Raw genomic sequence first — 55,699 nt, forward strand, 5'->3', positions numbered from 1 at the left:
GCCGCCGGTCTGTATGTCGCATTGTCGACGATCTGGATCGCCCACACGGGCGCGTCCTTGCCGATCATGCTCGTCCTGGGTGTGCTGCTGGTCGCCGCCGGAGCGTGGAGCCTGGCCATGCCGGGCCTCGTCTCGATGGAGTGGATCCACGTCGCGCTCGGCGCCCTGCTGATCATCTCGCCGTGGGTGGGCAACTACACCTCGAACGCCGCAGCGTCCTGGACCTCCTGGATCGCGGGAGTCGTCGCCCTGGCCGCCGGCCTCCTGGCCGTGCAGCCCGCCATGAAGATGCATCACCCGCAGGCGACGCACTAGCTCGACCGCGTGCGAGGGGCCGGTCTCCGGCCCCTCGCACACCATTGGAAGGACACCGGTGGAACAGCCAACGGACGCCCGCACCCGGATCCTCGACGCGGCAGAGTCCCTCTTCGCCGAACACGGATTCGACGCGACCGCGACCTCTGAAATCGCCCGGGCAGCGGCGGTCCCCAAGGGCCTCCTGTTCTACTACTTCCCCACCAAGAAGGACCTCCTCGCGTCCCTGGTCGGCGAACGCCTCGGGCCAGGCAAGATCGATCCCGGCCCGCTGATCGAACCCGGCAATCCGGTCAGGTCGCTGCTGAACCTGAGCCAGAAGCTCTTCCGCGTGCAGGCCGACTCCGACGTGCTGCGCGTGATCGTCTGGCGCGAGCAGCACTCGCACCCGGAGGTCAAGGCCAAGCTGGCCGCGCACCGCCGCGCACTGCACGCGACCATCGAGAAGGTGCTGGCGGGGAGCCTGCACATCCCCGTCGGGAGCAAGCGGCTGCGCGCCGCGGCGCTCGCGTGGGGGGCGATCGTGACGGCGCCGCCGCTGGAGGACGGAGCGGGCGAGACGCGGCCCGAGGACCTCACGGCGCTCGCCGAGATCGTCTGCGCGGGGTTGCAGGCCGACTGAGAACTCGCGCCCTAGAGTGTGAGCGTGACGATGCCCGAAGCGCCCACCTGGGCGTCGAGCGACCCGCAGTTCCGCCGATCCGAGATCTCCGCCGTCGTCGGCCGCGGCGAGGAGCACTGGCGGCGCGCGGCCGAGGACGTCCTCCGGTGGCGGGTGAAGACGCGCAGCGGTTTCCTGGTCGACTCCCCCGCTCCCGTACGCGTAGGCCGGCGCGAGCGGATCCGCGTGCGCGTGCTCGGCGCGACCATCGTCGAGCCGGTCGAGGTCGTCGCCGTCATCGAGGACCAGGACCGGGTCGGCTTCGCGTACCGAACGCTGCCCGGGCACCCCGTCGACGGCGAGGAGGCCTTCGTCGTGCATCGCGACACGGCCGACGGCGACATCGTGCTGACCGTCCGCTCGCTCACCCGTCCGGCTCCGCAGCAGCCGTGGCGCATACTCCATCCGCTGCTCCGCCTCGCCCAGGTCGTGGCGCGGCGGCGGTACCTTCGCGCGCTGCGCTGACCCGTTCGGCGCAAATCGCGACCAAGAGGATGATGGACCCATGCCCACCGTCCACCGCCCCGGCCTCCACGTCGACGCCGGACTCACCATCCCCGAGTCCGAGCTCTCGTGGCGGTTCTCGCGGTCGTCCGGTCCCGGTGGGCAGGGCGTGAACACCGCCGACTCCCGGGTCGAGCTCGTCTGGGATGTGGCGGCCTCCGCCGTCCTCTCAACGGCCCAGCGGGACCGACTGCTCGAGCGCCTGAGCGGTCGCATCGTCGACGGAGCACTGACGATCGCGGCATCCGAGTACCGAGCCCAGCTGCGCAACCGGGAGGCCGCGCGCCTCCGCCTGGCCGAACTCGTGGCCGAGGCCCTCCAGCCGCCCGCGCCACCGCGACGCCCGACCCGGCCGACCCGCGGCTCGAAGCAGCGACGCCTGGAGGCGAAGAAGCGCCGCACCGACCTCAAGCGCCTGCGCCGCCCGCCCACGGACTGAGCCCGCCGCGGCCTCCGAAAGGAACGAGATGAGACCCCTCCGCTACGCCATCAACGTCACGCTCGACGGTTGCGTCCACCACGAGGCGGGGCTCCCGCCCGACGAGGACTCGATGCGCTTCTGGACCGCCGAGCTGGAGCGAGCGGACGCCCTGATCTTCGGCCGCGTCACCTACGGCATGATGGAGTCCGCGTGGCGCCGGCCGGCCACGGGTGCCTGGCCCGAGTGGATGGACGAGACGCAACTCCCGTTCGCGGAGGCCATCGACCACGCGAAGAAGCACGTCGTGTCGAGCACGCTGACCGAGGTCGACTGGAACGCCGAGCTGCTGACCGGCGATCTCCAGCAGGAGGTCGAGCGGCTCAAGCGGGAGCCGGGTGAGGGTCTGTTCGTGGGTGGGGTGACGCTCCCCCTCGCGCTGGCGGATTTGGGTCTGATCGACGAATACGTGTTCGTCGTGCAGCCGGTCCTCGCCGGGCACGGGCCGACATTGCTCGCCGGGCTGCGCGAGCGCGTCGAGCTCGAGCTGGTGGAGCGGCGGGAGTTCGGGTCAGGGGTGATGGCGGTGCGATTCCGGCCCCGCACGTAAAGCCCGACGGTGCCCCGCGCCGGCGACATCACCCCACAACTGGGCCGCTCGGCGCCCCGCCGATGCCCGCTAACCTGAACCGATGTCCACCGTGCCCCCTCCGCCGCCGGCGCCGCAACCCGCGCCGACCTTCCCGCCGCCCATCGCCGGACCCCTCCCCTACGCGCCGCCGCGGTATGAGGTGGAGCCGCCGGTGAGTCCGCTGGCGCTGGTCGCGTTCATCGGGTCGTTCTTCGTCGGGCTGGTCGGTGTCATCTGCGGCCACATCGCCCTGTCGCAGCTGAAGAAGACGGGCCAACGAGGTTACGGGTTCGCACTTGCCGGTGTGATCATCGGCTACGCCACCACGGTTTTCGGCCTCCTGATGATCGCCCTCGTCGCCGCTTCCGTGATCTTCAGCGTCACCGCAGCCCAGCACGCGATCGCCCGCACGGCTCCGACTGCCCAGCCCGCTCCTGTCTCGCAGGCCGACATCACCGCCGTCACCACCGCGTCGGCGGCGCTTTCGACCTCCATCGACTCGATCGCGGCGACCATGGTCGCCTCGCCGGTGTCGGCACGGGACGCGCTGATGTCGGCCGAGGAGACGTTCAAATCCAGCACCGCCACCGTCAGCGACCAGACCCTGCAAGACGATCTGCACTACGTGAACGAGGATCTGACGTACCTCAGCGCCGACCTCTCCGACTACACGCCCGGGGATGCGGGCACCACCGAGAGCCAGCTGGGGACGGACATCTCCACGCTCAAGAGCGACGTGGCGACCCTGAAGGCCGACTGCCACTGAGCGACCGGAGGATCTTCGGATCACCCATCGGCAGTCTCCCTTCGCGCCGCACCACTCACAACCGCGGGTCGACAGGCTCCGACTCCATCGCGAGGACCGCGAACACGGCCTCGTGCACCCGCCACAACGGCTCGCGCCCGACGAACCGGTGGAGGGACTCGAGACCGAGCGCGTACTCCCGCAGGGCCATCAAGCGCTTGTGGCCGACGTTGCGTTCACGCAGCCGGTCCAGGCTCGATGGCTCGGTGTAGTCCGGTCCGTAGATGATGCGGAGGTATTCGCGGCCGCGCACCTTGATGCCGGGCTGCGCCAGGCCGCGCTCGTTGCGCACGAGGCCCGCCGCGGGCTTCACGACCATCCCCTCCCCTCCGGCCCCGGTGAGCCCCGTCCACCACTCGACAGCGCCCTCCACCGACACCGGGTCGTCAAGGTCGATCTCGCGTCGCCGGGTCTCGCGGAACAGCACCGGGTCGGCCGCGACCAGGCGGTCGGCCAACGCGAGGTGCCAGGCGTGCTCCCGTTCGGCGTGGACGCCGCTCTCGGCGGCCAGCACCTGGAAGGGCGCGAGCTGGACTCCCTCGATACCGTCGGTCCGCTGCACGTAGCGGCGGTAGGCGTCGATGTACCGGCCCGCGTCGCCCTCGCGCTGGCGCGTCCGGTCCAGGATGGCCGCGACGTCGAGCCCTCGATCCGCCGCGCGTTCCAGCGTCGCCACCGCGGCGGGCAGCGCGGACGCTGCCGCAGCGCCCACCGCGGCGTACTGCTCGCGGATGAGCGCGCCGGCCTTCAGCGACCACGGCAGGATCTCCCCGTCCAGCAGCAGCCAGTCGGTGTCCAGCTCCTCCCAGAGCCCCGCCCGGGAGACCGCCTCGTGCACGCGGGACAGGAACGCGTCCTCGTCGGCCGCCGACGGGAAGAACCGGCGCCCCGTGCGGGTGTGGACGATGCCGCGCCACCCGTCCGGCGCCCCGAACCGGGCCCCGTCGCGCGTCACCAGCGTGACGGCGCGTGAGCCCATGTGCTTCTCTTCGGCGATGAGGTGGGTCACACCGCTCTTCCGGTAGGCCACGAACGCCTCGTCGGGGTGCTCCAGCATCCCGTCGCGGGAGGACGGCCCCGGCGGCGACATCGTCGGCGGCAGGTAGAGCAGCCAGCGCGGGTCCACCGCCCACCGGCTCATCGTCTCCAGCGCCCCGAGCGCGAACTCCGGGCGCAGCCGGATCTTCCCCGACGTGCGCGTCTCGACGATCGGCGTCTCCAGCACATCCTCGATCCGGAGGACGTCGTCCGCGCGCTCGGCGGACGTGTCGACGGCGAGCGCGAACGGGCGGGCGGCCTCGCTCCAGACCTGCTCGGCCGGCACGGCGACGAGCTCGCGTTCCGGGTAGCGCAAAGCGGTCAGGGAACCGCCGAACACGCAGCCGGTGTCGAGGCACATCGTGTTGTTGACCCATTCGGCGCGCGGCACCGGCGTGTGACCGTAGAGGACGGTGGCCGCCCCGCGGTAGTCGCGCGCCCAATCGAGGCGCACGGGGAGGCCGTACTCGTCCTTCTCCCCCGTGACGTCGCCGTACAGCGCGAACGCCCGGACGCGGCCCGACGCCCTCCCGTGGAACTGCTCGGGAAGGCCGGCGTGCGAGACGACCAGCCGGCCGTCGTCGAGCACCAGGTGCGAGACGAGTTCGCGGCAGAACGCCTGGACCTCGTCCCGGAATTCCGGCGTCTCCTCCGCCAGCTGGGCGAGGGAGGCCTCCAGCCCGTTCGCCACGGTCACCTTGTCGCCGTGCAGCGCCCGCGCGAGCTTGTCCTCGTGGTTGCCGGGGACCGCGATCGCGTGCCCGGCGGCGACCATCCCCATCGCCAGGCGGAGCACGCCCGGCGTGTCGGGTCCGCGGTCCACAAGGTCGCCGAGGAAGAGCGCGCGGCGGCCCTCCGGGTGCACCGCGTCGACCGGTCGGCCCTGGCCGTCGCGCGCCAGCTCGTAGCCCAGCCGGCCCAGCAACGTCTCGAGCTCGGAACGGCAGCCGTGCACGTCGCCGATCACGTCGAACGGTCCGTGGTCGTCGGCGCGGTCGTTGAGCAGGCGGGTGCGGACGATCGTCGCCGCGTCGATCTCCGCCTGCTCGCGGAGGACGTGCACCGTCCGGAACCCCTCGCGGCGCAGACTCGAAAGCCCGCTGCGGAGCTGCTTCGACTGGCGGCGGATGACCTCCGCGCCGAAACCGCGGTCGTCCCGGGCCTCCGTGCGCTCGACGGCGACGCGCTCCGGGACGTCGAGCACGATCGCGACCGGCAGCACGTCGTGCTCCTTCGCCAGTGCGACCATGCTCTTGCGCGCGGTGGCCTGGACGTTCGTCGCGTCGATCACGGTGAGCAGGCCGGCGCGCAGCCGCTTGCCCGCCACGAACCGCAGCGCGTCGAAGGCGTCGCCCGTCGCGCTCTGGCTGTTCTCGTCGTTGGAGACCAGCCCGCGGAAGGCGTCGCTGGACAGCGTCTCCCACGCGCCGAACTTCTCGCGCGCGAACGTCGACTTGCCGGACCCGCTGACCCCGACGAGCACGACGAGGCTGGTGGCGGGGATGCGCAGCTCGGTCATGCGGCCGCCTCCTTCCGGAACAAGGCCAGCTGCGTCGGCGGCCCGAGCACGGCATCCGGCTCTCCGACCGGCCGGAACTCCACCCGGTAGCCGTAACGATCGGCGACCGCGCCGGCCCACGCCGCCAGCTCCGCCCTCGTCCACTCGAATCGGTGGTCGGGATGCCGGAACGCCCCGGCCGCGAGCGTCGGGTACAGCGCGTTGTATTCGGCATTCGGCGTCGTGAGAACCACCGCCGCCGGCGCCGCCAGCCCGAACACCGAACGCGAGAGGGCGTCGAGACGCTCAGGCTCGACGTGCTCGACGACCTCCATCAGCACGATGGCGTCGAGTCCCGCGATCCGGTCGTCCTGGTACGTGACGGAGGACGGATGCAGCTGGATGCGCTCCCGCTGGGCATCGCTGCGCTCGGCGAGGTCGAGCCGCCGCGCCGCCGTCTCCAGGGCCGCAGGCGAGACGTCGGTGCCGACGATCCGGGTGAACCGCGGGTCGACAGCCAGCCGGGAGAGCAGCGCCCCGGGCCCGCAACCGACATCCGCGACGGTCCGCGCACCGACATCGTCGAGCGCGGCCAGCACCGCGTCGGCGCGCAGCCGGTTGAGCGGGCGGTTCGCCTCCTCGCGCCCGCTGTCGCCTTCGCTGTCGGTCGCCGCGTCCGCCGGCTCCGACCCCTGGTCGAGCTCGCCCAGCCGCGCCGTCGCCGCGGCCACGTACTCGCGCTGGTGGACGAGGTACCGCTTCGAGATCAGGTCCCGCTCCGGATGCTGCGCCAGCCACCCTTCGCCGGCACGCAGCAGCTTGTCGACCTCGGCGTCCGCCACCCAGTAGTGCTTGGCGTCGTCGAGCACCGGGAGCAGCACGTAGAGCTGCCGGAGCACCTCGCCGAGCAGCGCTGTACCGCGGAGGACGATCGTCGCGTACGGCGACGGCCCCCACTCGGGAAACTCACCATCGAGCAGCGACGCTGATTGGTCAACGGACAGGCCGAGCGGGCCGAAAAGCCGCGCGGGAAGGTCGTCGCCGCCGCGCAACGGCACCGCGTGCAGCCCGACCTCCAACTCGAGCGGGGAGGCGGCAAGCTCCGGCCGCGCGTCGCAGCGTCCGGTCATCGCCGTGCGGAACACCGCCCCGAGCGCGACGGCGAGCATCGATCCGGACGCGTACGGGCGATCGTTGACGTAATGCCCGAGCGTCCCCGCATCACCCCGGAACCGCTTGCTGCGAACAAGCTCGATCGGGTCGACCTCCAGCATCACCGCGGCCGTGCAACGCTCCTCATCGAGCTCCGGATAGAAGACGTGCGCCCGCCCGACCGGCAGCTCGAACTCATGCACGCGGTCAGGATGCTTGTGCAGCAAGAACCCGAGGTCGCCCGGCTCAAGGCCGCGGTAGGTGACGGTCAGCAGCACGCGGCGTCCTCCCCCTGATCGACTGTCGGCGATGTGCCGGGACGCTCGCGGCGCCGTTAGGGGTCAGTGTATGGGCTCGCGGGTTGTCGGGCGGGGAGGTGACGGGGCGGGCGGCGGGGGCATCGGCGAGCCTCGATCGGGTTTCGATGTGCGGAGCCCTTCGCGAGCCAAAGCGTTCCGAAGCCATCGACAACATTCTCTGAACCTGCGGTTCCAAAGGTGTTGTCGGGCAATGCGCATATCGCGGTCTTCCACCGCGCGGACAATCTCGCTGACCTTCCTGGTCGCCAGCAAAGTTGCAAATTCGCTCTCTCGTTTGAAACTTGCCCACGCAATTGTTCTGTAAGTGCCGCTTCCGGCGACACCCCACCATTGGTGCCAGCGCGTCTCCAAGAATGACGGTGGTATTCCGCCATGATAAGAGGGTGTTGCAGAACGTCGATGAGTTGGTCGCCCCCGTGGCTGAGCCTGAAATCCCCGCTGGACCATTCACATTCGTGGACCTGTTTGCTGGTCTTGGCGGTTTTCATGTCGCGCTAGAGCGGCTGGGCGGGACGGCAGTATTCGCTGCCGAGTGGGAACCTCAACTCAACTCGCTCTACCATTCCAACTTCGGCATCCGACCCGCGGGTGACATCGCCGCGGTTCCCGCACACTCCGTGCCGGATCACGACGTGCTCACTGCAGGGTTCCCTTGTCAACCGTTCTCGAAAGCCGGCGAGCAGCTTGGTTTCGAACACACTCTGCAAGGACAACTATTCTTCAAAGTCGCCGAAATTATCGCGGCGAAGCTTCCCGCGTACTTCATCCTGGAGAACGTTCCCAACCTGCTTCGTCACAAGGGTGGTGAGACCTTCAAGGTCATACTCGGCACACTTCGCGAACTGGGATACGACGTGGATGCCCATCGATACTCCCCACACGATTTTGGCGTGCCTCAAATACGGGATCGGGTCTACATCATCGGTTCAAAGGCGGGGCTTCACAAGTTCAATTGGCCTACTCCTCCACGTTCGCACACCGACATTCGCTCGATCCTCGATAGCAACCCCGTGGACGCGCGCCCGCTCTCTTCCGGGTCAATTCGGGCCCTCGAGATCTGGGATGACTTCCTACGCTCTGCACCATCGACCCTGAAGCTCCCCTCGTTTCCCATATGGGCGATGGAATTCGGCGCGACTTACCCGTATTCGGAGGAGACACCGTCCGCCCTGCTTGAGGAACTGGGTTCCGCTGGAATGGACGAGTACCTGGGCTCCTTCGGCGAATCTCTCGGCGGCCTCTCGAAAGAAGCGCAATTGGCCGCACTTCCGAGCCACGCGCGTCGGAAGCAGTTCAAGTTTCCCAAGTGGAAAATCGACTTCATTCGAAGCAACCGAGAGTTTTACGCAGCTAATCGAATCTGGATTGATCCGTGGCTCGAGCGATCGCGACTTGACTCGATGCCTTCGAGCCTTCAAAAGTTCGAGTGGAACGCTCAAGGCGAGGCTCGGTCCATCTGGAATTTCGTGATTCAGATTCGTGCGTCCGGCGTGCGAGTCAAACGGCCGACCACAGCGCCAAGCTTGATCGCGATGACTGACACACAGGTGCCCATCATTGGTTGGGAGCGCCGCTACATGACCCCTCGCGAGTGCGCCCGCTTACAAAGCCTCGACTCGATCAAGCTTCCCGAGAGGCGAGGGGGCGCTTATAAGGCACTCGGAAATGCGGTCAACGCGACCGTCGTGCGAAACATCGCGGGGCCACTCCTTTCGCCGATGCTTCGGCGCAGAGCATTCACGCTCCATTCCTCTGAGAGCCAGACAAGGTTGGCTAGTTGAGCGACTACGCGGGCTCGGTCGACATCACGCCAGGAGTGTCTATCCTTGGCGTGCTCAGCCACCTCAACTACGAGCCCTGGTACGCGCTTGCGGAATACGTGGACAATGCCATCCAAAGTGCTCACGACGAGGCCGAAGCCATTGGGTCGGTGGAACCCGATTATCATTTAGCCGTCAGCATCGACATAGACACTGACGGCCCTGGGCGAATCTCCATCGAGGACAACGCTGGCGGCATTCGAAGGCAAGATTTCGCGCGCGCGTTCAGAGCAGCTGACGTACCTCCCGACCGTAGCGGACTCTCCGAGTTCGGGATGGGCATGAAGAGCGCATCGATCTGGTTCGCGCGGCGATGGTCAGTCGAGACCACAAGTGTCGGGGACACCAACGTTTACACGGTCGCGTTCGACATGACGGCTGTCTTAGAGGGCCAAACTTCAGAGTTGATGGTTACAACGGAGCCGGTGAGTGCCGCTGCGCATTTCACGCGGATTACGCTTTGGGACCTCAATCAAGTGCCCAGAGGGCGGACTCTGGGGAAGATCCGCGACCACATGCGGGACATTTATCGCAATTTCCTGCGGACTGGCGACTTACGACTCGTCGTCTCAGGTGAACGGATGTCATACACGGAACCAGCGATTCTGCTAGCCACCGACGCCCGCGCGGAAGACGGCAAGATCAACGGAGAGCCCGCGGAGGTCGTCCTGTGGAAGAAGGACGTCTCGATCACACTGCCGGACGGTGTCAGGGTCATGGGCTTCGCCGCCCTCAGAGAGGAAGGCTCGACCCGAGAAGCCGGGTTCGCCTTATTTCGACGTGGACGTGTAATTCTCGGTTCTGGAGACGTTCCGTACCGCCCGGCAGCTATTTATGGGCGCGGCAATTCGTACCGCTCGCAGAGACTCTTCGGAGAACTGCAGGTCGAGGGACTCCCCGTAAGCCACACCAAGGACGGTTTCCAATGGGGTGATCACGAGGAAGAACTCCTTGAACTGCTGCGACAGCAGCTAGACAGCGAGCCGTTGCCCCTCCTCAAGCAAGCAGAGAACTACCGGTCCCGTGCAGTAACTCGTCAACAGGCCAAGCTGATAGTGGACGCCACCGAAAGCACTGCTCGTTCTGTCGCGCGCAGCCTCCCGACTGTTCTCGCAGCCGTGACAAGTGAAGACGACGTCACGGGAGCCGCCACTGAGAGCGATGCAAATTCAGAGGGCGACGTCCTTTATGACGAGGAAGTTGAGTCGTCTGCCGCTGTCGAGCGCTTCGTTGAATTTGAGTTGAACGGCCAGAACTGGGAAGTCACTGTCCGATCAGTCCAAGACTCGCAATCACATCGGTGGCTCACCCGACACATCGAGAAAGACGGCGGCGGTCCAATTCGCATCGAGCTCGCGCTGAACGCTAGGCACCCCTTCATCCAACAGTTCGCCTTAGGTGACCGTGATTCCTTCGAAGCGGTTCTGAGGATCGCCGTTGCCTTGGTCGTTTCCGAGAGCCTTACCCGAGATGCCGGCCTCGAGTTTGCTGGCACGATGATGCGCAACGTGGACACTGTACTGTCGCGAGCGCTTTCGACGAGAATTGGGAGCGCAATATGACGGAGCAAACCATCCGAGCCATTGGTGAGACCTCGGAGCGCGATGGCATCGTCATAGGCAATGCCTTTACGGGTTTCCTAGAGCGTGTCGCACCCGAGGCTTCCCGTGCATCCTTACACTCTGACGCCACCACGATTCTGAAAGAAGCGGGCGTCACAATCGGGTCGCCGAGCGCCAGAACCGGCCTCGTCGTCGGCCGGGTTCAATCGGGCAAGACCCTCTCGTACGAGAGCGTGATTGCCCTCGCGCGTGACAGCGGATTTGCTCTCGTAGTCGTCGTCTCTGGCATATCGAATCCTCTGCTGAACCAGGGCGTGCGTCGCTTGAAGCAAGATTTGACCGAGGCGGACGAGAACGGTTGGAGTTTTCTGGTCAACCCTTCTGTTGAGCCACAAGACGAGTCGACGCTTCGTTCGATCTGCGACAACTGGGGAGATCCAACGACACCACCCCAATTGTTGAAAACAGCTGTCTGCCTACTGCTAAAGAACTGGAGCCGCATCGAGGCTTTTCAGGACTTGTGCTCACGAATGGACTGGTCACGACATCGGGTTTTGATCATTGACGACGAGGCCGACCAAGCCAGCCTAAATGTCTCGTTTCGACGAAACCGCGAATCCACGACATATCGCCAGATCCTTGAACTGCGAAACCTGTTTCCGAACCATGCGTATCTGCAATACACGGCCACGCCTCAAGCTCCACTGCTGCTCGCAATCACGGACACTCTCGCTCCGGATTTCGTGCGGGTGCTTGAGCCAGGGACTGACTACGTCGGCGGGCCGGACTACTTCGGGCATCCGTCTGAAATCGTTCATGTGATCGGGGATAACGACCTGATCCTAGCGGGCGACCCGAACGGGCCGCCTCCTCGGAGCCTTGTTGCAGCGCTGCGAGAATTTACGCTAGGTGCGGCCCATGTAGTGGCGAGCGGGCAACTCCAAACCCGTTCAATGCTCGTTCATCCTTCACGGCTCACAACTCCGCACGCGACTTTTGTGCGATGGATCCGAGCGATTGTCCAGCATTGGAAGGACACCATCGAGGACGGGGAAGAGTCAGACTGCGGGGCTCTACAATCGGAGTTTCATCGCTCTTGGCAGTCCCTTGCCGCCACGGACGGATCAATCAGCGGCTTTGAAGCGTGCTGGTTGAACGTGCGGTTCGTGCTGCGAAATCTCCAACTCATCGAGATGAATTCGCGCGACAGTTCTACTCCTGTGATCGAGTGGGACACATCCAAGGCCTACGTGCTTGTGGGCGGCCAAGCACTTGACCGCGGATTCACCCTTGACGGTCTCTCCGTCACTTACATGCCTCGCGATCCCGGTGGATGGACAGCCGATACTATTCAGCAGCGCGCCCGCTTTTTCGGCTACAAACGAAAGTACTTCGGACAGTGTCGCGTCTACCTCGAGCCGGATCTTCGTGACGCTTTCGAGATGTACGTCGAACACGAGAGATACATGCTGAACAGCTTGAGGGCTATTCAGAGTGGGACTACCTCTTTGAAGGAATGGGAGAGGCAGTTCTATCTTGATCCGTCGATGCGGGCTACGCGGCAGTCAGTTACTTCGCTGCCGACCGTTGCTGTGGCCGTAAATGATCGTTGGATATACGATCCACGGGTTCCGACTGGGCCGGACGACTCAGAGACGACCGAACTAGAGTTGTCTGCGGCACTTGCCGGACTCGGCAGCTCGGTCGACGAGTACGGACATACTCACACTCTGGTGCCACTGCCTCGACTCCTCGAGATTGTCGAAATTGTGCCGCAGATCGAGCCAGTGCCGATCGAACTCCGAGCGCTGAAGTTGCATTTAGCGCGACTCGCGGACGAACAACCTGCCGAGGTTGTTCGATTGATTCGGATGCGGCCGGGTCTCGATAGCGTTCGTACTGTGAGAGCTGGTTCGCGCATCGAGCCGTTCCAGGGCCGATCAGCGACTTACCCAGGAGACCGAGCTCTGTTTGATCCTGCGCGGCTCACCGTTCAGGTTCATCGCTTCCGGATTCGAGAGAGCACGGACCAACCTCCCTCCACCGGGATGGTAACGACATCATTCTGGACGCCCGTCGAACTCGCGGGCGGCTGGTTACTCGAAGAATGAACGAGCAAATCCCAGGGCAGGTCGAGATCCTCGACGCATTCAAAATGCTGCAGGATCGCGCACTAAACGACGCTGTTCCCGTCGACGGATATGTAGTTATTCCTCTCAGCCGCGCACGGGACGACCTGTACTTAGGGTGGTCTTCGGCCGACGAGCTTGCCCTTATCGTTGTAACAGAGCCCAGCGCAATACTCCCGCCGCCAGTGCGCTTGGCTGCGCTGTCCGCCGACTTCGGCACATTCTCGTTACTAAGCGAGAACGGACAAGAACGGTCGCTAAGAGTTTCGTCCCTGCGCTGTTCAAGCTCTGAAAACAGTGTTGCTGACATCTTTGCGACTGTCTGCAGTTCTTTAGCAAAATCTCTTGCGATCCGGCCGAGGGAACACGAACTGTCTTTTCAGATCGCGCGCTGGGCTGGCCTATTTTGGCGTTTGGCGCAACGAGTCGACACTGACGTCGTAGGCCTCGCCGGCGAACTTGTTGTCATGTGCAAGGCGACGCGACCCGACGAGTGGTTGGGTGCCTGGCATGCGGATCCAGACGACACCCTAGATTTTGTCTTCACTCGCGGTTCGGTCGAGGTGAAGACCACACGCGGGTCAACCCGCCAGCACCCAGTGTCGTTGGAACAAGTTAGCAAACCCGGCACTGTTGAGCGATACTTCGCCTCTGTGCAAGTGGACATCGCAGAGTCTGGTGAACCCATCGGCGATGTCGTTCGAGAATTGTCCGATCGGATTGGCACCGATCACGCGCGGCTGAAGCTCTGGAACGTGCTGGCGAAGAGCTGCGGAGCAGGATTGGATGAGGTGCTGCACCGCCGATTTGATATCGCCCAGGCGCTCGCAAGTGTGCGCTTCTATGGGGCGAAAGACATCCCTCGCCCTCGCATAGACGAACCGCTACCCAATGGCGTCACAAGGGTGAAGTTCACTTCAGATTTCGCCCTCGCACACGAGATCGGATTGCAACAGGTAGAACTGGCACTCGGCGTCGGCTGAAATGGCCGATGGGCCGCCGTTTCATGAGTGCAGTATTTCCGTATATTCAACTGGTACGCACTTTGTCGACCGAGCGCGACTGCGGCCTACTTTCGGGGCCCACTGACCGCGCCCGCCAATAGCGCGGAGCCTTGCTAGCGTGTCCCTGTGACGAACGAGTCTGTACTGGAAGCGCTGCGCGCCTTTGTGGCGGAACGGGATTGGGCTCAGTTCCACTCCCCCGAGAACCTCGCGAAGAGCGTGTCCATTGAGGCTGGTGAACTTCTGGAGTGCTTCCAGTGGAGGGCCGACGGTGACCCTGAGCGCGTGCGTGAGGAACTCGCCGACGTCCTCACCTATTGCTTGCTGCTCGCAGACACGCTCGGAGAGGATCCCGACCGCATCGTCCTCGACAAACTCGCCAGAACCCAAGCCAAGTACCCGGTGGATAAGTCGCGCGGCCGGAGCACCAAGTATGACCGGCTTTGACATAGTCCCCTTCGACCGTTCGGGCAGCGCTCTCGACGAAGTCGTGGACCCGCGTCTCAAGAACTGGCCGGTGGTCTATGTCATGGACGGGCCTCAGCAGGTTTATGTGGGTGAAACGCTCAGCCTGGTCTCTCGGATGCGACAGCATGGCGGCGACCGCCGCAAGGATGCGCTCACTTCCGTTCGCGTCGTCATGCACGACGAGTTCAACAAGTCGGCTTGCCTCGACCTTGAGTCGTACCTCATCCGGATGTTCGCGGGTGATGGTCGGTACGAAGTGGCCAACGCCCTCCCCGGTGTTCGCGATGCGGCGTACTACGATCGCGAGCGTTACCAGGCATACTTCGACCAGATCTTTGGCGAGCTCCGCGAGCGTGGACTTTTCGAGCGCAGCGTGCCTGAGATCATCAACAGTGACCTCTTCAAATTCTCGCCGTTCAAAGCGCTCTCGGTCGACCAGGCCGTCACTGTCGAGAGTGTCCTCGAAGCGCTCTTCGAAGACATCCGGATCGGGTCATCCGAGCCGGTCGTCGTCCAGGGCGACCCCGGCACGGGCAAGACGGTCGTCGCGGTCTACCTGATCAAGCTCCTACGGGACATCGCTACCGCATCCTGGCAAGATGACCCCGACGTGGAGACGGTGTTCGCCGAGTTCTTCGTCCCGGGGAACGCTGAATTGCTGAGCGATTTCCGGATCGGGCTCATCGTCCCTCAGCAATCGCTCCGCGCCACCCTGCAGAAGGTCTTTGCGCGCACGCCGGGCCTCAAGCATGTGTCGGTTCTCACACCGTTCGAAGTGGGAAGGTCGAGCGACCACTTCGACCTCCTTGTCGTCGACGAAACGCACCGGCTGAACCATCGCGCCAACCAACCAGCCGGCCCATTGAACGCCGCCTTCGGCACTATCAACGAAGCTTTGTTCGGAGTGGACGACGACGAACGCACACAGCTCGATTGGGTGCGTGCCAGAAGCACTCATCAGATCCTTCTCGTCGACCCCGCTCAAAGCGTGCGTCCGGCCGACCTACCCTCAGCTCTTGTCCGCGGCATCGTCGAGAGCGCGAAGTCCGCGAAACGCTACTTCCCGCTGCGGTCCCAGCTGCGCGTGCAGGCCGGTAACGACTACACCCCGTATGTGCGCAGTGTCCTTCGCCGCGAGGGCATGACGGCGAGGGTCTTTCCCGGATACGACTTGCGGTTCTTCGACGACCTCGGGGCGATGCGTCAGGAGATCGAACGCCGAGATGCGGAGACGGGCCTCGCCCGCCTGGTGGCCGGCTACGCCTGGAAGTGGGTGAGCAAGAAGGATCGCGACGCGTACGACATAGAGCTCGACGGTATCCGCTTGCGCTGGAACGGCACGCAGACCGACTGGGTTTCATCGCCCAGGTCGCTGTCGGAGGTTGGTTCAATCCACACCATCCAGGGGTACGACCTCAACTACGCCGGGGTAATCATCGGGCCTGACCTTCGCTTTGACTCGGCTGAGCGTCGCCTCTGGTTCGATCGCTCCAACTACTTCGACACGAAGGGCATGGAGAACAACAGGCGTCGCGGTATCGAATACACCGACGCCGACATCCTCGAGTATGTGACGAACATCTATGGGGTCCTTCTCACGCGCGGCATACGAGGTACGTATGTCTATGTGTGCGATCCCGAGTTGCGGCAATACCTCCGGCCCTACTTCTCTGGTACGGTCCGAGGCGAGACGACCTGACCCGACTCGAACGTTCGAACGCGGGGAGCAGGGCTCTGTTCCCGACTGGATCTCGAGAACGCGATGGCCCCGTACATTCCAGGGCGAAGGAATATCTGCCCTAATCGTGACCACCGCTCGCGGCGCTGCCCTCGTCTAAGTCAGGCGACATCCACCGACGCTCGAGTTACTTCAAGCCCACCTGGTCGGCACCGTACTCAGCCTGCGCCTCGGTGAACTGGTTTCCTGCGGTGCTAGTCAGCTGATCGATGAGAGCCTGGCGGGAGAAACCCATACCCGAGTCCATGTAGCCCTTCGCTGCTTTGGCCGCTTGCGCATTCCAGTCCGCGCCGGCGTTACCGACGGCGTACGCCGCCTGGTCCGCTGTGAACTGGTTCCCAGCGCTCGATGTGAGTTGCGCGGTGAGCGAGGCCTGCGAGAACCCCACCCCGGCGGTCAAGTAGCCCTGCGCCGCTTCCAGCGCCTGGGCGTTCCAGTCCGCTCCGGAGTTGTCGACCGCCCACTGAGCATCGGCTTGCGCAAATCCGTTTCCGGCGCTCGATGTCAGCTGGGCAGCAAGCGAGGCCTGCGAGAAGCCCATGCCTGAGGCGAGGTATCCCTGGGCCGCTGCGAGCGCCTGCAGTTGGGCGACGGTTCCGGTCGGAGCCGCCGGCTGCGTGGCGGAAGCCTGAGCCGTCGGGGTGGTCGCGGAGGCAGACGGAGACGTGGATGGGCTCGGGGACGAGATGTCCGTCGAAAGGGCAGCCGGCGCCGGCGCTACTTTGGCAGGGCCGCCATACACACTCGAGAAGATGATGCCGAGGACGAGCGCAACCGCGCCGAGGATTACGCCCGTCAGCGCGCGTCGCCCCTGCTTGCGGCTCAGTCCGATTCCCGCGAGAACCAAGGCGACGACGGCGAGGAAGATTGCGAAGCCGCCCGTACCCGGGATGAAGGCGAAGAGGATGCCAAGAATTCCGAGCACCAGAGCCCAGGTCGCCAGGGTGGCCTTGCGCTTCTTGTCCGGCTTGGCCTCACCGTCGGGCGCGCCTGGCGTCACCGTCGATGCAGTGTTGGTTGGCTCGCTAGGGGGCGTGGCATCGGTCATCGATCAAACTCCTGGGCTGGGGCATCCCGCTTGCGGACGGGGTGGAATGTACTGTTCACGCTAGTGGTCGACTCACTGGACTCGGCGTCAAATGACGTGGTCCTTGCGCCCCCAAAACGGGCGACGATCGCCCCGCTATCTCGAATCCATCACCGGTTCAAACTCGCCACTTGCCTACACGCTAGCCGCGGACCGATCGGCACCCGATACAAGGAAGACTCGCCACGCCACTCACCCGCGTGCACGCGGAAGTCGCGGAAGGAGCGCGCGAGCCCGCGGCTACGACCCTCGTTCTGGGCGACGCGACGAGTGCGTCCTGCTCGTTAGTCTCGATCCTCGTGCGAGTAATTCAGACTGGAATGCTGGCCTTTGTCTGCCTCACCATCCTTTCCGGGTGCGCGGCAAACACTGGGGCCGGTGACCGTCCTCTAACCGGAGCCGAAAAGGACAAGATGTTCGTCTCCCTAGTGCGTGCTGCTGCCGCCCACGATCTTCCGGGCACAGACGATCAATTGGTTGAAGCAGGACATAAGTGGTGTGACGCACTCAAGGCGGGTAGCACGTCTCAGGAGCTGATCGATGCCTCAGCCGAGGGTGGGAGCGCCCGCGACGACATCGAAGTCCTCGACCGGCTGAGCAAATCGGTCTATTGCCCTCAGTTTGATTAGTGCGAGCTGCCATTGGACAAAATTGGCAGCGATCCGGCGGGTCGACGCCGGATCGCTGCAGGGTCACTTCTTCTTGTCGGGCTTCTTCTGAGCCAGGTCACTCGCTGCGACGCTCTTCTCGGCAGGGGTCGACTTCGGATTCGACAGAATCTTGCCGGCCGTGGATGCATCGGATTTGGATGTTGCCATGAGCTTCACCTCCCGTCCCGCCCACGTCACGTCGTGGTCCTCCGTCTTCGGGTAGTGGAGGGTCTGCGATCCTCGACCGGATGCAGTACGCGCGATCTTCTGGCGGCCGAGCTCCCCGCGGGCGCGTGGGCGGCCGTTGCCCGGTCGCCTAGTTGGTCCCGCTGCAGGTCACCGCGGCGAAGCTCCCCGAGCTGGTCTGGCTCGCGATCGCCTTGCCGTCGACCGTGACCGTGCAGGAGATCGTGCCGGTGTCGTCGGCGCCGTTCATCGCGGTCAGGTCGAACGAGTTGAAGGAGAGGCTGTCCTTCGATCCCTTGACGGTGATGGTCTTGGTGAACGGCAACGGGGTGCTGCTGGACTGCTCGGTTCCCGAGGTGCCGCTGGTGAATGTCGAGTAGGTCACGTTGGCATCCTGCGCTGCACCGGTGACGCTGTACACGACGGTGTGGGAGGTTGCCGCCGCCTTGTTCGTGTCGTTGACGGTCTTGGAGATCCCGAAGAAGATGGCGGCGTACAGCGTCGTCATCACGATGGCGAGCACGAGCCCGATCACCCCGGTGACCAGGCCGGCGACCGCTGTGCCGCGAGCGCGGAACTTCCTGGTCAAGCCGATGACGGCAAGGACCACGGCGATCGCCCCCGCGAAGATCGCCGCGTAGCTCATGAAGGGCACGAAGGCGAAGACGAGCGAGAAGATGCCGAGGATCAGCGCGGCGACGCCGAATCCGTTGCCCCTTCGTGCGGACGGTCCACCGTCGGGGTGGAGGCCTTCAGGTGCGGCGACGGGCTGGGTGTTGGACATGGGAACCTCTTCTTGGTCTGATGAGTGCTGATCCGCGAATGATGTGATCGGCTTGATCCAGGACACCAGGCGCGCCACCCGCTGGGCCACGTCGATCCGGTCCGGTGTGGGCGACCGAAAGGACGGTCTGGCGCGGGCGACACCCGACCGAAAGATCGTGGTCGGTGAAACCGCACCGCCCTACGATCAACACATGACCGTCGCTCCCCCACCGCCCGCTAGTGGGTGGGATGCCCCGACGATCCCCGGGCCTGCAGCACCAGCACGGTCGCGCGCACGACGAGCGTGGGCGCTCAGCGGGTCGATCACGCTCGCGGTGCTCTGCTCGCTGCTCGCGATCGCGGTAGCCGGGAACGACGGAACCGCGGGGACGACGTTCCCACCGATCATTCGTGCTGTCGCCGGGTTCGGTGCGTTCCCGATGATCGCGGTCTCGGTCGTCCTCGTCTGGCGGCATCGCATGCCTGTCCTGGTCGCTTCTCTCGCGACGGGCGTCACGCTTCTGGTGCCGACCACTCCGCTGCCCTCTCTGATCGCGTTGGCGGCGCTTGCGGCGGCACGTCGCGGCTGGCTGCTCTGGGCGATGATCGCGGCCACCTATCTTGCGACTGCCGCGGCTTTCTGCTGGGACATCGCCTCCCCCACCTCGTCCCTCTCCGACTTCGTCGGCTCGCCGATCGCAGGGTCCGCGGCGCGGCTCAGCCTCTTCTGGTCAGTACCTGTTCTGGCAGCGTTCGCCGTGGCGCCGTTCGCCGGGTTCGGGATCGCCAGGCGAGTGCGGCTGGAACGAGACGCGGCCCGGCGCGGAACCGCCACCGCCACACGGAACATGGCCGCACTGCATCAGGAGGTGTCGCTCGAACGGGAGCGGCAGGAACTCGCGCGCGAGATCCACGACACCCTTGCAGCGCGCCTAAGTGCGGTCTCGTTGCAGGCCGGAGCCCTTGAGCTCACGGTCGGCAGCGAGAACGTGCAGGCCGCCGAGGCCGCGCGCGCTGTCCGGCAGTCCGCGCAGACGTCGCTGGAGGATCTGCGGAACGTGGTCCGCGTGCTCCGCAATCCCGCCGCCGTCTCGGCGTCGAGCACGGGACTCAACGACCTGGGACAGCTGATCGACGCCTCCCTCCGCGAAGGAACGGATGTCCGAGTACAGATCCTGGTCACCGATCCGGGGTCGTGCGATCCCGAGGTCGCGCACGCGTGCTACCGCGTGGTGCAGGAGTCCATCTCCAACGTGCGCCGGCACGCTCCGGGCGCGACGCTGTTCGTCGAAGTCCGCGGTGGCCCCGAAACCGGGCTGACGATACGAGCCGTGAACTGGCTGATGCCCGAGGCTCCCGGATCTTCGTCATCGGGAGGTCACGGCCTCACCGGGATGAGTGAAAGAGCGGCACTCGTGGGCGGCACGTTCCAGGCCGGACCAACCGCGGAAGGATCGTTCGGTGTTGTCGCATGGCTGCCCTGGTCGCGTCGCTAAACTGACGCAGTGACCGACCTCAATCATCCGATCCGGGTGCTCGTCGTCGACGATGATCCGATGGTGGTCACCGGCATCAGCACCATCCTCTCCACGTCCGCGGATCTTGTAGTCGTCGGTCGATGCGCGGACGGAGACGAGGTCCCGGGTGCTGTCGCCTCCCTGAAGCCCGACGTGGTGCTCTGCGACGTCAATATGAAGAGGGTGAACGGCATCCAGGTCGCGGCAACGCTCTCGGCGATGCCCGACGGTCCGAGGGTGCTGATGATGACGGCACTGGACGACGATGGTCTCGCCCTGGATGCGATCACCGCCGGTGCGACCGGATTCCTGCTCAAGGAAGAAGACCCGCAGCGCTTCATCGAGGCCGTGCAGCAGGTGGCCAGAGGCGAAGTCACGTTCTCGCAGCGCGCGGCGCGGCAGCTGACTGACTGGGTCCGCAACTCGCAGACGGCCGACGTGCGCCGAGCCGCTCAGCAGAGACTCGCGATGCTCACCGATCGCGAGCGGGAATTCGCGGTGGCGCTCATGAGCGGCGCTTCCGACGCGGAACTCGCGGCCAACTTCTTTGTCGCAGAGACGACGGTCAAATCGGCGCTGACGTCGATCAAGACCAAGTGGGGCATCCGAAACCGGACACAGCTCGCGGTGGTGGTGGCTCAGGCCGGAGTTTGACGAACGTCCTCCCGGAATCGGCGTGGCATCGGCCCTAGAGTCCCACCTGAGACGCGGCGTATTCCGCTTGCGCTGGTGTGAACTGGTTGCCGTAGCTAGAGGTGAGCTGGTCGACGAGAGATTGGTGCGAGAACCCCTGGCCATCGGACATGTATCCCTTGGCAGCGATCACAGCCTGTGCGTTCCAGTCAGGATTCAGAGAGTTCACCGCGAAGGTGGCGTCCTGTACCGAGAAACCGTTGCCGTACGACGAGCTCAGCTGGTCGATGAGCCCCTGGTAGCTGAAGCCATGACTGTCGGACAGGTAGCCCGTGGCCGCGATCACCGCTTGTTGCTGGGAGGCAGTCAGCGTTGGAGTCGGCGGAGCCGAGGGAGTACTTGGGGACTTGCTCGAGAGCGTCGAGGTCTTCACCACGGTCAGCTTGATCTTGGTGCCGGCCTTCACCTTCGCGTTGGGCTTGGGCGATTGCTTCGTCACAGTCCAGTTCTTCGAGAGGACGACAAAACTTCCTTTAGGCGGCAGGTAGCTGTAGCCCAGTCCCGCCTTCTTGAGCGCGGCCTTCGCGTCGTACGCCGTCTTGCCGACCAGTTTCGGTACGACCTTGGTCTTGGCTGCGGTCGCGATTCGGGAGGTTTCGGGTTGCTGCGGTGCGACGGCGACGGCGCTGGAGACGGGCCCGACAACCATCGCCGCCGTGGCCAGAGCTGCAACCGCGACAATCTTGGAGGACGTGAGGATATCGCGGAAGACAGACAATCGTGATTCCTTCAGTTTTCGACTGAATCGAACGTACCGTCCACCACGACGGTCCCCAACACCCCAGAGCGAGGGCCCGGACTCCCCGGCGATCCGCTACCTCTGCGGCACCCTCGCGCGCAAGAACCGTCCGATCCGCTCGGTCGCGTCGGCTGCCTCCGGGGTGCCGAGCATAAGCTGGTACACATGGGGCAGCCCGTCGCCGATCTCCAGTCGAACGTCGACACCGGCGGCGGCCGCGGCCTTCGTCAAGCGGTCGGCGTCGCTGAACAGCAGATCGGCTGTCCCGACCTGCACGAGCATCGGGGGCAAGCCGGCCAGCGACGCGAACAGCGGCGAAGCGAGCGGCGTTCTCGGGTCGGCCCCATCGAGGTAGTCGGAGGCCAGCTGGCGGAGCAGTTCGGGAGTCGAGATCGGATCCTGATCGACACGTTCCGTCATCGACGCCCCGGAGCTGGTCAGGTCGACGGTCGGAGACATCAAAACGGCGGCAGCAGGGAGCTCTCCCCCGGCATCGCGCGTGGCGACGAGCAGGGCGACGGTGAGGCCACCGCCCGCGGAGTCGCCGGCAACGGCGATCGAGGAGGCGGCCACTCCCTGCTCATCGCGAAGCCACCGCCAGACCGCGAGGACGTCGTCGATCGCCGCGGGGAAGGGATGCTCCGGTGCCAGCCGGTACTCCGGGAACAGCACCCGCATCCGGCCGGCCCGTCCCAATCGAGCGGCCAGCTCCCCGTCGCTGGCGAGCGAGCCGAATTCGAAGCCACCGCCGTGCAGGAATACCAGAACGCGGCCGGCGTCGGCTCCCGGAGCGTCGAGCCAGTGTGCCTCCACTCCGCCTGCCGTGACCTCGGTCACACGCACGTCGTCCGGGATGGGATGTACGGGGCCGGCGGGGGCGAACGATGCCCGTGTCTCCGCCAGCGTCTCGGCCGGTCGGCCGGCTGCAGCTCGCTGGCGATCGTGGAGCAACTCGAGCAGGTCGTCCATCGCGGGACTCGGCATTGTGGCACCTCCTCAGCCGCGACGGCGTCAGTCCGGGACGACTTCGCTGAGCCGACCGGTGTTGACGTCGAAGACGAATCCTCGGACGGGGATATCGGAGGAGATCCACGGATGGGTCTTCACCTTCGCGACCTGCTCCTTGGTGTTCTGCTCCACGTCGGTGAAGCTGTAGAACCGGGCCGGTGCGATCGGCGTCGCTCCCGTCTCGGTGCGCAGCCGGGCCTCCAGTTCCTGGTCGTTGAACTTCGACATCCCGCAATCGTTGTGATTGATGATCATGATCTCCTGGGTGCCGAGGAGCCGGGTGGAGACGATGAGCGATCGGACGGAGTCGTCGTCGATCACGGTGCCCACGTTTCTGATCAGGTCGACGTCGGCATCGGCCAGGCCGAGCATCCTCACGATGCCGCTCAGCCGGGGGTCTGCGCAGGTGACGATTGCGATCTTCGGCGCCGGGGGTGCGCCGTTCCGCGCGTCGTAGTCGGCGGCGTTCGCTGCGATGGCGCTCAGCGCCTCATCGATGATGGTCATGGCCCGTCCTCACACTGTTGCTTGTTATCCGAAGGTGAAGCAGTACAGCTCGACCCCCGCCTGGTCGAACTCGATTTCGAAGAGCCGATCGCGGATCGCGTCCCGCGTTCGAATCAGCTGGTACGTGTCCTGTCGGTCGACCACGCCGTGCCCTCGGCTGTCGACGTCCGTGCCGCAGGCCTCCCCCGGCGGCTGCCCGTTGATGAGCACTCGCAATCCGATGGGGTCGGCATCTGCTCGGCCGCCCATCACGAGATTCACGTCGCGGGCGTGGAAGGCGTATGCGACACGGCCGCCTGGCTGCCTGGACACTGCGGCGTCCGGAGTCTGCACCCACTCACCGCCCAGGTCCCAGCGGTTCCGCGGCAGATCGCGGTGGATGACGTACTCGACGACGCGGTCATAGTAGTCGGCGTTCTCGGATTCGAAGCCGCTGCTCTGTCGGTAACCCAGGTACGTCTCCGGCGAGCGCAGTGTGGACCAGTCCGCAGCAACCTCCAGCCCCTTCGCTTCGGGCTGCACCAGACCGAGATCCAGCTCGGGCGCACCGGCGGCCATCAGCAGCTGCTGGATGGCCATCTCGGTCATCTCGTAGTCGCCCTCGCCGAAGTGGTGGTAGCGGACGCGGCCGGATGCGTCCGCGAGATAGACGGCCGGCCAGTAGTTGTTGGCGAAGTCGCCCCACACCCCGTAGTCGTCGTCCAACGCAACGGGGTACTCCACGCCCAGAGCCAGCACGCGCGCCTCGACGTTGGCGTGGTCGTGCTCGAATCCGAACTCCGGCGTGTGCACCCCGACGATGGTCAGCCCCGCGGCCGCGTATTTCGCGTGCCACGCACGGAGGTACGGCAGCGTCCGAAGCCAGTTGACGCAGGTGTACGTCCAGAAGCTCACCAGGACCACCCGGCCGCTCAGCGCCTGCGGCGTCAGGGGCTCGGAGTTCAGCCACCCTGTGGCCCGGTTGAACGGTGCGAGCCGGCCTTCGTCGGGAAGCGCATCGACCGTGGCGTCGTGGCGATGGGCGACAGACTGGAAGCGTCCGTTCCACGCGTCACGAGACATGGGGCGCCTCCGTCGCGTGCGCGTCCTTCCCTGCATCTCGGGCCATCCGCTCGGCGTCCATGACGGCCTTCGCGAACTCCTCGGGCGCCTCCTGCGGGAGGTCGTGGCCGATTCCGCCGGTCAACGTGCGGTGCTCGTACGGGCCGGTGAACCGGTCCCGATAGGCAGCCGGGTCGGGATGGGCGGCGCCGTTGGCGTCACCCTCGAGCGTGATCGTCGGCACGCCGATCGTCGGCCGCTCGGCCAGGCGTCGTTCGACCTCGTCGAATCGGGATTCGCCCTCCGCGAGACCCAGACGCCAGCGGTAGTTGTGGATCACGATCTGGACGTGGTCAGGATTCTGTAGTGCTGCGGCGCTGCGCTGGAACTCCTCCTCCCCCAACTCCCATTTCGGCGATGCGGTCCGCCAGATCAGTCGGGCGAAGTCGGTGCGGTTCGCGTCGTATCCCCGCTCCCCTCGGCTGGTCGCGAAGTAGAACTGGTACCACCAGGCCAGCTCGGCCGCGGGAGGCAGCGGCTGTGCGTTGGCGGCCTGGCTGCTGAGCAGATATCCGCTGACCGCGACGTGGGCACGACAGCGCTCGGGCCATAGCGCGGCGAGCACGTTGGCCGTTCGCGCTCCCCAGTCGAAGCCGGCGACGACCGCATCAGCGACCTCCAGCGCGTCGAGCAGCGCGATGGCGTCGGCCGCGAGCGCGGCCGGCTGACCGTTCCGTGGGGTGTCCGCCGACAGGAACCGTGTCGTCCCGTACCCGCGCAGGTGCGGGACCAGCACGCGGAAGCCGTTGTCGGTGAGGATGCTCGCGGAGGCGCTGAAGCTGTCGATCGAATACGGCCACCCGTGCAGCAACAGCACCGCCGGACCGTCGGACGGACCCCGCTCGGCGAGGCCGACGGTCAGTTCGCCGGCCTCCACCTGAGCGGTCGCCTCGAGCGGCATGGTCACCGCAGCGACCTGAACGTCGTGCGGACCTCCTCCGAGAACAGCTCGGGCTGCTCCCAGGCGGCGAAGTGCGTGCCGCGGTCGAGGCGGTTGAAGTGGATCAGATTCGGGTACGCCTCGGTCGCCCAGCTCTTCGGCGCGGCATAGATCTCATCCGGGAAGACGCTGACACCGGTCGGGAGCTGCACGCCCTTCGGAGCGAAGAACGCCAGCTTGCTCTCCCAGTAGAGCCGCGCAGAGGAGACCGCCGTGTTGGTGAACCAGTAGAGGTCGACGTTGTCCAGGATGTCGTCGCGGCTGAGCCCTTCCGACCCGCCCAGGAAGACCCGCGCGATCAGGTCGTAGCTTGCCGCGTCGTGGTCGAGCATCCAGGCGGCCAGTCCGACTGGCGAGTCCGCGAGAGCGTAGAGGGTCTGGGGTCGGCCGGCCATCTCTTGGGCGTAACCGAGACCGTGCGCGTAGAAGAAGGCGAGCTGGTCCCACGCGCCTCGCTCTTCGGCGGTCAGGTCGGCCGGCGGCTCCTCGTGAGCGTCGAGCGCGGCCTGGATGCTGTCCGGAACGGTCGCGGGCATGTTCGTGTGGATGCCGATGAGTCCCGGAGGCCTGAGCAGCGCGAGCTGTTCGGTGACGGCGTTCCCCCAGTCACCGCCCTGGGCGACGTAGCGGTCGTAGCCGAGGCGGGGCATGAGCTCGGCCCAGGCGCGCGCGATCCTGATCGGGTCCCATCCGGGCTTGTCCGGCTTCCCGGAGAAACCGTGTCCCGGCAGCGACGGGATGACGAGGTCGAACGCATCCGAGGCGTCGGCCCCGTACGCGGTCGGATCGGTCAGCGGCCCGATGATCTTGAGCTGCTCGATGATCGAGCCGGGCCACCCGTGGGTGACGATCATCGGAAGGGCGCCCTCGTGCTTCGACAGCACATGGATGAAGTGGATGTCCACCCCGTCGATCCGGGTGACGAACTGCGGGAGCGCATTCAGCCGGGCCTCGACGTTCCGCCAGTCGTGCTGCTCGAGCCAGTACGTCGCGAGCGCCTGCATCACCTCCAGCCGGACTCCCTGGGAGGTGTCGTCGACGGTCTCCTTCTCGGGGAAGCGGGTGTTCCGGATGCGGCGCTTGAGATCGTCGACGTCCACCTGAGGGATCTCGACGGTGAAGGGGCGGATGGCAGTGTCGGGGGTTGGTTCGGTGACGGTCATGATGATTGCTCTCTCGTGACGGGTGTTGCTTTCCAGCGGGGTGCGCGCGGGGCGTGAGGGGTTCGATTCGGGCGGTGGCGATCAGCGGCCGCCGAGCGGCCGTGCCTTCCGTCCACCTCGGGCGTCGCACAGGTCCTGATAGACGAAAGGCCGGGACCGGGCGAAGGTGCCCTCCGCAGTGCATTAGCCGCTCTCGCTGGGATTATGGTCCCTCCGCGCGCCGGTCGGCTAGACGCCGGGCGTCCGTGAAAGTGGTCATGCGCCGGCGTGCGCGACCTCCTGCGCCACGATCGCAGCATCCCGTCCCACTCCGAACATCAAGGCGGACCTTCGAGCCCGCATGAAGTGGACACCGCAGAAGAACAGGCCGGGCATCACGAGGCTCGCGCCGTCCAGGGTCACGGGGAAGCCGAGCTCATCGCAGACCTCACCGTCGATCCACCCATAGTCCGGCCGGAATCCCGCCGCCAGCACGACCGCGCCTACGTCTCGCAAGCTCACCTCGTCCACCGGTTCGGATCGGAAGGGAGGGGGGACGGGCATGTCGGGGATGCCGAACCCCTGGGCGGGAAGCTGCGCGCGCATGACGGCACGCATGCCCGCCCACCAGTCGTCGGCGAAGACCACCGAGTCCGTCACGTCATCGACGAACCCGATTCGTGTCCCGTCGCAGCCGTCAACATGGCCGGCGAGTCGGACCCCCAGCGCCTGAAGGGTCCGGAAGCCCAGGTCGTGCCCTCCCCCTGCTCCCGTGAGCTGCGGATTGGCCAGGAACCTGGCCGCGGGGGACGGCAGGCTGGCCACCGTCGCATCGAAGAACGTCGTCCGATCGAGCCAGGTGATGATGTCCGTGCCGTCGAGACGCCGCGGTGCCCAGGGCGCTCGCCCGCACGCAAGCACCACATCCCGGCCCGAACGGATCAGCTCTTCGGCGATCTGGCACCCGGTCTGGCCGCTGCCGACGATCACGACCTTCCCCGCCGGGACCTGATCCGGATTCCGGTACTCGCTCGACGACAGGATCAGCGGATCGGGAACGGCAGCGAGGACGGACGGGCGATACTGTCTGGCGAACGAGCCTGTGCATACGACAACCGCATCCGCCACACGCTCTCCGTCGGTGGTTTCAGCGAGCAGACCGCTGCCGTCGACACTCAGCCGCGTGACCTCGACTCCCTCCACTATCGGCGACCTCACCGAGCGTGCGTAATCCTCGAGGTAGCCCACGATCGCGTCGCGAGGTACGTGGCCCTCCGGCTCCGATCCGGAGTACGGGCTCCCCGGGAGTGCCAACGTCCAGTTCGGTGTGACAAGGGTGAAGCTGTCCCACCGGTCCCTCCATGCTTGACCGGGCTTCGCCCGCTCGAGCACGACATGCTCGACGCCCAGCTCCGCCAGCTCATGGCTGACGGAAAGACCGGCCTGCCCTGCACCTATCACGATGGCGGACATGACCAGATGATAGATCGGCGACGCAGGGGCGCGACAGAGCGGGCGAGCGCGCTGCGTCCAGCCAGGCCGCCATTCATCGAGCGCGGTGAGCCGCTTTCCGCCAGTCTTTGAGGCGGAACCACCCCCAGAACAGGACAGCGGCGACCGCGAAGCACGCGTAGAGGCCCACCCAGGCGGCAAGGGCCAGGGAGACCTCACCCCATGATTGCGGGAGCGGCATGAGGACGACGAAGAACGCCGCAAGTCCCGCCGCGTACACCGCGCCCCACACCCACCTGTTCCAGGTGAACACTGCGCCTCCTGCCAGGCCGGTGATCGGCAGGAACGCCACAGGCAGCGTGGACATCCCTGCGACGGCGATGCCAGCGAGCATGTCCAGGGTGAACTGGTGACCGCTGCCCGATTGCGCCTGCAGCACCGGTTTCAGCGCCGAGTACGCCAACCAGCTGCCGAGACCGACGATGAACGAATACGCGACAGCGACCAGAGCTGTGCGCGCGCTCTCCACGGCGCTGATGGCGGCCCCGAAGGACAGCCCGACGACCAAGCCGAAGACGATCCCGGGCTCGAATCCCGTGAGCCTTGACCGCCCCACTGAGAGGACGACCACCAGCAACGACAACCACTTGAACTCGATCGTGGGCTTCAGTGCCGGGTCCGTCGAATGGATCACCCAGTCGACGGCCAGCCAACCCACCACCGAATAGACGACGAAGACCACCGCGGAGCTGAGCAGAACCCGGGCCGACCCTGGATTCACGCCGAACTGAGGGTCGACGAAGCCGGAGATGATCGACGCGACAGCGACACCGGCGACGACGCTGAGCCAGGTGGTCAGTCGTGCCGGGCTGCCCGCACCAGCTGCCGCTCGCACCCGGTGCCGACGTCTCACCCACGAGAACAGTTCGTCGTAATGGTCGGACACCGTCGACTCGATGAGGACACCCGGGAACCCGATGAGCAGCAGCAGGATCAGCGTGAGGACGATGAGAACCATCCCGGACGTCAGCGTCAGGTGGACGTCCTGCGCGGGCGTCAACGCGCTGTAGACGGAATCCGCGTCGGCCGCCCCTGTGCCGAGTTTCGACACAGTCGGTGCCGCGACCGTCGTGGGGGTCGGAGTCCGGGTGCTCGGGACGGGAGCGACGGCGGTCGGTGACGCCGACGAAGGAGCCGCGGTGCCCGGGCCCGTGGGTGCGGACGGGCCCGGAGGCGCGGGAGTCGCAGACAGCGCGGCGAGTGGCACGAGCGTGATCGCCTTCCGGGCGCGGGCGACGGTCGTGACGGTGAGACCCCCGTCAGACGACTGGAGGATGTCCACGCCGATCCCGTACGTTCCATCGATCGCGTGCGGATTCGACCGGTCTCCGCCGGCGACGGGGAACACCGCGGCGGGCAGAAAGACCGTCCATCCGCCCTCCTGGCTGCTGCTCCCGGAGTCCAGAACGACCGGCAGATAGCCGTCCCCACTGCGCAGATACTTTCCGTCCAGACTGACCGCGGACCACTCGGTGCGACTCGGGGCGGCCTCTGTTCCCACAGCAAGCCGGGCCGTGAAGTCGTCCCGCGGGCTACCGATGTTGATGGACGGACTCGACGAGTCGGTCGGTGAGGGCGAACTCGGTGAGGGCGAACTCGGTGAGGGCGAACTCGGTGAGGGCGAACTCGATGGCGGCGGACTCGCCGGGAGGAAGGAGATCGTCCCGGTGAGGAGCGCGCCAGGCGTGCCGTCCGGGCCGACATCGGCGATGACCGCCGGACTGGTCAGGGTGACGGATTCAGCGTGCGCCGTTCTGACAAAAGTCAGGCTGACGAGAACACCGACGGCGACGGACGTCACGACGAGCACAGCGGTCCGGAACGGTCCCCCGCCTTCGCGTCGCCGTGCCGCAAACCCCATCGTCCTCAGCCCCCTCGCCCTGGGCTTTCGGTTATGGCAGGGAGTATGGCAGACGCGCTGGTCTACGGCCATCCGGAATGACGAGTGCAGTAAGCAACGCACTCAGGTGCCGGCCGACGAGATCGACCCCGTCCAAAGGCCCCCGCGTGGATCGAACCTGAAGATGGCAATACCGAGCAGATCGGAACGACTTCGACGTCCGTCAGCGGCGCGGAGGTAGCTGTGGACCGACCGACACCCTGGCCCGCCGGAGTTGGGTTTATACTGAATTGAGTATAACTGGGAGGAGGTGATCGGCATGGCATTCGCGGATCTCATTCGCGCTGCGCGTGCAGCGGCCGGATATAGCCAGGCGGAGATCGCCGACCGAGCGGACACGTACCAACCGATCGTCTCTGGTGTGGAACGCGGCAAGCGAGACACTGGGGTCGCCTCCGCAGCGCACCTCGCCCGCGCTGCCCGGCACCGCCTTCTTCTCATCCCAACCACACGTCCGAGCGCTGTGGAAACTGCGGCGAGAATCGCGGACGCCCTCGAGGAAGACAGCAGAGACGGCGCATTCCGGGCGCTTCTCGACCTCTCCGATGGGCTGGCCAAGGAAGCTCCCTTGGTCGTCGCCGCGCTCGTCGTCGCCCAGCCGCGAAGCACCGGCAGCCGAGAGTGGGACGCCGCGCTGTCCGGAGCTGTCGCCTACCGACTTCGTCAGGCGGGCCTCCCCGCCGCCAGCTGGACGAAGCAAGCAATTACCGATGACCGTGAGCTACGAGCCCCTCACCTGCACCCGCTGGATGATGCGCCAGACGTCTCCCGTGTCCCGCCCGAGTTCCTGGAGCGCGGCATCCTGATCGAGGAGGGAACGCTGGCAAGTGTCTGATCCGACGTCGGGGCTCGACCGCGAGTCACTCATTGCCGGACTGAACGATCTCATCGAGCGAATACGGGCCGCGGAGATCGGGCCCGTTCGGATCAGTATCGTCGGCGGCGCTGCTCTCGCGCTCTCCCATGTGGACCGCCGACGAACGGTCGACGTCGACGCGCGATTAGACCCGCACGACGCACTCGTTCGTATTGCAGAGCGGATAGCAGTCGAGCGGGATTGGCCCGAAGACTGGCTGAACTCGAATGCCTCCCAGTTCTTCCCCGACTGGGGCAAGTCCGTGGACTGGAGACCGCTCTACGACCGCGACGGCATCCGGGTCGAGGTCGCGCCGGCGGATGCGCTCCTCGCCATGAAACTCCGCGCCGCGATGAGCCGGCCCGGACGCGACACCGCCGACATCGTCAGCCTCGTCGCCGAGCTTGACATCGAAAGCGCCGACGAGGCCGAATCCATCTTCTCGGCCTACTATCCTGGCGACGCGCTGAACGACCGTGTCTACGCACTCGTGGAACGCGCCGTGGCGCACCGCTCAGAGTACCCGGTCTCGACCCTTCCCGAACCGAAGTTGAATCCAAAGGCGCCGTGAGTCTTGGCGACCCTGTGGGCAACTTGACCGGGCTTCGCCCGCTCGAACACGACATGCTCGACGCCCTGCGCCGCCAGTTCATGGCTGACGGAAAGGCCGGCCTGCCCTGCACATATCACGATGGCGGACATGACCAGATGATAGATCGGCGACGCAGCGGCGCGACAGGGACGACGGACTAGCTGCCTTCTTCTACCGCGGCGATGGCCTCAACGACCGGGACGGGCCGACCTGTCTGCTACTTCGTCGCCACGAACACCTTGTCTGCGATCACTCCCGGCTCCACGCGAAGCAGTCCGTCGGCGGACGCCGGGATCTGAGTCACAACGTTTCCCGTTGTCGAGGCGCCCGTGTAGAGCTCATCGGCTCCGAGCTGGGGATCAGGACCGACCACCGACTTGTCGAACGAGTTGTAGACCTTCCCATCAGCGCCCACATAGGAGATCTGCACCTCGGCCGCGTACGCCGAGTCCTTGCCCGTGTAGGTGACTGTGGCGTTCACAAGCGCGTACGTCATACCTGCATCTGGTGCGTCGTTGAACTCGTTCGCAGCGTGCACAGCGTCGACCGCATTCAGATTCACCGAGTTGATCTTCACAGTGAGTCCTTGCTGACAACGGAACTTCCCAGGGGTGCAGGGTTATCAGGCGTACCCACCTTGGACGTAGCGGCACTCGCCTGGCTGGGAGCCGCGGAAGCCGAACCGGCCGGCGCCTTCACGGTCGTGTCCGTACCGCCTAATGCAATGTTGAACGATGCCGACACCACGGCGAAGAAGACCACGACCCCAACGACAGTGCCGACGATTGAAGTGATCAGGGCCGCAATTGCCAGGCCCTTGCCCTCGGACACCATCAGCACCGACCTTGCGATGCTCCGCGAGTCATCTCATTTCTCAATGCTCCGTCACCAACACCCCCGGCGAGATCGCCGTGGCACCTAGCAAATGAGGACTGGCCTGCGCGGCCTCACCGTCCGAACATTTCGCCGAGCACCTCGGGTGGAACGGGAAGCAGGAACGACTCCAGAGCGAGACTCAAATCGGTGCCGGTTGCCTCCCGTACGCGCTCGACCTCGTCGAAGAGTCGTCTGATCTCCGTGGCCACCTCGGGATGCGCGAGGAATATCCTCGTGCCTTCCGCCGCATTGGGAGCGACGCATCCGAACCACAGCAGTTGGCTCGCGTTGTCGGGAAGGTGCGCCAGGAACAGCGGGGCCAGCGGACAGTGCTCTGCAAGCCGACGACACAGCCGTTGGGCCAGTCCGTCCTCCCACACCTCGCCCTCGAAGTCGCCGTCGAACGAGAGGATGACCCTGTTCCTCGGCATCGGCTCGCTCGCTCCCGTCGCCGGGTTCCAGCAGAGAAACTTGACGATGTTGCGGGCCTGCTGGTCGAGCAATGGCTCGACGTCCTCGCCAGCGGCGCGTGCAGCGACGATTGTGGGAATGTCGACCGCGAGAACGGGAATGTTCGTCGGCATCGTGGCGAGCCACGAGTTCCCGGTCAGGGCCGCGGAGTCACCCTCGTGGAGCAGCGCGGTGAGATGGGTCTTGATGAGGTACTGGGAGACCGCGGCGATCGTGAATTGATACGTCATACTCGCTCGGAGTTCGTCGTCGGAGAGCGAGTCGATGATCGTGAGGAGATCGTCACCGGGAATGGTCTCGAATGTCTCGTCTTCTCTCGTGCCATAGACGACCGCAGGTCGGACAGGACACTTCACTAGAGACGTGACATCCTCCAGCAGGTCATCGGCGCTGAGCCCCGACTCTTCCACCCAGTCCTTGGCGCGTGCGTACTGGGTCTGCAAGAAGGCGTGCCTGTACTCAGATTCGAACGTGAAGGGCCAGCCGACGAGTTCGGAAACATCTGCACTCACCATGACGGCTGCGGCCTCAACCGTCTGTGTGGTGACGGGGAACGTGCGGGCGATCTCCTGGACGATCGCCTGAAAGGCTCTGGGCGGGTCGGTGAACGACAATGACAACGACGCGATGGCGTGAAACTGCGCGTGGGCAGCTCGGTCGCCGCAAAAGAGCCGCACGATGTCGTAGCTCCGCCGGTAGCGGTCGTTCGGTGCGTGATCGCCGAGGTATGACCACAGAGAACCGAAGTCTTCGTCTTTGATGTGCACACCTGCCTCAACCCGCATAGCATGAGCCTCCATCAGGTCGAGCGTCGTTATTCCCCACGAGTTGCGGAGTGCAAGATAGCCGAGGGCGTCGCGAACGGGCTCGGCCACACCCGGTTGCAGCGCGGCCAGCTTCACGGCCGCGTATCCGTTGCCCGCGATGATCTCATTCCGGAGCACGTACACCAGACTTCCCACGAGTTCGCCCCAGACCGTGCTCCACCGTCTGACGAACGGTAACCCGATGGCTTGGATGAAATGAGCCCATTCGTGGTCTATGTCGAGAAAGGGCGCGCCCGGCGTCAGCTGTATCCGCGCCGCGTCCGTCGAGGCATCGGCGGCGAGCTCGCGCGAAACCGAGTGAGCGACTATGCCCGAAGCGGGATCGAACCATGCTGCGGCGTCGGCGCCAGTCGGCATGAGTGCACGCATTTGCCGAATCGTGAAATCGGATCCCGGAAACGTCTCGTCCATCGTGCTTTTACCGGCCGACGGAGAGGACGAGTACGACTGCGATCCCGATCGCTGAAATCAGCAGAAGGCCGTAGACGGTGAAGAGCCGGCCCCTCTTCACCACGATCATACGTCGATAGGCGATCTTGACCTGCTCCGGAGAGCGGGGGTCAAACTCGGCTGCGACGGGGAACTGAGCGTAGAGCGCTCCGAGGTAGGCGATCATAATCGTGATTACGGGTATCGCCGCTACGATCGGTACGGCGTGGCTGGTCACGGACCAGGCCGCGACGACCGCCAGATACAGAGACCAGAACCAGGCGACGGCAGTGGCCAGCCGAGTAGCTTGAGCACTGAGTTCGGGAAGCGACGTAGAGATAAGGGCGGTGCCGCGCTGTAACCAGAAGCGGTCGCCTGCGTATGCGTCTGACCCCAGGCCCCCGGTCACGAGAGCTCCTCGCCGCTGACGGCATAACGATGAAGGTGCCCGTTGGCGCACTCCAGGTAGACCGACCAACGGCTCGGTATCGCGATTGGCCGCCGCGCGACCACCATCACTGACTCCTGTGTGCTGTCAATCTCGACTTCAGCCAGGCAGCCCGGCTCTTTGCACGGTGCCTTGATCTCTGCCATCGCTGCATCGCCCCCTCCGTCGCTCTGAATCTACTAGTAGCCGGGTCGCGGAACGGCGGATGACGGGAATGAATCCGCCTGATCGTTTTGACGCCCATGCCTAGCATGATCATCGTCGAGAGGCTGTGTGGCAAGCGCTGATAACTGCGGGGGCGCGGCAGGCCGGTCGGTCGACGGAGGGATGGGCCTGTCGTTTTACCCGCAAAGCTCTACCGCTTCGTCGGCCGATACTCCCCACGGTCTTGGTTCAGGCGTCTTCCCACATGTCCAGAGTGCACCCACCTTCAGATAGCCGCTCAAGTCGGTCGCCCTTGTCAACGCGATCCGGCCTCGTCGGTGGCGAGAGTTAGGTTCTGCGAGTGGGAAGCATCGACGCTTACGAGTCGGCCAAGGGCCGGCGCTATCGTGTGCGCTGGCGCGACCCTGAGCACCAGCAGCGCGAGAAGCGAGGGTTCCGCACAAAGCGTGAAGCGGAACTCTACAACGCAACCGTCGAAGTATCGATGGCGAGGGGAACCTCCTTCGAGGCATCCCAGTCCAAGATCAATGTCGGTGAACTCGCCGAAGGGTGGCTCACCAACAAGGAGCAAGCACTCAACTCTCTAGCTTCTCTCCCATCCGCATCGCCTGGCGCGTCTATGTCGAGCCGCGCTGGACGGCGACACCGATCGCCGCAATTCGCCCCTCCGCGGTCGAGAAGTGGATCCGGGAACTGAGCCAGGGCAAAGCTGTCACGGTGGGGGCCGCCTGGGCAATGCCGGTAAGCCACGATCGGCCGGCGTCGTCCTGCGGGCGGTGCAGATCCTCATCGGGATCCTCGATGTTGCGGTACGAGATGGCAGGATTCCGGCGAACCCGGCTCGGGATGCGAGCAACCTTCCACGTAAGGGGACCAAGAAGCGTCGCCGGTATCTCACCAACGAAGAGGTCTTCCGCTTCGCACGAGCGGTGCCCGATGACAAGCGCAGCGTCCTCGTGCTAACACTGGCCTACACGGGCATCCGCTGGGGCGAAGCTGTCGCGCTCACCGTGCGCGACATCGACCCGGAACGTTGCCGTCTGGCCATCCACCAAACCGCCCCGGAAGTGGACGGACTAATCCACGTTGGGCCCCGAAGAGATGGGAGGCTCGTTCGGGACCCCTTCCCCGCGTTTCCCTCCCCTCGCCTCGAGGCGCTCATCACTGGAAAAGGGCGGCGAACTTGTGTTCCCAGCCTGCGCTGGCGGGTACCTCGCGCGGCCAGACACCGCCTGGAATCGGCAATCCTGATGGCTGACCGCTCTCCGGGATGCAGGTCTTGAGCACATGACTCCCCACGACCTTAAGCACACCGCCGCAAGTTTGGCAGTACGCGCCGGCGCCAGCGTGAAGGCGCTCCAGCGGAGCGGAGGACGCTTGTGGAACAGCTAGGTTTCGAGGAGCCTTCTCGGTTGGGCTAACCCAACTTAGACAGCAGTCGCAGGTTGGGCTGATGAAGAGTCTCATCCGCCGGCGTGCCGGTATCGAAACCACTCGGACGCTCTCGATATTGTGTCGTCGGCAGTCGGTACCCTGCTCGGTCAGGACAGCAGCTGAGTGTCTGCGGGCAGCCCAGAGCGATCTGACTCTCATCGAGCAGAAACCGTGTCGAGCTGATGCATTGTCCGCGTGACCTGAGAGAGTGGCTCGGCAGTCGAACACGCGCTTGGTTCTTACTCGTCCGAGCGAAGTGCACGTTCACAGCAACATACCGATTGGGCGTCACCCCGTGTCGATGTCGCCATCACTTTTCGCAACTTAGACCGAGAGGTTCCTGTTCGTGGACATCGTTGCCTATAACCCCGGCCATGACGGGGCCGTTGCTCATTTGCGAGACGGCCATCTCCTGTCTTCGATTGAAGCGGAAAAGGACTCGAACTACCGATACTCCCCGCTGGCAGGCTCTGACATATTGGACGCAATTGCTCGCCTCGACAGGGTCCCCGACGTAATCGCAGCGGGAGGCTGGTGGCCGCGCGAAGCGCGTCCTACCGGCCTTCCCAAGCATGTCGGCTATCGCGGCCTCGATCAGAGCGAGGTCATAAAGACCAGGCGTCCGTTCATGGCAGCCGAAGTGGGCTACTTCTCTTCGTCACACGAGAGGTCGCATCTTCTCAGCGCGTATGGAATGTCGCCGATCCCTCAAGGCGAGCCATGCTACGCGCTTATCTGGGAAGGCGCGATCGGCGGGTTCTACGAGATCGATAGCGATGTGAACATTCGACTGCTCGCCAATGTGATGAACCAGCCGGGTAACCGATACGCGTCCATCTATGGGCTCGCAGATCCCACGTTCCCGAAGAACGCGCCGTTCTCGCGATTTTCGGATGCCGGCAAACTGATGGCTCTCGCTTCCTACTCAAGAAGGACCGTACCAACCGCCGCGGAGGAGGAGTTAATGAAGTTCCTCCTAGCTTCAGTCGACATCCGGCTCGACTTGTATGACAAGTTGCATTCTTCGCCATATTTCGATGTCGGCATCGAAGACGAGGAGTTCCGCAATTTTGCGGGCATCTACAGTGATCGAATATTCGAAACGTTTGCCCGCTTTGCCCAGGCAAACCTGCGAAGGGGGATTCCACTCGTTATCGCTGGCGGATGTGGGCTTAATTGTGACTGGAACGCGAAGTGGCGGGACACGGGGTTGTTCTCCGAAGTGTTTGTTCCACCTGTTCCGAACGACTCAGGCTCAGCGATCGGCACGGCTATCGACGCCCAGTTCCATTTCACGGGCAACGCGAAACTTGAATGGGACGTCTATTCGGGCCTTCCGTTCGTGATGGATGGGAACGTGCTCGACGGGCGCTACGACGTTCTCGACGTCTCGCCAGCCGAGGTCGCGAGAATGCTGAGTAGCGGTCTGATTCTTGGCTGGGTGAATGGCCGCTATGAGATCGGCCCACGAGCGCTTGGCAATCGGTCCATCCTAGCTGCGCCGTTCGATGATGGAGCCAGAGTGCGCCTCAACGAGATCAAGCAACGAGAGCAGTTCCGTCCGATCGCTCCGGTCTGCCTTGAAGCCGATGCAGCGAAATGGTTTGGCCTCGAGCGGCAAAGCCCGTACATGCTCTTCACCTCCATAGCCACTACTGATGCGTTGCCAGCAGTAACTCATGTCAACGGATCGGCCCGATTGCAGACCGTCAACGAGCAATCGAACTCCGCCCTATTCGACCTGCTCGTCGAGTTCAAGGCGCGTACGGGTTTCGGTGTGCTATGCAACACATCGCTTAACTTCAACGGCAAAGGTTTCATCAACAATCTTGAGGATTTGGACACCTATGCATGGGAAAGCGGGCTGGACGGGTTTGTCGTGAACGGGCGGGCATTCCTTCGACGGAATTCCATGCAATATATCGACTATCGCGAGCGTGAACGTCGGTGAGATCACAAAGCCATTGCGGCCGAGAACCTCGCATGCAGCAGCCCTCCCCCGGATTCGAGGATGATCATGCCCTCCGCTCCGACTACATACGCGCAATGACGATCGAACAGATCTCGCGGACTGAGCAGCCCGCAGACGGGGAAGTCGCAGATCGAGCACTGACCATCCCGCGAACCCTGGTGCGCTACTGGCACGACCCTCAAGACATACCAGAGGACGTTGCCCGGTGTCTCGCGAGTTGGGCGCCGCTACAAGACGAAGGCATTGCGTTTAGGTTCTTCGGGGACGCGTCTGCACGGGCATACATCTCGGAGCGATTCGATGCGCCCACACTTGCAGCGTTCGAACGGTGCCATCACCCAGCGATGCGGAGCGATTTCTTCAGGATGTGTTTCGTGCTCGCCGAGGGCGGGCTTTACGTCGATGCCGACGACGTATTGCTGGGAAGCGGGTGGCGCGAGGTCTTTGAGGACCATCGCCTATTGGTGCAGCCGCTTGCATACGACACGAGCGTGAATGGGATGGTCCAGGCCGAGGAATTGCGGAACGCTGACTTGCCGACGCACAACCGAATCTTCTACGTGAATAACAACCCGATCGCGTCGCCACCGCACCACCCAGTGATGCAACGCGCGCTCGATCGAGCGATGGACAGACTTCTGCGCCGTGATTCTGATCTAGAGATTCAGTCGACGACGGGGCCGGGCAACCTAACGGCGTCTCTCGCCGCGCACGCTCGGAACCTTGCGATCGCCCGCAAGCCGGCCGACTTCCTCATGCTGCTCAACTGGCACGCCACTGCAGAGCCCCATTGGGACCTCGAATACCGCAATGACGACCGCAATTGGCGCAACATCAGGCCCCGCTAGTCGAAGGCATCTCCATCCTATGAATCTCACCGAAACACTCCACCCGCTGCGAGGGGCGACCTTTCGAGCGTGGCGCGCGGCGATCGCTCTCGTTCCGGGTGGCCGTATCCGAGCGTTCGGGCGTGGTCCCGGTCGGATCGAAGCGATCCTCGTAATCAATCTGGATCGGCAGCCAACGCGATGGCGTCGTGTTGCGCGGGAGCTACGACGCTTCAAGACGGTCGACGGGGACAACCTGATGTCGATAGTGCGCCGCTTTGCAGCTATTGACGCTCGGGATGGTCGCGCGGTCGCGGCCACGGCTGACGTCGACCCCCTCTACCAGATCGGTGATCAACTTTTCGTCCAGCCCGATGACCGCCTTGCGCAGTCCTTCCAAGCCGATGAGCCAGTTCGCATGTCTCGACAAGAGATTGCCGTTGCCAGGTCACACATCGAGGTTTGGAAATCCATTGCCATAGGCGCGGAATCCCACGTCTTGGTCCTCGAAGATGACGCGTGGTTTAGACCGGCGGCGGGATCATCCATTGATCGAATCTGGCGTGAAGCCGGTACGCGAAAAGCGAAGGCTGACGGCCCGGACCTCGTGTATCTGTCCTATGAGGACGCAGGCGGCACAGCATTAAGGGAGGACGAGCACGGTGGCGTCTTTCGACCGATACGGGGCCTCTGGCACTTGTCCGGGTATGTGCTCTCCCGAGCAGGCGCGAAAAAGCTCTTACGATCGATGCCGGTCGAAGGCCCAGTCGATCTCTGGATGAACTACCGGCTGGCAGAGCTCGACGCGCTGGCGATGACATCCCCCGCAATCGGGCAACGGCTGGACGGGGAGTCCGACAACGCGTACTCGGTGATGCCGTATTTGGCTCGAGCCGGTGTCGTCGACGGAGGCCACGCAGTGATGCCTGGGGGACTACTCGGTTCCGAGCGCGTGCTCGCATGGACGCGCCGTGGTGATCGAGAAGGTCTTGCGATGGCACTCTCAATGCTTGGGCTGCGAGTTCGTGTCTTCGACATCGGCGAAGAATTGCTTTCCGACGCCGATTTAGTCAAGGAGCTTCGAGTCTTCGACGCTCTCGTCGACCCTCCTCTAAAGTCATCGGCGCTTGAGTCAGCCATGGCAATAGAAAGCACGAAGTTCGTCTTCGAGGGTCAGGACGGCGGTCCGGCCCAAACGGTGCGCAAGGACGTCTCTGCTTCTCGGATTGCAACAGTCAGCCCCGAAGGCGATGAGGAGGCAGCCTGGCAAGCGCTGTGCGAGCTGCTCAAGATTCCCAGCCCGGTTGAGCCCTTCCCTCTTGGCGCGCCAAGCTCCTTTCAGCTCTTTCGGCATGATCGCTCTCCGGATCATTCGGCGGATGGAAGACAACAACTCGGTAGCGTGCTGCCGATGGATGACTCGCCGTGGGTGTTACCGCCGGGTGCCCTGTGGCGCCGGCGCTATCGCGGTGAGTTGCCAAGCCATGCGGCCGAGACTGTCATCGTTGCCGCGCCCATGACTGACGTATCGGAATCGTTTCCGAGCATGACGGAAACATTCCCAGGCAATCTCGCATCCTTCTCACCTGACAATCTGTTGTACGGCGATGGAGGAGTTCGCGTCGTCCTCGAAAGGAGAGATGGCGCCAGCCGTCCGTTCGTGTCTGGGGCGCTTGCATCTGAACGAACCTTCCTCCACGGACGGTTCCAGGCAGACATCCGAGCGGCGGCAGGTCCAGGTGTCATTACCGGGTTCTTTCTACACCGTGGTTCGCCGCGACAGGAGATTGACATCGAGATCGCCGGATCTGATCCGACACGGATGCTGACGAACGTGTACTTCAACCCCGGCGATGAGGGGTCCGCCTTCGATTACGGATATCGAGGCGCGCCCCACCGAGTCGACCTGGGCTTCGACGCCACCCAGGAATTCCACGAGTACGCCATCGTATGGACCGAGGACGGGATCGTATGGCTAGTGGACGGCATCCCCGTACACGAGCGCACAAGCTGGAATCCGACACCGATTCCACACCTCACAATGCGGCTCCACGCCAACCTTTGGGCGCCGCGGTCTCTGGAACTTGCCGGGCAGATCAACAATCATGATCTGCCAACTTCTGCAGAGTTCAGAAATGTCGTCGTCTCAAGCACGAGAAGTGGATCGTGCCCCATCCACGGTCAGCGCTCTCGGCCGGACCAGCTCTGTGATGTCGGATGCTTGCTATAGAGGGAGCATCGGTTCAATCAGCAGCGTTCGTCCAATCGACGGGCTTGGGTCGCCGCTGACGGACGTCGAAGTCTTATCTTTGTTCGACGAGAGGGTTCTTTCCGAGAGCGGTGGCGGGTCGTGAAGCACGCGACCTCTCCCACATGCCGCCTGAGTTCTTGGAAACGCGGAATCCAGCTTGAGGAGAGAACGCTCGCCAGTGTCTGATTAACAACGTGGACGTGACCGCGCCTCGCTCATTGAGCTACTCAACGAGTTCCTGACGTATCTGCTCACCTAGTACTCTGCACTACGTGGAAGACGATGCCGCGGCCAATAGCGTGCTCGCGGCATTGCCGGCCGGCACACCGACCCGAGTTTACGAATGGGTTCTTCCTCCCCTGCTCCTGGTCGGTCTTGCTGCACTCGAAGTTTGGGCCGCACTCAGCGCCGGCTCGCACGGCGCACCACTTTTCTCGGCCCTAGCCGTGTCCGTCTGTATTGTGGCGGCCGGAACTCTCTTGGTCTTCGGTTACCGCGCGTATCGGGCGCTCACTGCGGAAACCGCAGAACAGTACCTCATTATTGGGACGGCAGCGCTGCTCGTGTCCGGCGCCTTGCTCTCACTGGGGTTCTACGGATGGATTCCGCTGATGCAGGCAGGACGACTCGCCGCCGGCCGGAGCTGGCGTCCCTTAAGGCTTCTGCGCACGATCATGCCGAGACGCCGCTGGCGGCGCCTTGCAATCCTCGCCGTGGTTGTCGGCGTCGCCTGCCTCTTCCTGCTCCCGGTCGCACGCCTCTTGGACTCCCCACCACTGATCGGAATCGCTATCGCCGGGCGAATTGTCGGCCCGCTCATCTTTGGCTACGCCTTTCGGCTGCGACCGGGCGCGTCTGGGTTGTTTTGAATGAGGCGTCGCTCCGACGCAGGCCAGCGACTCTTCGTCGCCGTCATTTGGAGCGATCGAGTGAGGGCGACTGAGATCACACGAGATCTCTTAGAGTTTCTTAGAGTTTTTCGACGTCCCTGTGGGCAAATTGTGGGCAAAAACGAAAATCGGCGATTTCCATTTCGATGGAAATCGCCTATGACCAGCAATTTTACAGCACCCTCAATGGTGCCCCTGGAGGGACTCGAACCCCCAACCTTCTCCTTAGGACGGAGCAGCTCTTCCATTGAGCTACAGAGGCCAGCCCTTCCAGCCTACCCGAGGCCGTTGGGGCGCAAAGTCAGGCCGCCACCCCCAGGTAGTCCTGCCAGTCTGCCTGGCCGCCCTCCACGCCGCGGACCACCCATGAGCTGTCGTGCGGGGCGTGGGGGGTGAGTTTCAGCGTCCAGCCCATCTCGGCCGGGGTGCGGTCGCCTTTGACGTTGTTGCAGCGCAGGCAGCAGGCCACCAGGTTCTCCCAGCTGTCGGCGCCGCCGCGGGAGCGTGGGAAGACGTGGTCGATCGTCGTCGCCGTCTTGCCGCAGTAGCCGCAGCGGTGGCTGTCTCGGCGCAGCACACCGCGGCGCGAGACCGGCACCTGGCGGCCGTGCGGGATGCGCACATACCGGGTCAGCAGGATCACCGACGGGCGGTCGTAGCGGCCCGAGATGCTCCAGACCGGGTGGGCCGCGTCGCTCGACAGCACTGTCGCCTTCTGATTCATCACCAGGACGATGGCGCGTTTGAAGGAGACGACCGCGAGGGGCTCGTAGCCGGCGTTGAGGACCAGTGTTTTCATCTGCGTCCTTTCGGGTGGACGGGGCGAACGGGTGCCAGGGAAACAAAAAGGGCACTGTCCGAACGGACAGCGCCCTGGAAGACGGCGGCATGGTGGCGGCAGGCCACATGGTGGCGCTGGCAGGCCTCGAAATGGTGGCGGCAGGCGAGGAAGTCGCGGTGGCGCGGCAGCAGCTCACGCTCGGCTCGGAGGCCGCGACCCACCTCGGTGGTCACCCTGGGTGACCGCACGGTGGTCGACTCGGCCATCGGAGACTCCGATCTGCACGGCTGCCTGGCAGTTGCGCCAGGGCATCAGAGTAACGCAGAAATGGCGCGCCACCTATTCGTGGCGCGCCATCTCTGGTGCGTGGACCGCAGTGTTCACCGCGGGTTCTGCTGTCAGATACCCAGCCGGACGACGTAGTAGTCGCTGGTCCAGATCGGGCGGATCGAGATCGAGCGGCCCGAGTCGGGGGCGTCCATGATGTTGTTGTTGCCGGCGTAGAAGCCGATGTGGCCGGGCATCACGATCAGGTCGCCCGGCTGGGCGTCGTTGATCGAGATCTTGGTGCCGCGGGCGGCCTCCCCCGACACCGAGTGCGGCAGGGAGATGCCGAACTGGGCGTAGACGTACATGACATAGCCGGAGCAGTCGAAGCCGCTCGGGCTGGCGCCGCCGTAGACGTACGGGGTGCCGATGTACTGCTTCGCCACCGAGAACACCTGCGGGAGGCTGAAGCTCGGGTAGGGCGGGTTGGCCAGGAAGGAGGAGACGGACGGGCCGGAGTTGCTCGCGTAGTTGGCGAGGGACACGGCGGCGCGCTGGCGGGCGGCCTCAGCGGCAGCGGTGGCGGCGGCTGCGGCCTTGGCCGAGTCGAGCTGCTGCTGGCTGGTCGCGGTGGCGACGTCGCGGCTGACGGTGGAGGCGGTGACGCCCTGGCCGACGGCCACGGACTGCGCCGCCGCCTTCTTCATGCTGTCGGACGCGCTGGGGCCGAAGCTCGCGGAGTCCGCGCCGTTCGGGTTGAACGCGAAGGCGGGGAGCGACATGGTCGCGATGATGCCGGTGGCCACGGTGATGACGCCGACGTTGAGGATCCAGCCGCCCTTGCGCTTCGCGGCGGGCTTGGCGGACTCCTTCGCAGCAGGGGCCGGCGTCTTCGCGACAGCCTTGGGAGCTGCGGCGACCGGCGCCTTCGCCGTGCGGAGCGACCGCCTGGAGACGAGGTGGGACCCGGGCGCGGACGTCATCGACGTCGGTGAAGCAGCGGTTTCCGGGTCTTCAGGGGTCCGGTCCTGGGCAGGATCGGACGAACCAGAGTGTGCCAAAGTGCAACCTCCTGCGCTCCAGCAGCACTAGGGAGCTGCTCCCGTCCGATGCGATCGGCATTCGGTTCACCGGCCAGGGAGACGGGCTTCAGGGGGGTTGGAGCGTCCCGGTCGGGGTCCTATTGGGCCGGCTTCTGGCCCGTTCGAACTCGTTAGAGACTACGGGACCACTTGGCGTTTGTCACTTCGTTTCGCGCACTTTTTAACGAAACGGTAACGGAGGTCAGGCCTCGACGAAGATGTGCGCTGCGAGCTCGTTCGGGAGTTCGAGGCCGGCCTCGAAGCCGTCGATCTGCACGGTGACGTACGAGCCGGCCGCAGCGAAAGTGCCGGTCGAGCCGGGAAAAACCCCGGCCTGCTTGAGCTGGAGGAGCAGCTCGGGGTCGACCTGCGCCGGCTCGCCCAGCCGGCGGATCCTGGCAGTCACCTCAGAATCGCCGCCGCGCACGACGTCGACGAGGTTCACCAGATTCTCAGTGGAGGCCGCGTCCGGGGAGCCCAGCTCGGCGAGCCCGGGGATGGGGTTGCCGTACGGCGACTCGGTCGGGTGGCCGAGCATGGTGATGAGCTTCCGCTCCACCTGCTCGCTCATGACGTGCTCCCAGCGGCACGCCTCCTCGTGCACGTACTCCCACTCCAGCTCGATCACGTCGCTGAGCAGGCGCTCGGCGAGGCGGTGCTTGCGCATGACGTGCACGGCCTTGCGGCGGCCGTCGTCGGTGAGCTCCAGGTGGCGGTCGCCGGAGACGACGACGAGACCGTCGCGCTCCATCCGGCCGACGGTCTGCGAGACGGTCGGGCCGGAGTGGCCGAGACGCTCGGAGATGCGCGCGCGCAGCGGGACGATGTTGTCCTCCTCCAGCTCCAGGATGGTGCGAAGGTACATCTCTGTCGTGTCGATCAGGTCGGTCATGAACCCCTCCGTGCAGGCCGCGCGATTCTGCGGATACGAGCCTACTTGCTGCCGGCGACGCCGAGGTGACGGCACCCCGCGTAGGACGCCGTCATGGACCCGCCTCACCCGTTCAACAGCCAATACACTTCAGTTATGCCGGACGTGACCATTCCCACCGACCTCCTGCCCGCCGACGGACGATTCGGCTGCGGGCCGTCCAAGGTCCGTCCGGAGCAGGTCGCGGCCCTGGCCGGCCCCGGCGCGGAACTGCTCGGCACGTCCCACCGCCAGGCGCCGGTGAAGGACCTGGTCGGCCGCGTACGCTCGGGACTGGGCGAGCTGTTCCGCCTCCCCGACGGGTACGAGGTCGTCCTCGGCAACGGCGGCTCCAGCGCGTTCTGGGACGCCGCGGCGTTCTCGCTCATCGAGCAGCGCAGCCAGAACCTGGTCTTCGGCGAGTTCGGCGGCAAGTTCGCCAAGGCGGCGAAGACCCCGTGGCTGCAGGCCCCGCACGTCATCGAGGCTCCGGCGGGCTCCCGGGCGGAGGCGGAGGCCGTGGCGGGAGTCGACGTCTACGCCTGGACGCACAACGAGACCTCCACCGGTGTGATGGCGCCGGTGACGCGCGTGCACGGCGACGCCGGCGCACTGACCGTGATCGACGCGACCAGCGCGGCGGGCGGCGCGGACTTCGACGCGAGCGAGACGGACGTCTACTACTTCGCTCCGCAGAAGAACTTCGCCTCGGACGGCGGTCTCTGGCTGGCGCTGTTCTCCCCCGCCGCCATCGAGCGGGTCGAGCGGATCGCCGCGAGCGGCCGCTACATCCCGGAGTTCCTCAGCATCAAGAACGCGATCGACAACTCGCGCCTCAACCAGACGCTGAACACTCCGGCGGTCGCGACGCTCGTGCTGCTGGAGAACCAGCTCGAATGGATGAACGGCAACGGCGGCCTCGCCTGGGCGGACGCCCGTACGAAGGAGTCGTCCAACGCCCTGTATGCGTGGGCGGAGCGCGTCGAGTACGCGACCCCGTTCGTCGCGGACCCGGCGCACCGCTCGCAGGTGGTCGTCACGACCGACTTCGACGACCGGATCGACGCAGCCGCCGTCGCCAAAACGCTCCGCGCGAACGGCGTCGTGGACACCGAGCCGTACCGCAAGCTGGGCCGCAACCAGCTCCGCGTCGCGACGTTCACGGCCATCGAGCCGGACGACGTGCGCGCGCTGATCGGCTGCGTCGAGTACGTGGTCGAGCGGCTGGGCTGAGCCGGGCAGCACCGAAGAAGAAGGGACGGGCCGAACGTGCGACTCTGGCTGCGCGACGACGAGCGCCGTCCCGACCCGGTGCCCGTGCCGACGGACGGCCGCATCGCAGTGCTCGTCGGCACCGGGCTCTGGGCGCTCGCGCTGATCCCAACGCTCGTCTACGCCGGCCCGATCACCGCCGCGGGTGGCGGCTGGTGGATCTGGACGGTGGTCGTCGGGATCGCGCTAGGCCTGCTCGGGTTCGGCTGGCTCAGCGTCATCCGCGCCCGCAAGCGCCGGTGAGTCGCTGAGGGCATCCGCCTCGTCGGCGTCGTCGGATTCAGTCTCGTCGGCCTCGGCACTGTCGTCCGCGAGCGCCGCGGCCTCCTCGGTCGCGAGGTCGAGCTCCGTGTCGACGTCGGTGTCCTCGTCGAAGGCCACATCGACCGAGTCGATGTCGACGCCGTCGAGGTCGTCGTCGGCGTGGAGGTCGTGGACATCGCGGTCGTCGTCCGCGTACTCGTCGGCCTCGGACTCGTCGGAGTCCTCGTCGTCGTACTCGTCGTCGTCCTCGTAGTCATCGGCGTCGTCCTCGACGTCGGCGTCGTCGCCCTCGGCTCCCGCCGCATCGGCCTCGGCGGCGAGCGCCTCCTGGGCGGCCTGGTACTCGGCCAGGCGCTCCGACCACGGCACCCAGTCCGGCGCGAGGAGGGCGTCCTCGCCCGGCATCAGTTCGGCCTCCAGCACGGTCGGCTCGGTGTCGCCGTCGGCCCGGCCGACCGTGACGGTCCAGTGCCAGCCCGGGTAGCCCGCGAGCACGGCGGCGAACTGCAGCGAGACCGCGCCGGTGGGCTCGACGACGTGCCCGAGGGGGTCGCCGATCGTGCTCTCCGGGGTGATCTCAGCGAGGCCTGCCCGGGCGAGCGGGAGCGCGGCCAGGAGGTCGGCGACCTCGGCCTCGCTCAGCTCGACGACCGTCGGCTCGGGGACCTGCGCGTCAGCGTCGGTCGGCTCCTGCGCCGTCGGCACCTCGGTGCTCTGGTCCTCGGTGCTCTGGTCCTCGGTGCTCTGGTCCTCGGTGCTCTGGTCCTCGGTGCTCCGGTCGTCAGGCATCCAGGTCGTCCGCAACCCGGCGCAGCACCGCCGCGATCTTGGCGCCGTGCGCCTTGTCGGGGTACTTGCCGCGGCGCAAGTTGGCGCCGATGCCGTCGAGCAGCTTCACGAGGTCCTCGACGATGATCGCCATGTCGTCGGCCGACTTGCGCTTCATCTTCACCAGGCTCGGAGGGGCCTCCAGCACGCGCACCGAGAGGGCCTGCGCGCCGCGCTTGCCGTCGGCGATGCCGAACTCGAGCCGCGACCCCGCCTTCACGACGGCGCCGGCGGGCAGCGCCGAGGCATGCAGGAAGACTTCCTGGCCGTCATCGGTGGCGATGAAGCCGAAGCCCTTCTCTTCGTCGTAGAACTTGACCTTGCCGGTAGGCATGGGAACCTCACTTCACATGGGGGATCGAATGACCAACCTCAATTATCCTTGATTTCGTGACCCAGCAGACCCCACCGCCCGCATCGCGGCTCCAGCGCGTCCTCTCCTACATCGTTGCGGCGCTCGTCGTCGTGTCGCTGGTGTGCATCGCGGCCATCCTCGTGGGGTCCGCCCTCGGCGGGATGCCGGAGCAGGGTTCCGGTCAGGGACTGTGGCCGGCGGTGTTCCTGTTCCCCCTCGTGGCGCTCCCCATCGCGTTCGTGCTGCTGATCACACTCATCATCGTCACGGGCCGCCAGCGCAGCCGCGCGGCGAAGGCCGCCGGGCCCAAGGACCGGCGCTGACCTCCCCCTCCGGACCGCCGCGATGACGACGACGCTCGCCCTGGCGGCGCGGCTGCGCGCCCTGCCGGACGACGAGCTCGCCGCCCTGCTGCGTGCTCGTCCGGTGCGCCGCGCCGGCATCTCCGACTTCTTCGACCTGGCCGAGGCGCTGCTCGACCCGGAGTCCGTGCAGCGGGCGCTCGCGCCGCTCGACCGGCTGCGGCTCGCCACCCTCGCGGTGCTCGGCGAGGCGGGCGGCGCCGAGAGCGGCGAGGCGATCACCGCCCGGCTCGGCCGGCATCCCGCGACGGCCGGCACGACGACGGACGCCGTTCGCGCGGCTGTCGACGCACTCGCCGCCCTCGCCCTCCTGCACCCTGCGGACGACGGCGCCGCCGCCTACGACGCGGTCACGGCACGGCTCGCCGCCTGGCCGGCGCTCGGCCTCCCCCGGCCGGCGGCGCTGCTCGACACCGCGCCACCCGCCGTCCCCGACCCGCTCACCCCCGCTGAGCTGGCCGGGTCCGAACGGCTCGCCGCCGAGCGCGCGTTCGAGGCCGTCTCCGGCGTCTCCGAGCTGCTGACCGAGCTCGGGCGGGAGGGCGCACGCGAACTCCAAAAGGGCGGCCTCGCCCTCCCGGCCGCCAAGCGCCTCGCGGACGCGCTGGCGGTCGACGCCGCCGTCGTCCCCGTCGCGCTCTCCGTCGCCGCCCGCGCCGGGCTGGCCGCGGTCGCGGACGGGCTCTGGCTGCCGACCGCCGAGGTCGCCGCCTGGCAGCACGCCACGACGGCCGATCGCTGGCGCGACCTCGCGGGAGCCTGGCTCGACGGCCTCCCCGACGACGTCCGCGCGCTGCTCACGGCGCGCAGCCGGTCGCCGTGGGGCGAGCCGCTGCGCGCACAGCTCGCCTGGCTTTACCCGGCAGCGGTCGCCGAGACCGAGGAGCGCGTCGACCAGTACGTCCGGGAGGCCGAGTGGCTCGGCGTCACCGCCGGCCGGTCTCCCGGCAGCGCGGGAGCCCTGCTCCTGGAGGCGGGACCCGCAGCGGCCACCGCGGCGATGGTCGTGCACTTCCCTGCCGAGGTGTCCCAGGTCTACCTCCAGCACGACCTGAGCGTCATCTCGCCCGGCCCGCTCGCGCCCGACGTGGAGGCCCGGCTGCGCACGATGGCCGACCTGGAGAGCCGGGCGCTGGCCTCCACCTTCCGGTTCTCCGCGGCCTCCATCGACCGCGCGGTGACCGCGGGCGAGACGGCCGCGAGCATCCACGACTTCCTCGCCGCGGTCTCCCTCACCGGGGTGCCGCAGCCGCTCGACTACCTGATCGCCGACGCCGTCGAGCGCCACGGCCGGGTGCGGGTGCGCGACGGCGAGGCGGGCGCGGAGGGCAAGGCCGTTGTGCGGTCGGACGACGCCACGCTGCTCGGCACGATCGCCGTGGACCAGTCGCTGTCGTCGCTGCGGCTGCTGCGGGCGGACGAGCGGACGCTGGTCAGCCGGTTCCCGCGCGACGTCGTGTACTGGGCGCTCAGCGACGCGCGCTACCCGGTCGTCGCCGAGGACGCCTCCGGCGCGCTGGTGACCCCGCAGCGCCGGAGGACCGCGGAGCGGACGACGGCCGCCGCGACTCGCGACACCGCCGCCGAGCTCGTCGCCCGGCTGCGCTCGGCGGACGCGACCGAGGAGGACACCGGAGAGCAGTGGCTCGCCCGCCAGCTCGACCAGGCGGTCCGCGCGCGGACGACGGTCATCGTGCAAGTCGCGATGCCGGACGGGCGGCTGGTCGACTACCTCCTGGAGCCGACCGGCATCGGCGGAGGGCGCCTGCGCGGGCGCGACCGGGCGGCGGACATCGAGCGGACCCTGCCGCTCTCCAGCGTCAAGGGGCTGCGCAGCGTAGACTGAGCGGTCATGTCCGATGGCCCCCTGATCGTCCAGAGCGACCGCACCGTCCTCCTCGAAGTCGCGCATCCCGCGGCCGAGGACGCCCGGCACGACCTCGCCGTCTTCGCCGAGCTGGAGCGCGCGCCCGAGCACATCCACACCTACCGCATCACGCGGCTCGGGTTGTGGAACGCCCGCGCGGCCGGGCACACCGCCGAGGACATGCTGGGGACGCTGGAGACGTACTCCAAGTTCCCGATCCCGCAGACGGTGACGGTGGACGTCTCGGAGACCGTCGCCCGCTACGGCCGGCTGGTCATCGAGCGCGACGAGGAGGGCACGCTGCTGCTGCGCTCCGCCGACCGGGCGGTGCTGCTGGAGGTCGCGACGGCCAAGCGCATCGCCCCGCTGCTGGTGGAGCGCCGCGACGAGACGACCTTCACCGTGGAGGCCTGGGCGCGCGGCCAGCTCAAGCAGGAGCTCGTCAAGCTCGGCTGGCCCGCGGAGGACCTGGCCGGTTACACCCCCGGCACTCCGCACCCGATCGAGCTGGACGAGCGCGACTGGGCGCTGCGCGACTACCAGCGCAAGGCGGTCAGCAACTTCTTCGACGGCGGCTCTGGGGTCGTGGTGCTCCCCTGCGGCGCGGGCAAGACCCTGGTCGGGGCGGGCGCGATGGCCACGGCGAAGACCACCACGCTCATCCTGGTGACCAACACCGTGTCGGCGCGGCAGTGGCGGGACGAGCTGATCAAGCGCACCTCCCTCACCGCGGAGGAGATCGGCGAGTACTCGGGCCAGGTCAAGGAGGTCAAGCCGGTCACGATCGCGACCTACCAGATCCTCACCGCCAAGCGGAAAGGCGAGTACGCGCACCTGGCGCTGCTCGACGCGCTGGACTGGGGCCTGGTCGTCTACGACGAGGTGCACCTGCTCCCCGCGCCGGTGTTCAAGCTGACCGCCGACCTCCAGGCGCGGCGCCGGCTGGGCCTGACCGCGACGCTGGTGCGTGAGGACGGCCGGGAGGGTGACGTGTTCAGCCTGATCGGCCCGAAGCGCTTCGACGCGCCGTGGAAGGAGATCGAGTCGCAGGGCTTCATCTCCCCCGCCTCCTGCTTCGAGGTGCGGATCGACCTGCCGGCCTCCGACCGGCTGAGCTACGCCGCGGCGGCGGACGACGAGCGCTACCGCCTCGCGGCGACGGCCCCGGCGAAGCTGGACGTCGTCCGGCAGCTGGTCGACCGGCACGCCGGCGAACGCATCCTCGTGATCGGGCAGTACCTCGACCAGATCGACGAGCTCGCGGAGGCGCTCGGCGCGCCGCAGCTCACGGGCGCGACGCCGGTGGACGAGCGCGAGCGGCTGTACCAGGAGTTCCGCGAGGGGATGACGCCGGTGCTCGTGGTCAGCAAGGTCGCGAACTTCTCGGTCGACCTCCCGGAGGCGACGGTCGCCATCCAGGTCTCCGGCTCGTACGGCTCGCGACAGGAGGAGGCGCAGCGCCTCGGCCGGCTGCTGCGGCCGAAGCAGTCGGGGCTGTCGGCGAACTTCTACACGCTGGTCTCGCGCGACACCGTCGACCAGGACTTCGCGCAGAACCGGCAGCGGTTCCTGGCGGAGCAGGGGTACTCGTACACGATCCTCGACGCACACGCCCTCGCGGCGGCGCAAACCCACGCCGAGGGGCACGTAAACGCCCCTAAAAGTGCGTTTTAGGGGCGTTTACGTGCCCTTCGACGGGCACCGTTACCGGCGGCATATGCTCGTCGCATGTCCGAGGATTCGCGGGATGGCTCCACGCCTCCGCGCGCGAACAGAAGGTACGCCGGCATCGTCGAGTCCATGATCACCTGGCTCTTCATCGCCGACTCGGATCCGCGAGCCGAAGCGAAGCGTGCGTTCGTCCACTGGGTCGCTGTCAGCGCCACAGTGTTCTTCGCCCTGGGGTTCGTAGCACTCATCGTGATCATGCTCGCCGCCGTCCTCCGGAACTGAAGCCCTGCGCGCAGTACGCGTCGCTGCGCTTCCCGAAGGGCACGTAAACGCCCCTAAAAGTGTGTTTTAGGGGCGTTTACGTGCCCTTCGACGCAGGGTCAGACGCCGGGGTCGGCGGCGAGGCGGGCGAGGGTGCGGCGCGAGGGCGCGTCGTCGGGGCTGTCACGGACGCTGATGAGCGCCTTCCAGAGCGCCCAGGCGCGCGCCCGCTGCTCGGTCGCCGCGTCAAGGCCGACCGCGTCGAGGAAGGCGCGCCGCGCGTCCCCGTCGAACATCGTCCACGCCGGGACGAGGTCGCAGGCCGGGTCGCCGACCCCGGAGGTGCCGAAGTCGATGACGGCCGAGAGCCGCGCATTCCGGACCAGGAGGTTACCGGGAGCCGCGTCACCGTGCAGCCACACGCCCGGCCGCTCCCACTCCGATCCCTCGGCGGCGTCCCAGATCCGTCGCGCCAGCCGTGGGTCGATGGTCGGTGCGCCGGCGGGCATCGCTTCGAGCGCCTCCTCCCGGTAGACCCCGGGGGGCGCGCCGCGGTAGAAGTTGTGGCTCCCGGCCGCCGGGCCGCCGGTCGCGTCCACGCGCCGCAGCGCCGTCAGGAAGGCGCCGAGCTCGGCCGCCAGCACGACGGCGTCCACGTCGTCCACCAGTCCGAGCGGAGTGCCGGGCAGCCACCGGTAGATCGACCACGCGAACGGGTAGCCCTCGCCCGGCTCCCCCTGCGCGACCGGCTGCGGGATGGGGAGCGGGAGCTGCGGCGCGAGGCGCGGCAGCCACTCGTGCTCCTTCGCGACCTGCTCGACGTAGCCGCGCGCGCTCGGGAGGCGCACGCTGAGCTCCTCGCCGAGCCGGAAGGTGCGGTTGTCCCAGCCGCTCAGCTCCACGTCGCGCACCGGCAGCGAGCGGTACGCCGGGAACTGGGCGTCGACCAGCCGCCGGACCAGCGCCGCGTCGACGGGCACGCGATCGGTCATGCGCGCTTCACGTAGCGCAGCAGCAGGGTGTCGCCGGACTGGAGCACATGGGCGAGCCGCATCTCCGGCGGGACGATCGGCGCGGCCCCGGCCGAGATGCGGGAGGCGACCCCGGCCTCCAGCGTCGCGGCGACGGTCAGGCACAGCTCGTCCACGACCCCGGCCGCGATGAGGTCACCGAACAGGTGCGGTCCGCCCTCGCAGTGGATGCGGCTCAGCCCGCGTTCGACCAGGCCCGCCCGCAGCAGGGCGGGTTCGACGCGCTCCTCGCCGCAGACCACGACGTCGGCCACCTCGGCTAGCGCCTCCCGGGTGTCGCGCCGGGACAGCTCGGTGGTGACGACGATCGGGCGCTCCGGCGCATCCCGGAAGATCGGGCTCGCCGGGTCGAGGTCGAGGCTGCCCGAGACGATCGCGAAGACCGGGTGCGCGGTCATCCCGGCGTCGCGGCGCGCCCGCTGGGAGACCTCGTCAACGCGCATCGGGCCGTAGCCCTCCGCGCGCACGGTGCCCGCGCCGACCAGCACCACGTCGCAGAGCCGGCGCAGGATGTCGAACACCCGGTGGTCGGCGTCGTCGGAGAGCCCGCCGGAGAGGCCCTGCCGGGTGGCGGCGCCATCGATGCTCGACACGAAGTTCACCCGCAGCCACGGGCTCCCCGCGCCCTCGGAGTACAGCTCGGCGATGCGCCCGTCCCCGATCCCCTCCTCCGCGGGCAGCGGGGAGATCCGGTCGATCGCGGCCTCACTCATTGACGTCGCCCATGTTGTGCTTCAGGTAGGCCGGCTCGCGCAGCCCCAGGATGGCCTCCGTCATCCGCGCCGCGGCCACCGACCCCGCCACGTCGTGCATCCGGATGATCCGCGCGCCGTTGACGATCGCGACGACCGCCGCGGCGATCGAGCCGTCCCTGCGCTCCGCGCGCGGGGCGTCCAGGGTCTCGCCGATGAAGTCCTTGTTCGAGACCGCCGCGAGGGTGGGATAGCCGAGGTCCGCGATCTCGGAGAGCCGCCGGGTGAGTTCCAGCGACTGGAGCGTGTTCTTGTTGAGGTCGTGCCCGGGGTCGAGGATGATGCGCTCCTCCGGGACGCCGGCCGCGACCGCGCGATCGACCCGCTCGAGGAGGAAGTCCGCGATGTCCCGCGCGATGTCGTCGTACGCCGGCCGCGCGTAGAAGGTGCGCGGCGCGGCGAGGCTGTGGGTGAGCACGAGGGTCGCTTCGCTCTCCGCGACGACGCGGGCGAGGTCGGGATCGCTGAGCCCGGTGGTGTCGTTGACGACGGTCGCGCCGGCAGCGATGGCCCGGGCGGCCACCGCCGCGTGGAAGGTGTCGACCGAGATCACGACGTCCGACCCTGCGCGCAGCTCCGCGACGACGGGCACGACCCGGTCGGCCTCCTCGCCGGGCGGGATCGCCTCGCCGGGCGCGAACGGGGCGCCGCCGATGTCCACCCAGTCCGCTCCGGCCGCGACGGCGTCGAAGGAGGCGGCGACCGCGGCGTCGAGGGCGAACGTGCGGCCCTGGTCGAAGAAGGAGTCCGGCGTGCGGTTCACCACGGCCATCACGGCGACGCGGCGGGAGAAGTCGAAGGTGCGCGCGCCGATGGTGCGCACGGGGACGCGGAGCGGGGGCAGGTACATCGCGGTGCCGGTCTCAGAGCTCTGCAAGGTCCACGCTCTCGTCGGTGAGCCGGTCGGGATCGACGGCCTCCCGGCCGCGGATCAGGCGCTGGATGTGCTCCTGCACGTCCCACACGTTCACGTTCATCCCGGCGACCACGCGGTCGTCGCGCAGCCAGAAGGCGATGAACTCGCGGGCCGCCACGTCGCCGCGGAAGACGACGCGCGCGCCGGAGGCAAGGGGTGCGTAGCCGGAGTACTCCATGCCCAGATCGTATTGGTCGGAGTAGAAGTACGGGATGTCGTCGTAGCTCGCGTCCTCCCTCGCGATCGCCCGCGCGGCGACGGTTCCGCCCGCGATGGCGTTGGCCCAGTGCTCGTTGCGGAGCCGCTGCCCGAGCGCCGGCAGCAGCGGATTCGCGACATCCCCGACGGCGTACACGTCCTCCACCGCGGTGCGCATCGCCTCGTCGGTCGGGATGCCGTTGTCCAGCGCGAGGCCGGACTGCTCGGCCAGCTGCGTGTTCGGCGCGGCGCCGACGCCGGCGACCACCACATCGGCCGGGATCCGCTCGCCCGTCGCCAGGACGACGACCTGCTCGTCGCCGCCCTCCACCGCCGACACCTGCGCCGCGTTGCGGAAGACCACGCCGTTGTCGCGGTGCAGCCGCTCGAACACCCCGCCGAGCTCGGGTCCGATCGCGGGGGCGAGCGGCACATGCGCGCGCCCGACCACCGTCACATCGTTGCCGTAGCCGCGCGCCGCGGCGGCGACCTCCATGCCGATCCAGCCGGAGCCGACGACGACGACGCGCCGGGAGCCGACCTCCAGGGCCGCCCGCAGCCACTGCGAATCCTCGATGGTTCTCAGAGAGAAGACGGCGCCGTGACCGCTGCCGGGCACCCCGAGCGGACGGGCGTGGGCACCGGTCGCCAGCACCAGGCTGTCGTAGGTGATCCGGGCGCCGCCCGCGAGGAACAGCTCGTGCGCGGCCGGGTCGAACGAGCCGGCCGTCGACCCGGGGAGGAACTCCACGTCGTTGTCCGTGTACCAGTCCGCGGGCTTCACGGTGGCGTCGTCGAAGGCGGAGTCGCCTTTCAGATACTCCTTGGAGAGCGGCGGGCGGATGTAGGGATGGTGCTCCTCCGCGCCCAGCAGCATGATGCGGCCCGCGAAGCCCCGGGACCGCAGCTCGACGGCCGTCGTCGCCCCGGCGAGACCGGCTCCGACGATGACCACAGTGGGATTGGACATAGTGCTCCGATCGCTGGTCTCCTCAGCATCCACTCTTCACACTGCCTGCGCCAGTCCCGTGCAC

56 protein-coding genes and 1 tRNA gene (1 of these 57 running past the window's edge) are annotated in these 55,699 nt (G+C 66.3%); 29 read left to right on the forward strand and 28 right to left on the reverse strand.

The genetic code is table 11. From position 1 onward, the window contains the following. The 6 genes from ACFRFH_RS00295 to ACFRFH_RS00320 all read left to right on the forward strand — a co-directional run. Nucleotides 1–315, forward strand: the 3' portion of a protein-coding gene (locus ACFRFH_RS00295) for an SPW repeat protein (RefSeq protein WP_382461040.1). It extends 39 nt beyond the left edge of the window; 315 of the gene's 354 nt are visible here — the last part of the coding sequence; the start codon falls outside the window, past its left edge; the stop codon is at nt 313–315. Between the two features lie 58 nt (nt 316–373). Continuing rightward, nucleotides 374–937: a TetR/AcrR family transcriptional regulator gene (locus ACFRFH_RS00300; protein WP_382461041.1), complete on the forward strand. Its 564-nt coding sequence runs from the start codon at nt 374–376 to the stop codon at nt 935–937. Nucleotides 938–967: 30 nt separating this feature from the next. Further along, nucleotides 968–1,441, forward strand: a complete 474-nt coding sequence (locus tag ACFRFH_RS00305) for a DUF1990 family protein (RefSeq protein ID WP_382462706.1) — start codon at nt 968–970, stop codon at nt 1,439–1,441. A 40-nt stretch (nt 1,442–1,481) separates the two neighbouring features. Continuing rightward, entirely contained in the window at nt 1,482–1,919 is a 438-nt protein-coding gene (gene arfB, locus ACFRFH_RS00310; RefSeq protein ID WP_382461042.1) for an alternative ribosome rescue aminoacyl-tRNA hydrolase ArfB, read from the forward strand. Nucleotides 1,920–1,947: 28 nt separating this feature from the next. Continuing rightward, nucleotides 1,948–2,508 carry a dihydrofolate reductase family protein gene (locus ACFRFH_RS00315; protein ID WP_382461043.1) on the forward strand — a complete coding sequence of 187 codons (561 nt, stop codon included), beginning with the start codon at nt 1,948–1,950 and terminating at the stop codon, nt 2,506–2,508. An 82-nt stretch (nt 2,509–2,590) separates the two neighbouring features. Beyond that, nucleotides 2,591–3,295, forward strand: coding sequence for a DUF4190 domain-containing protein (locus tag ACFRFH_RS00320; RefSeq protein WP_382461044.1), 705 nt, complete (start codon nt 2,591–2,593; stop codon nt 3,293–3,295). 55 nt (nt 3,296–3,350) lie between these two features. On the opposite strand, the gene ACFRFH_RS00325 is transcribed toward ACFRFH_RS00320, so the two are convergent. Further along, nucleotides 3,351–5,891, reverse strand: coding sequence for a polynucleotide kinase-phosphatase (locus ACFRFH_RS00325; protein ID WP_382461045.1), 2,541 nt, complete (start codon nt 5,889–5,891; stop codon nt 3,351–3,353). Beyond that, nucleotides 5,888–7,300: a 3' terminal RNA ribose 2'-O-methyltransferase Hen1 gene (locus tag ACFRFH_RS00330; RefSeq protein ID WP_382461046.1), complete on the reverse strand. Its 1,413-nt coding sequence runs from the start codon at nt 7,298–7,300 to the stop codon at nt 5,888–5,890. The genes ACFRFH_RS00325 and ACFRFH_RS00330 overlap by 4 nt, the downstream gene beginning before the upstream one ends. Nucleotides 7,301–7,725: 425 nt before the next feature. Here ACFRFH_RS00330 and ACFRFH_RS00335 point away from each other — a divergent pair, with 425 nt between their 5' ends. From ACFRFH_RS00335 to ACFRFH_RS00360, 6 genes are all read left to right on the forward strand, one after another. Further along, nucleotides 7,726–9,123: a DNA cytosine methyltransferase gene (locus tag ACFRFH_RS00335; protein WP_382461047.1), complete on the forward strand. Its 1,398-nt coding sequence runs from the start codon at nt 7,726–7,728 to the stop codon at nt 9,121–9,123. Continuing rightward, complete coding sequence (locus tag ACFRFH_RS00340; protein ID WP_382461048.1) at nt 9,120–10,724, forward strand: ATP-binding protein; 1,605 nt, start codon at nt 9,120–9,122, stop codon at nt 10,722–10,724. The genes ACFRFH_RS00335 and ACFRFH_RS00340 overlap by 4 nt, the downstream gene beginning before the upstream one ends. Further along, nucleotides 10,721–12,835 (forward strand): Z1 domain-containing protein, encoded by a 2,115-nt coding sequence (locus ACFRFH_RS00345; protein WP_382461049.1) that lies wholly within the window; start codon nt 10,721–10,723, stop codon nt 12,833–12,835. The genes ACFRFH_RS00340 and ACFRFH_RS00345 overlap by 4 nt, the downstream gene beginning before the upstream one ends. After that, complete coding sequence (locus ACFRFH_RS00350) at nt 12,832–13,836, forward strand: PD-(D/E)XK motif protein (protein WP_382461050.1); 1,005 nt, start codon at nt 12,832–12,834, stop codon at nt 13,834–13,836. The genes ACFRFH_RS00345 and ACFRFH_RS00350 overlap by 4 nt, the downstream gene beginning before the upstream one ends. A 147-nt stretch (nt 13,837–13,983) precedes the next feature. Further along, nucleotides 13,984–14,304, forward strand: coding sequence for a nucleotide pyrophosphohydrolase (locus tag ACFRFH_RS00355; protein ID WP_382461051.1), 321 nt, complete (start codon nt 13,984–13,986; stop codon nt 14,302–14,304). Beyond that, nucleotides 14,291–16,024 carry a DNA/RNA helicase domain-containing protein gene (locus ACFRFH_RS00360; protein ID WP_382461052.1) on the forward strand — a complete coding sequence of 578 codons (1,734 nt, stop codon included), beginning with the start codon at nt 14,291–14,293 and terminating at the stop codon, nt 16,022–16,024. The genes ACFRFH_RS00355 and ACFRFH_RS00360 overlap by 14 nt, the downstream gene beginning before the upstream one ends. A gap of 166 nt (nt 16,025–16,190) precedes the next feature. On the opposite strand, the gene ACFRFH_RS00365 is transcribed toward ACFRFH_RS00360, so the two are convergent. Further along, entirely contained in the window at nt 16,191–17,111 is a 921-nt protein-coding gene (locus ACFRFH_RS00365) for an Ltp family lipoprotein (RefSeq protein ID WP_382461053.1), read from the reverse strand. A gap of 359 nt (nt 17,112–17,470) precedes the next feature. Here ACFRFH_RS00365 and ACFRFH_RS00370 point away from each other — a divergent pair, with 359 nt between their 5' ends. After that, a complete protein-coding gene (locus ACFRFH_RS00370; protein WP_382461054.1) occupies nt 17,471–17,779 on the forward strand; it encodes a DUF732 domain-containing protein in 309 nt (102 codons plus the stop codon). Between the two features lie 63 nt (nt 17,780–17,842). On the opposite strand, the gene ACFRFH_RS00375 is transcribed toward ACFRFH_RS00370, so the two are convergent. Then, nucleotides 17,843–17,968, reverse strand: coding sequence for a hypothetical protein (locus ACFRFH_RS00375; RefSeq protein ID WP_382461055.1), 126 nt, complete (start codon nt 17,966–17,968; stop codon nt 17,843–17,845). Nucleotides 17,969–18,116: 148 nt separating this feature from the next. Further along, the gene (locus tag ACFRFH_RS00380) at nt 18,117–18,770 is read right to left on the reverse strand and encodes a DUF4190 domain-containing protein (RefSeq protein ID WP_382461056.1); all 654 of its coding nucleotides are present in this window, start codon (nt 18,768–18,770) and stop codon (nt 18,117–18,119) included. A 193-nt stretch (nt 18,771–18,963) separates the two neighbouring features. On the opposite strand from ACFRFH_RS00380, the gene ACFRFH_RS00385 reads away from it, so the two are divergent. Together ACFRFH_RS00385 and ACFRFH_RS00390 are read left to right on the forward strand one after the other, a co-directional pair. After that, nucleotides 18,964–20,247 (forward strand): sensor histidine kinase, encoded by a 1,284-nt coding sequence (locus tag ACFRFH_RS00385; protein ID WP_382461057.1) that lies wholly within the window; start codon nt 18,964–18,966, stop codon nt 20,245–20,247. Between the two features lie 9 nt (nt 20,248–20,256). Next, nucleotides 20,257–20,922, forward strand: coding sequence for a response regulator (locus ACFRFH_RS00390; RefSeq protein ID WP_382461058.1), 666 nt, complete (start codon nt 20,257–20,259; stop codon nt 20,920–20,922). A 34-nt stretch (nt 20,923–20,956) separates the two neighbouring features. Here the strand turns inward: ACFRFH_RS00390 and ACFRFH_RS00395 are convergent, their stop codons facing one another. The 8 genes from ACFRFH_RS00395 to ACFRFH_RS00430 form a co-directional block, all read right to left on the reverse strand. Further along, nucleotides 20,957–21,679 carry an Ltp family lipoprotein gene (locus tag ACFRFH_RS00395; RefSeq protein WP_382461059.1) on the reverse strand — a complete coding sequence of 241 codons (723 nt, stop codon included), beginning with the start codon at nt 21,677–21,679 and terminating at the stop codon, nt 20,957–20,959. Between the two features lie 96 nt (nt 21,680–21,775). Beyond that, complete coding sequence (locus ACFRFH_RS00400) at nt 21,776–22,669, reverse strand: alpha/beta hydrolase (RefSeq protein WP_382461060.1); 894 nt, start codon at nt 22,667–22,669, stop codon at nt 21,776–21,778. Between the two features lie 42 nt (nt 22,670–22,711). After that, nucleotides 22,712–23,215 (reverse strand): beta-class carbonic anhydrase, encoded by a 504-nt coding sequence (locus tag ACFRFH_RS00405; protein WP_382461061.1) that lies wholly within the window; start codon nt 23,213–23,215, stop codon nt 22,712–22,714. Nucleotides 23,216–23,239: 24 nt separating this feature from the next. Further along, complete coding sequence (locus tag ACFRFH_RS00410; RefSeq protein ID WP_382461062.1) at nt 23,240–24,277, reverse strand: redoxin domain-containing protein; 1,038 nt, start codon at nt 24,275–24,277, stop codon at nt 23,240–23,242. After that, nucleotides 24,267–25,217 carry an alpha/beta fold hydrolase gene (locus tag ACFRFH_RS00415; RefSeq protein WP_382462707.1) on the reverse strand — a complete coding sequence of 317 codons (951 nt, stop codon included), beginning with the start codon at nt 25,215–25,217 and terminating at the stop codon, nt 24,267–24,269. Before ACFRFH_RS00415 ends, ACFRFH_RS00410 begins: the two co-directional genes overlap by 11 nt. 2 nt (nt 25,218–25,219) lie before the next feature. Continuing rightward, nucleotides 25,220–26,419, reverse strand: a complete 1,200-nt coding sequence (locus tag ACFRFH_RS00420; RefSeq protein ID WP_382461063.1) for an epoxide hydrolase family protein — start codon at nt 26,417–26,419, stop codon at nt 25,220–25,222. 255 nt (nt 26,420–26,674) lie between these two features. Then, nucleotides 26,675–27,871, reverse strand: a complete 1,197-nt coding sequence (locus tag ACFRFH_RS00425) for an NAD(P)-binding domain-containing protein (protein ID WP_382461064.1) — start codon at nt 27,869–27,871, stop codon at nt 26,675–26,677. Between the two features lie 73 nt (nt 27,872–27,944). Beyond that, nucleotides 27,945–29,411 (reverse strand): hypothetical protein, encoded by a 1,467-nt coding sequence (locus ACFRFH_RS00430; RefSeq protein ID WP_382461065.1) that lies wholly within the window; start codon nt 29,409–29,411, stop codon nt 27,945–27,947. A 658-nt stretch (nt 29,412–30,069) separates the two neighbouring features. Here ACFRFH_RS00430 and ACFRFH_RS00435 point away from each other — a divergent pair. Further along, complete coding sequence (locus ACFRFH_RS00435; protein ID WP_382461066.1) at nt 30,070–30,645, forward strand: helix-turn-helix domain-containing protein; 576 nt, start codon at nt 30,070–30,072, stop codon at nt 30,643–30,645. Next, nucleotides 30,638–31,237 carry a hypothetical protein gene (locus ACFRFH_RS00440; RefSeq protein ID WP_382461067.1) on the forward strand — a complete coding sequence of 200 codons (600 nt, stop codon included), beginning with the start codon at nt 30,638–30,640 and terminating at the stop codon, nt 31,235–31,237. The genes ACFRFH_RS00435 and ACFRFH_RS00440 overlap by 8 nt, the downstream gene beginning before the upstream one ends. 238 nt (nt 31,238–31,475) lie before the next feature. Here the strand turns inward: ACFRFH_RS00440 and ACFRFH_RS00445 are convergent, their stop codons facing one another. The 5 genes from ACFRFH_RS00445 to ACFRFH_RS00465 all read right to left on the reverse strand — a co-directional run bounded on the left by ACFRFH_RS00445 (nt 31,476) and on the right by ACFRFH_RS00465 (nt 34,455). Then, nucleotides 31,476–31,835 (reverse strand): hypothetical protein, encoded by a 360-nt coding sequence (locus ACFRFH_RS00445; RefSeq protein WP_382461068.1) that lies wholly within the window; start codon nt 31,833–31,835, stop codon nt 31,476–31,478. After that, the gene (locus tag ACFRFH_RS00450) at nt 31,832–32,098 is read right to left on the reverse strand and encodes a hypothetical protein (RefSeq protein ID WP_382461069.1); all 267 of its coding nucleotides are present in this window, start codon (nt 32,096–32,098) and stop codon (nt 31,832–31,834) included. The genes ACFRFH_RS00445 and ACFRFH_RS00450 overlap by 4 nt, the downstream gene beginning before the upstream one ends. Nucleotides 32,099–32,205: 107 nt before the next feature. Then, nucleotides 32,206–33,843: a hypothetical protein gene (locus tag ACFRFH_RS00455; protein ID WP_382461070.1), complete on the reverse strand. Its 1,638-nt coding sequence runs from the start codon at nt 33,841–33,843 to the stop codon at nt 32,206–32,208. Nucleotides 33,844–33,850: 7 nt separating this feature from the next. After that, entirely contained in the window at nt 33,851–34,270 is a 420-nt protein-coding gene (locus ACFRFH_RS00460) for a hypothetical protein (RefSeq protein WP_382461071.1), read from the reverse strand. Further along, complete coding sequence (locus tag ACFRFH_RS00465) at nt 34,267–34,455, reverse strand: hypothetical protein (protein WP_382461072.1); 189 nt, start codon at nt 34,453–34,455, stop codon at nt 34,267–34,269. The genes ACFRFH_RS00460 and ACFRFH_RS00465 overlap by 4 nt, the downstream gene beginning before the upstream one ends. A gap of 407 nt (nt 34,456–34,862) precedes the next feature. Between ACFRFH_RS00465 and ACFRFH_RS00470 the strand changes: the two genes are divergently transcribed. The 5 genes from ACFRFH_RS00470 to ACFRFH_RS00490 all read left to right on the forward strand — a co-directional run bounded on the left by ACFRFH_RS00470 (nt 34,863) and on the right by ACFRFH_RS00490 (nt 41,827). Further along, the gene (locus ACFRFH_RS00470; protein WP_382462708.1) at nt 34,863–35,171 is read left to right on the forward strand and encodes an Arm DNA-binding domain-containing protein; all 309 of its coding nucleotides are present in this window, start codon (nt 34,863–34,865) and stop codon (nt 35,169–35,171) included. 1,083 nt (nt 35,172–36,254) lie between these two features. Continuing rightward, the gene (locus ACFRFH_RS00475) at nt 36,255–37,859 is read left to right on the forward strand and encodes a carbamoyltransferase C-terminal domain-containing protein (protein ID WP_382461073.1); all 1,605 of its coding nucleotides are present in this window, start codon (nt 36,255–36,257) and stop codon (nt 37,857–37,859) included. Between the two features lie 95 nt (nt 37,860–37,954). After that, nucleotides 37,955–38,728 carry a glycosyltransferase family 32 protein gene (locus tag ACFRFH_RS00480; RefSeq protein WP_382461074.1) on the forward strand — a complete coding sequence of 258 codons (774 nt, stop codon included), beginning with the start codon at nt 37,955–37,957 and terminating at the stop codon, nt 38,726–38,728. A 19-nt stretch (nt 38,729–38,747) separates the two neighbouring features. Further along, nucleotides 38,748–40,937 carry a family 16 glycosylhydrolase gene (locus ACFRFH_RS00485; RefSeq protein WP_382461075.1) on the forward strand — a complete coding sequence of 730 codons (2,190 nt, stop codon included), beginning with the start codon at nt 38,748–38,750 and terminating at the stop codon, nt 40,935–40,937. Nucleotides 40,938–41,230: 293 nt separating this feature from the next. Next, nucleotides 41,231–41,827, forward strand: coding sequence for a hypothetical protein (locus tag ACFRFH_RS00490; RefSeq protein WP_382461076.1), 597 nt, complete (start codon nt 41,231–41,233; stop codon nt 41,825–41,827). A gap of 208 nt (nt 41,828–42,035) precedes the next feature. Here ACFRFH_RS00490 and ACFRFH_RS00495 read toward each other — a convergent pair. Then, nucleotides 42,036–42,110: transfer RNA gene (locus ACFRFH_RS00495), tRNA-Arg, on the reverse strand. 39 nt (nt 42,111–42,149) lie between these two features. After that, nucleotides 42,150–42,647 (reverse strand): HNH endonuclease, encoded by a 498-nt coding sequence (locus ACFRFH_RS00500; RefSeq protein ID WP_382461077.1) that lies wholly within the window; start codon nt 42,645–42,647, stop codon nt 42,150–42,152. Between the two features lie 14 nt (nt 42,648–42,661). Between ACFRFH_RS00500 and ACFRFH_RS00505 the strand changes: the two genes are divergently transcribed. Further along, on the forward strand, nt 42,662–42,871 hold the full coding sequence (locus tag ACFRFH_RS00505) for a hypothetical protein (RefSeq protein ID WP_382461078.1): 210 nt from the start codon (nt 42,662–42,664) through the stop codon (nt 42,869–42,871). 156 nt (nt 42,872–43,027) lie between these two features. Here ACFRFH_RS00505 and ACFRFH_RS00510 read toward each other — a convergent pair whose 3' ends face one another. After that, on the reverse strand, nt 43,028–43,879 hold the full coding sequence (locus ACFRFH_RS00510) for a C40 family peptidase (RefSeq protein WP_382461079.1): 852 nt from the start codon (nt 43,877–43,879) through the stop codon (nt 43,028–43,030). Nucleotides 43,880–44,180: 301 nt separating this feature from the next. Then, a complete protein-coding gene (locus ACFRFH_RS00515) occupies nt 44,181–44,870 on the reverse strand; it encodes a metal-dependent transcriptional regulator (protein ID WP_382461080.1) in 690 nt (229 codons plus the stop codon). 135 nt (nt 44,871–45,005) lie between these two features. Between ACFRFH_RS00515 and serC the strand changes: the two genes are divergently transcribed. Next, a complete protein-coding gene (gene serC, locus ACFRFH_RS00520; protein ID WP_382461081.1) occupies nt 45,006–46,121 on the forward strand; it encodes a phosphoserine transaminase in 1,116 nt (371 codons plus the stop codon). A 36-nt stretch (nt 46,122–46,157) separates the two neighbouring features. After that, the gene (locus ACFRFH_RS00525; RefSeq protein ID WP_382461082.1) at nt 46,158–46,403 is read left to right on the forward strand and encodes a DUF2530 domain-containing protein; all 246 of its coding nucleotides are present in this window, start codon (nt 46,158–46,160) and stop codon (nt 46,401–46,403) included. On the opposite strand, the gene ACFRFH_RS00530 is transcribed toward ACFRFH_RS00525, so the two are convergent. Further along, complete coding sequence (locus ACFRFH_RS00530; RefSeq protein ID WP_382461083.1) at nt 46,347–47,213, reverse strand: DUF3027 domain-containing protein; 867 nt, start codon at nt 47,211–47,213, stop codon at nt 46,347–46,349. The genes ACFRFH_RS00525 and ACFRFH_RS00530 overlap by 57 nt on opposite strands. Further along, complete coding sequence (locus ACFRFH_RS00535) at nt 47,206–47,586, reverse strand: cold-shock protein (protein WP_185276707.1); 381 nt, start codon at nt 47,584–47,586, stop codon at nt 47,206–47,208. The genes ACFRFH_RS00530 and ACFRFH_RS00535 overlap by 8 nt, the downstream gene beginning before the upstream one ends. Before the next feature lie 56 nt (nt 47,587–47,642). Between ACFRFH_RS00535 and ACFRFH_RS00540 the strand changes: the two genes are divergently transcribed. From ACFRFH_RS00540 to ACFRFH_RS00555, 4 genes are read left to right on the forward strand one after another with little or no spacing between them, the layout of a single operon-like run. Further along, nucleotides 47,643–47,930: a hypothetical protein gene (locus ACFRFH_RS00540; protein WP_382461084.1), complete on the forward strand. Its 288-nt coding sequence runs from the start codon at nt 47,643–47,645 to the stop codon at nt 47,928–47,930. Between the two features lie 22 nt (nt 47,931–47,952). Continuing rightward, nucleotides 47,953–49,815: a helicase-associated domain-containing protein gene (locus ACFRFH_RS00545; RefSeq protein ID WP_382461085.1), complete on the forward strand. Its 1,863-nt coding sequence runs from the start codon at nt 47,953–47,955 to the stop codon at nt 49,813–49,815. 6 nt (nt 49,816–49,821) lie between these two features. After that, a complete protein-coding gene (locus tag ACFRFH_RS00550; protein WP_382461086.1) occupies nt 49,822–51,510 on the forward strand; it encodes a DNA repair helicase XPB in 1,689 nt (562 codons plus the stop codon). A gap of 54 nt (nt 51,511–51,564) precedes the next feature. Then, the gene (locus ACFRFH_RS00555) at nt 51,565–51,789 is read left to right on the forward strand and encodes a hypothetical protein (protein ID WP_382461087.1); all 225 of its coding nucleotides are present in this window, start codon (nt 51,565–51,567) and stop codon (nt 51,787–51,789) included. Between the two features lie 98 nt (nt 51,790–51,887). On the opposite strand, the gene ACFRFH_RS00560 is transcribed toward ACFRFH_RS00555, so the two are convergent. Genes ACFRFH_RS00560 through ACFRFH_RS00575 form a run of 4 tightly spaced genes read right to left on the reverse strand, consistent with a single transcriptional unit; the run spans nt 51,888 to nt 55,635 of the window. Then, on the reverse strand, nt 51,888–52,760 hold the full coding sequence (locus ACFRFH_RS00560; protein ID WP_382461088.1) for an aminoglycoside phosphotransferase family protein: 873 nt from the start codon (nt 52,758–52,760) through the stop codon (nt 51,888–51,890). After that, nucleotides 52,757–53,512, reverse strand: a complete 756-nt coding sequence (locus ACFRFH_RS00565; RefSeq protein ID WP_382461089.1) for a pyrimidine reductase family protein — start codon at nt 53,510–53,512, stop codon at nt 52,757–52,759. The genes ACFRFH_RS00560 and ACFRFH_RS00565 overlap by 4 nt, the downstream gene beginning before the upstream one ends. Continuing rightward, nucleotides 53,505–54,401: a dihydropteroate synthase gene (gene folP / locus ACFRFH_RS00570; protein WP_382462709.1), complete on the reverse strand. Its 897-nt coding sequence runs from the start codon at nt 54,399–54,401 to the stop codon at nt 53,505–53,507. Before folP ends, ACFRFH_RS00565 begins: the two co-directional genes overlap by 8 nt. 13 nt (nt 54,402–54,414) lie before the next feature. Beyond that, a complete protein-coding gene (locus ACFRFH_RS00575) occupies nt 54,415–55,635 on the reverse strand; it encodes an NAD(P)/FAD-dependent oxidoreductase (protein WP_382461090.1) in 1,221 nt (406 codons plus the stop codon). Nucleotides 55,636–55,699: the final 64 nt, after the last annotated feature.

Origin of the sequence: Leifsonia sp. NPDC056824 (assembly GCF_042789575.1) — a bacterium.
GTDB lineage: Bacteria > Actinomycetota > Actinomycetes > Actinomycetales > Microbacteriaceae > Leifsonia.

Excerpts from the sequence above, each read along its gene's own strand:
- ACFRFH_RS00575 (WP_382461090.1), bottom strand. The coding sequence starts at position 55,635 with ATGTCCAATCCCACTGTGGTCATCGTCGGAGCCGGTCTCGCCGGGGCG.
- ACFRFH_RS00385 (WP_382461057.1), top strand. The coding sequence starts at position 18,964 with ATGACCGTCGCTCCCCCACCGCCCGCTAGTGGGTGGGATGCCCCGACG.
- ACFRFH_RS00370 (WP_382461054.1), top strand. The coding sequence starts at position 17,471 with ATGCTGGCCTTTGTCTGCCTCACCATCCTTTCCGGGTGCGCGGCAAAC.
- ACFRFH_RS00420 (WP_382461063.1), bottom strand. The coding sequence starts at position 26,419 with ATGACCGTCACCGAACCAACCCCCGACACTGCCATCCGCCCCTTCACC.
- ACFRFH_RS00320 (WP_382461044.1), top strand. The coding sequence starts at position 2,591 with ATGTCCACCGTGCCCCCTCCGCCGCCGGCGCCGCAACCCGCGCCGACC.
- ACFRFH_RS00350 (WP_382461050.1), top strand. The coding sequence starts at position 12,832 with ATGAACGAGCAAATCCCAGGGCAGGTCGAGATCCTCGACGCATTCAAA.
- ACFRFH_RS00535 (WP_185276707.1), bottom strand. The coding sequence starts at position 47,586 with ATGCCTACCGGCAAGGTCAAGTTCTACGACGAAGAGAAGGGCTTCGGC.
- ACFRFH_RS00315 (WP_382461043.1), top strand. The coding sequence starts at position 1,948 with ATGAGACCCCTCCGCTACGCCATCAACGTCACGCTCGACGGTTGCGTC.
- ACFRFH_RS00530 (WP_382461083.1), bottom strand. The coding sequence starts at position 47,213 with ATGCCTGACGACCGGAGCACCGAGGACCAGAGCACCGAGGACCAGAGC.
- ACFRFH_RS00565 (WP_382461089.1), bottom strand. The coding sequence starts at position 53,512 with ATGAGTGAGGCCGCGATCGACCGGATCTCCCCGCTGCCCGCGGAGGAG.
- ACFRFH_RS00480 (WP_382461074.1), top strand. The coding sequence starts at position 37,955 with ATGACGATCGAACAGATCTCGCGGACTGAGCAGCCCGCAGACGGGGAA.
- arfB (WP_382461042.1), top strand. The coding sequence starts at position 1,482 with ATGCCCACCGTCCACCGCCCCGGCCTCCACGTCGACGCCGGACTCACC.
- ACFRFH_RS00410 (WP_382461062.1), bottom strand. The coding sequence starts at position 24,277 with ATGTCTCGTGACGCGTGGAACGGACGCTTCCAGTCTGTCGCCCATCGC.
- ACFRFH_RS00375 (WP_382461055.1), bottom strand. The coding sequence starts at position 17,968 with ATGGCAACATCCAAATCCGATGCATCCACGGCCGGCAAGATTCTGTCG.
- serC (WP_382461081.1), top strand. The coding sequence starts at position 45,006 with ATGCCGGACGTGACCATTCCCACCGACCTCCTGCCCGCCGACGGACGA.
- ACFRFH_RS00515 (WP_382461080.1), bottom strand. The coding sequence starts at position 44,870 with ATGACCGACCTGATCGACACGACAGAGATGTACCTTCGCACCATCCTG.
- ACFRFH_RS00545 (WP_382461085.1), top strand. The coding sequence starts at position 47,953 with ATGACGACGACGCTCGCCCTGGCGGCGCGGCTGCGCGCCCTGCCGGAC.
- ACFRFH_RS00555 (WP_382461087.1), top strand. The coding sequence starts at position 51,565 with ATGTCCGAGGATTCGCGGGATGGCTCCACGCCTCCGCGCGCGAACAGA.
- ACFRFH_RS00455 (WP_382461070.1), bottom strand. The coding sequence starts at position 33,843 with ATGGACGAGACGTTTCCGGGATCCGATTTCACGATTCGGCAAATGCGT.
- ACFRFH_RS00465 (WP_382461072.1), bottom strand. The coding sequence starts at position 34,455 with ATGGCAGAGATCAAGGCACCGTGCAAAGAGCCGGGCTGCCTGGCTGAA.
- ACFRFH_RS00435 (WP_382461066.1), top strand. The coding sequence starts at position 30,070 with ATGGCATTCGCGGATCTCATTCGCGCTGCGCGTGCAGCGGCCGGATAT.
- ACFRFH_RS00365 (WP_382461053.1), bottom strand. The coding sequence starts at position 17,111 with ATGACCGATGCCACGCCCCCTAGCGAGCCAACCAACACTGCATCGACG.
- ACFRFH_RS00510 (WP_382461079.1), bottom strand. The coding sequence starts at position 43,879 with ATGACGTCCGCGCCCGGGTCCCACCTCGTCTCCAGGCGGTCGCTCCGC.
- ACFRFH_RS00400 (WP_382461060.1), bottom strand. The coding sequence starts at position 22,669 with ATGGACGACCTGCTCGAGTTGCTCCACGATCGCCAGCGAGCTGCAGCC.
- ACFRFH_RS00305 (WP_382462706.1), top strand. The coding sequence starts at position 968 with ATGCCCGAAGCGCCCACCTGGGCGTCGAGCGACCCGCAGTTCCGCCGA.
- ACFRFH_RS00425 (WP_382461064.1), bottom strand. The coding sequence starts at position 27,871 with ATGTCCGCCATCGTGATAGGTGCAGGGCAGGCCGGTCTTTCCGTCAGC.
- ACFRFH_RS00325 (WP_382461045.1), bottom strand. The coding sequence starts at position 5,891 with ATGACCGAGCTGCGCATCCCCGCCACCAGCCTCGTCGTGCTCGTCGGG.
- ACFRFH_RS00415 (WP_382462707.1), bottom strand. The coding sequence starts at position 25,217 with ATGCCGCTCGAGGCGACCGCTCAGGTGGAGGCCGGCGAACTGACCGTC.
- ACFRFH_RS00360 (WP_382461052.1), top strand. The coding sequence starts at position 14,291 with ATGACCGGCTTTGACATAGTCCCCTTCGACCGTTCGGGCAGCGCTCTC.
- ACFRFH_RS00380 (WP_382461056.1), bottom strand. The coding sequence starts at position 18,770 with ATGTCCAACACCCAGCCCGTCGCCGCACCTGAAGGCCTCCACCCCGAC.
- ACFRFH_RS00500 (WP_382461077.1), bottom strand. The coding sequence starts at position 42,647 with ATGAAAACACTGGTCCTCAACGCCGGCTACGAGCCCCTCGCGGTCGTC.
- ACFRFH_RS00405 (WP_382461061.1), bottom strand. The coding sequence starts at position 23,215 with ATGACCATCATCGATGAGGCGCTGAGCGCCATCGCAGCGAACGCCGCC.
- ACFRFH_RS00485 (WP_382461075.1), top strand. The coding sequence starts at position 38,748 with ATGAATCTCACCGAAACACTCCACCCGCTGCGAGGGGCGACCTTTCGA.
- ACFRFH_RS00550 (WP_382461086.1), top strand. The coding sequence starts at position 49,822 with ATGTCCGATGGCCCCCTGATCGTCCAGAGCGACCGCACCGTCCTCCTC.
- ACFRFH_RS00560 (WP_382461088.1), bottom strand. The coding sequence starts at position 52,760 with ATGACCGATCGCGTGCCCGTCGACGCGGCGCTGGTCCGGCGGCTGGTC.
- folP (WP_382462709.1), bottom strand. The coding sequence starts at position 54,401 with ATGTACCTGCCCCCGCTCCGCGTCCCCGTGCGCACCATCGGCGCGCGC.
- ACFRFH_RS00345 (WP_382461049.1), top strand. The coding sequence starts at position 10,721 with ATGACGGAGCAAACCATCCGAGCCATTGGTGAGACCTCGGAGCGCGAT.